The 46,853-nt window shown below is 59.8% G+C and carries 38 protein-coding genes and 4 tRNA genes; 30 read left to right on the top strand and 12 right to left on the bottom strand.

Features of this window, described 5'->3' with window-relative positions:
* Window positions 1–27: 27 nt before the first annotated feature.
* Complete coding sequence (gene pepN / locus ACNPM8_RS15585; RefSeq protein WP_105659201.1) at window positions 28–2,583, bottom strand: aminopeptidase N; 2,556 nt, start codon at window positions 2,581–2,583, stop codon at window positions 28–30.
* Window positions 2,584–2,872: 289 nt separating this feature from the next.
* Between pepN and ACNPM8_RS15590 the strand changes: the two genes are divergently transcribed.
* From ACNPM8_RS15590 to ACNPM8_RS15640, 11 genes are all read left to right on the top strand, one after another.
* Complete coding sequence (locus ACNPM8_RS15590; RefSeq protein WP_105659202.1) at window positions 2,873–3,346, top strand: ribose-5-phosphate isomerase; 474 nt, start codon at window positions 2,873–2,875, stop codon at window positions 3,344–3,346.
* Between the two features lie 2 nt (window positions 3,347–3,348).
* Window positions 3,349–4,317 (top strand): Fpg/Nei family DNA glycosylase, encoded by a 969-nt coding sequence (locus ACNPM8_RS15595; protein ID WP_105659203.1) that lies wholly within the window; start codon window positions 3,349–3,351, stop codon window positions 4,315–4,317.
* Between the two features lie 186 nt (window positions 4,318–4,503).
* Window positions 4,504–4,577: transfer RNA gene (locus ACNPM8_RS15600), tRNA-Gly, on the top strand.
* A gap of 812 nt (window positions 4,578–5,389) precedes the next feature.
* Window positions 5,390–5,464 (top strand) — tRNA-Pro (locus ACNPM8_RS15605).
* A gap of 142 nt (window positions 5,465–5,606) precedes the next feature.
* Window positions 5,607–5,681 (top strand) — tRNA-Pro (locus ACNPM8_RS15610).
* A 157-nt stretch (window positions 5,682–5,838) separates the two neighbouring features.
* Window positions 5,839–5,913 (top strand) — tRNA-Pro (locus tag ACNPM8_RS15615).
* A gap of 87 nt (window positions 5,914–6,000) precedes the next feature.
* Window positions 6,001–7,332 carry a trigger factor gene (tig, locus tag ACNPM8_RS15620; protein ID WP_105658461.1) on the top strand — a complete coding sequence of 444 codons (1,332 nt, stop codon included), beginning with the start codon at window positions 6,001–6,003 and terminating at the stop codon, window positions 7,330–7,332.
* Between the two features lie 223 nt (window positions 7,333–7,555).
* The gene (locus tag ACNPM8_RS15625) at window positions 7,556–8,179 is read left to right on the top strand and encodes an ATP-dependent Clp protease proteolytic subunit (RefSeq protein ID WP_286134321.1); all 624 of its coding nucleotides are present in this window, start codon (window positions 7,556–7,558) and stop codon (window positions 8,177–8,179) included.
* Between the two features lie 47 nt (window positions 8,180–8,226).
* Complete coding sequence (locus ACNPM8_RS15630) at window positions 8,227–8,886, top strand: ATP-dependent Clp protease proteolytic subunit (protein ID WP_105658463.1); 660 nt, start codon at window positions 8,227–8,229, stop codon at window positions 8,884–8,886.
* 167 nt (window positions 8,887–9,053) lie between these two features.
* A complete protein-coding gene (clpX, locus tag ACNPM8_RS15635) occupies window positions 9,054–10,346 on the top strand; it encodes an ATP-dependent Clp protease ATP-binding subunit ClpX (protein ID WP_105658464.1) in 1,293 nt (430 codons plus the stop codon).
* A 40-nt stretch (window positions 10,347–10,386) separates the two neighbouring features.
* A complete protein-coding gene (locus ACNPM8_RS15640; protein WP_448940161.1) occupies window positions 10,387–10,995 on the top strand; it encodes a mycothiol-dependent nitroreductase Rv2466c family protein in 609 nt (202 codons plus the stop codon).
* Window positions 10,996–11,100: 105 nt separating this feature from the next.
* On the opposite strand, the gene ACNPM8_RS15645 is transcribed toward ACNPM8_RS15640, so the two are convergent.
* On the bottom strand, window positions 11,101–12,300 hold the full coding sequence (locus ACNPM8_RS15645) for an IS1249 family transposase (protein ID WP_448940162.1): 1,200 nt from the start codon (window positions 12,298–12,300) through the stop codon (window positions 11,101–11,103).
* Window positions 12,301–12,396: 96 nt separating this feature from the next.
* On the opposite strand from ACNPM8_RS15645, the gene ACNPM8_RS15650 reads away from it, so the two are divergent.
* The 3 genes from ACNPM8_RS15650 (at window position 12,397) to ACNPM8_RS15660 (ending at window position 16,024) form a co-directional block, all read left to right on the top strand.
* Complete coding sequence (locus ACNPM8_RS15650; RefSeq protein WP_448940163.1) at window positions 12,397–13,824, top strand: IS3 family transposase; 1,428 nt, start codon at window positions 12,397–12,399, stop codon at window positions 13,822–13,824.
* A gap of 927 nt (window positions 13,825–14,751) precedes the next feature.
* On the top strand, window positions 14,752–15,759 hold the full coding sequence (locus ACNPM8_RS15655) for a trypsin-like serine peptidase (RefSeq protein WP_448940164.1): 1,008 nt from the start codon (window positions 14,752–14,754) through the stop codon (window positions 15,757–15,759).
* A gap of 70 nt (window positions 15,760–15,829) precedes the next feature.
* Window positions 15,830–16,024 (top strand): hypothetical protein, encoded by a 195-nt coding sequence (locus ACNPM8_RS15660; RefSeq protein ID WP_448940165.1) that lies wholly within the window; start codon window positions 15,830–15,832, stop codon window positions 16,022–16,024.
* A gap of 56 nt (window positions 16,025–16,080) precedes the next feature.
* On the opposite strand, the gene valS is transcribed toward ACNPM8_RS15660, so the two are convergent.
* Window positions 16,081–18,702, bottom strand: coding sequence for a valine--tRNA ligase (gene valS, locus ACNPM8_RS15665; protein WP_448940166.1), 2,622 nt, complete (start codon window positions 18,700–18,702; stop codon window positions 16,081–16,083).
* Window positions 18,703–19,161: 459 nt separating this feature from the next.
* Here valS and ACNPM8_RS15670 point away from each other — a divergent pair, with 459 nt between their 5' ends.
* The 11 genes from ACNPM8_RS15670 (at window position 19,162) to ACNPM8_RS15720 (ending at window position 30,315) form a co-directional block, all read left to right on the top strand.
* The gene (locus ACNPM8_RS15670) at window positions 19,162–19,926 is read left to right on the top strand and encodes an SDR family oxidoreductase (RefSeq protein ID WP_332486850.1); all 765 of its coding nucleotides are present in this window, start codon (window positions 19,162–19,164) and stop codon (window positions 19,924–19,926) included.
* Between the two features lie 30 nt (window positions 19,927–19,956).
* Window positions 19,957–20,697: a sirohydrochlorin chelatase gene (locus ACNPM8_RS15675; RefSeq protein WP_448940167.1), complete on the top strand. Its 741-nt coding sequence runs from the start codon at window positions 19,957–19,959 to the stop codon at window positions 20,695–20,697.
* A 67-nt stretch (window positions 20,698–20,764) separates the two neighbouring features.
* The gene (locus ACNPM8_RS15680) at window positions 20,765–22,465 is read left to right on the top strand and encodes a nitrite/sulfite reductase (RefSeq protein ID WP_402471192.1); all 1,701 of its coding nucleotides are present in this window, start codon (window positions 20,765–20,767) and stop codon (window positions 22,463–22,465) included.
* Window positions 22,462–23,184 carry a phosphoadenylyl-sulfate reductase gene (locus ACNPM8_RS15685; RefSeq protein ID WP_105658471.1) on the top strand — a complete coding sequence of 241 codons (723 nt, stop codon included), beginning with the start codon at window positions 22,462–22,464 and terminating at the stop codon, window positions 23,182–23,184. Before ACNPM8_RS15680 ends, ACNPM8_RS15685 begins: the two co-directional genes overlap by 4 nt.
* 10 nt (window positions 23,185–23,194) lie before the next feature.
* A complete protein-coding gene (cysD, locus tag ACNPM8_RS15690) occupies window positions 23,195–24,118 on the top strand; it encodes a sulfate adenylyltransferase subunit CysD (RefSeq protein WP_105658472.1) in 924 nt (307 codons plus the stop codon).
* Window position 24,119: 1 nt separating this feature from the next.
* Entirely contained in the window at window positions 24,120–25,415 is a 1,296-nt protein-coding gene (locus ACNPM8_RS15695) for a sulfate adenylyltransferase subunit 1 (protein ID WP_332727175.1), read from the top strand.
* Window positions 25,402–26,499, top strand: a complete 1,098-nt coding sequence (locus tag ACNPM8_RS15700; RefSeq protein ID WP_448940168.1) for an ABC transporter substrate-binding protein — start codon at window positions 25,402–25,404, stop codon at window positions 26,497–26,499. The genes ACNPM8_RS15695 and ACNPM8_RS15700 overlap by 14 nt, the downstream gene beginning before the upstream one ends.
* On the top strand, window positions 26,499–27,242 hold the full coding sequence (locus ACNPM8_RS15705; protein WP_105661437.1) for an ABC transporter ATP-binding protein: 744 nt from the start codon (window positions 26,499–26,501) through the stop codon (window positions 27,240–27,242). The genes ACNPM8_RS15700 and ACNPM8_RS15705 overlap by 1 nt, the downstream gene beginning before the upstream one ends.
* Window positions 27,214–28,071, top strand: a complete 858-nt coding sequence (locus ACNPM8_RS15710) for an ABC transporter permease (RefSeq protein ID WP_105658476.1) — start codon at window positions 27,214–27,216, stop codon at window positions 28,069–28,071. Before ACNPM8_RS15705 ends, ACNPM8_RS15710 begins: the two co-directional genes overlap by 29 nt.
* Window positions 28,064–28,843, top strand: coding sequence for a uroporphyrinogen-III C-methyltransferase (cobA, locus tag ACNPM8_RS15715; RefSeq protein WP_105661435.1), 780 nt, complete (start codon window positions 28,064–28,066; stop codon window positions 28,841–28,843). The genes ACNPM8_RS15710 and cobA overlap by 8 nt, the downstream gene beginning before the upstream one ends.
* A 17-nt stretch (window positions 28,844–28,860) precedes the next feature.
* Entirely contained in the window at window positions 28,861–30,315 is a 1,455-nt protein-coding gene (locus tag ACNPM8_RS15720; protein ID WP_105658478.1) for an FAD-dependent oxidoreductase, read from the top strand.
* A 90-nt stretch (window positions 30,316–30,405) separates the two neighbouring features.
* Here ACNPM8_RS15720 and ACNPM8_RS15725 read toward each other — a convergent pair whose 3' ends face one another.
* The 7 genes from ACNPM8_RS15725 to ACNPM8_RS15755 all read right to left on the bottom strand — a co-directional run bounded on the left by ACNPM8_RS15725 (window position 30,406) and on the right by ACNPM8_RS15755 (window position 38,522).
* Window positions 30,406–31,644 carry an exonuclease domain-containing protein gene (locus tag ACNPM8_RS15725; protein ID WP_402696093.1) on the bottom strand — a complete coding sequence of 413 codons (1,239 nt, stop codon included), beginning with the start codon at window positions 31,642–31,644 and terminating at the stop codon, window positions 30,406–30,408.
* A gap of 176 nt (window positions 31,645–31,820) precedes the next feature.
* Window positions 31,821–32,264 carry a DUF2871 domain-containing protein gene (locus tag ACNPM8_RS15730; RefSeq protein WP_448940169.1) on the bottom strand — a complete coding sequence of 148 codons (444 nt, stop codon included), beginning with the start codon at window positions 32,262–32,264 and terminating at the stop codon, window positions 31,821–31,823.
* Window positions 32,257–34,359 (bottom strand): MMPL family transporter, encoded by a 2,103-nt coding sequence (locus ACNPM8_RS15735; protein ID WP_448940170.1) that lies wholly within the window; start codon window positions 34,357–34,359, stop codon window positions 32,257–32,259. The genes ACNPM8_RS15730 and ACNPM8_RS15735 overlap by 8 nt, the downstream gene beginning before the upstream one ends.
* Before the next feature lie 112 nt (window positions 34,360–34,471).
* The gene (locus ACNPM8_RS15740; RefSeq protein ID WP_400288027.1) at window positions 34,472–35,089 is read right to left on the bottom strand and encodes a response regulator; all 618 of its coding nucleotides are present in this window, start codon (window positions 35,087–35,089) and stop codon (window positions 34,472–34,474) included.
* Window positions 35,086–36,333, bottom strand: a complete 1,248-nt coding sequence (locus ACNPM8_RS15745) for a sensor histidine kinase (RefSeq protein ID WP_448940171.1) — start codon at window positions 36,331–36,333, stop codon at window positions 35,086–35,088. The genes ACNPM8_RS15740 and ACNPM8_RS15745 overlap by 4 nt, the downstream gene beginning before the upstream one ends.
* A gap of 30 nt (window positions 36,334–36,363) precedes the next feature.
* On the bottom strand, window positions 36,364–37,338 hold the full coding sequence (locus ACNPM8_RS15750) for a UvrD-helicase domain-containing protein (RefSeq protein ID WP_448940172.1): 975 nt from the start codon (window positions 37,336–37,338) through the stop codon (window positions 36,364–36,366).
* A 5-nt stretch (window positions 37,339–37,343) separates the two neighbouring features.
* Window positions 37,344–38,522 (bottom strand): hypothetical protein, encoded by a 1,179-nt coding sequence (locus ACNPM8_RS15755; RefSeq protein ID WP_448940173.1) that lies wholly within the window; start codon window positions 38,520–38,522, stop codon window positions 37,344–37,346.
* 428 nt (window positions 38,523–38,950) lie between these two features.
* Here ACNPM8_RS15755 and ileS point away from each other — a divergent pair, with 428 nt between their 5' ends.
* From ileS to ndk, 4 genes are read left to right on the top strand one after another with little or no spacing between them, the layout of a single operon-like run.
* Window positions 38,951–42,211: an isoleucine--tRNA ligase gene (ileS, locus tag ACNPM8_RS15760; RefSeq protein WP_448940174.1), complete on the top strand. Its 3,261-nt coding sequence runs from the start codon at window positions 38,951–38,953 to the stop codon at window positions 42,209–42,211.
* A 56-nt stretch (window positions 42,212–42,267) separates the two neighbouring features.
* The gene (locus ACNPM8_RS15765; protein WP_388022955.1) at window positions 42,268–43,563 is read left to right on the top strand and encodes a bifunctional folylpolyglutamate synthase/dihydrofolate synthase; all 1,296 of its coding nucleotides are present in this window, start codon (window positions 42,268–42,270) and stop codon (window positions 43,561–43,563) included.
* Complete coding sequence (locus ACNPM8_RS15770) at window positions 43,563–43,997, top strand: DUF4233 domain-containing protein (RefSeq protein WP_105658487.1); 435 nt, start codon at window positions 43,563–43,565, stop codon at window positions 43,995–43,997. The genes ACNPM8_RS15765 and ACNPM8_RS15770 overlap by 1 nt, the downstream gene beginning before the upstream one ends.
* A gap of 40 nt (window positions 43,998–44,037) precedes the next feature.
* Window positions 44,038–44,454, top strand: coding sequence for a nucleoside-diphosphate kinase (gene ndk, locus ACNPM8_RS15775; protein ID WP_105658488.1), 417 nt, complete (start codon window positions 44,038–44,040; stop codon window positions 44,452–44,454).
* 63 nt (window positions 44,455–44,517) lie between these two features.
* Here ndk and ACNPM8_RS15780 read toward each other — a convergent pair whose 3' ends face one another.
* Together ACNPM8_RS15780 and ACNPM8_RS15785 are read right to left on the bottom strand one after the other, a co-directional pair.
* Entirely contained in the window at window positions 44,518–44,724 is a 207-nt protein-coding gene (locus ACNPM8_RS15780) for a hypothetical protein (protein ID WP_105661425.1), read from the bottom strand.
* A 352-nt stretch (window positions 44,725–45,076) separates the two neighbouring features.
* Window positions 45,077–46,366, bottom strand: coding sequence for an AI-2E family transporter (locus tag ACNPM8_RS15785; protein ID WP_434690687.1), 1,290 nt, complete (start codon window positions 46,364–46,366; stop codon window positions 45,077–45,079).
* A 243-nt stretch (window positions 46,367–46,609) separates the two neighbouring features.
* Between ACNPM8_RS15785 and ACNPM8_RS15790 the strand changes: the two genes are divergently transcribed.
* Window positions 46,610–46,828 carry a hypothetical protein gene (locus tag ACNPM8_RS15790; protein WP_448940175.1) on the top strand — a complete coding sequence of 73 codons (219 nt, stop codon included), beginning with the start codon at window positions 46,610–46,612 and terminating at the stop codon, window positions 46,826–46,828.
* Window positions 46,829–46,853 lie beyond the last annotated feature (25 nt).

The following is a 46,853-nucleotide window of genomic DNA, read 5'->3' on the forward strand; positions in this document are numbered from 1 at the left end:
GAAGCCGCCGCCACCATCCGAGCGACCCTAGATTTCTAGTGCCTCGGCGTCCGCCCGACGCGCAGCGAGAGCCCGGACCACGTCGGCACGCGATTCCACCAGCAGACGGCGCATCGCCGCGTGCTTGGATCCCAGGGATTCCAGGAATGCATCCGTCTGGTCCAAAGTTTCCTGCGAGACGTTGGAGCTGGGGTAGAAGCCGATCACAATCTGCTTGGCCATCTCATGCGAGTAGGATTCCCACGCGTTGACGAGCAGCCCGAAGTAGTCCTCGGCGTATCCGGAGATCAAGGCGTTCTGGTGCACGTTGTTGAAACCGGAAATGACGGCGCTTTGCTGATCGTTGGACAAGGTAGCAGCGGTTGCCGCCCCGAATGCCTCTGCCTTTGCTTCTGCAGTTGGGCGGGAAGCTCGCGCGGTGTACCACGACGCCTTGCCCTTGGCCGTGTCGTCGCTGGCCAGAACTGCGTCGAGATCAGCATCGCTCAGGTAGCCGCCGGCACTCAGCGCGATTGCGAAGGACCAGCGCAAATCGGTGTCAACGGCCAGGCCTGGCAAGCTTGCCGAGCCGTCGAACAAGTTCCTGACGCGATCCAACTGGGCGGCGGCGCGCGAGCGGTGCGCGAAGGCCTTGACGAACTGCAGCTGCGCGTCGGAGCCTGCTTCAGCATTGGAAGCCAGCTGCCACAGCTGGTCGGCAGCCTGCACCGAAAGTTCTTCGCTGCGTTCTGCAGCAACAAAAAGATCCAGCGAGGTGTTCAGCTGGCGCAACAGCACCATGATCACCGTGGAATCCACCTCGTGGCCAATATTGTTCAGCAGCAACTGGACGTAGGTGCTTGCAGGGGCTTCGGCATCACGTACAGAGTCCCACGCGGCTGACCAAACAAGAGTGCGCGGCAGCGACTCCTGGAAGTCCTTCAGATGCTCGGTGGCAGTCGCCAAGGAAACTTCATCCAGGCGGATCTTCGCGTAGGTCAGGTCATCGTCATTGAGCAGAACCAAATCCGGGCGCTTCATGCCGGCCAGCGCGGGAACGAAGGTGAGCTCGCCATCGATATCAAGTTCTTCGCGGTGCACGCGCTGCAGCGTTCCGGCCTCATCGAGCGAGTAGAAGCCAACAGCAAGTCGGTGCTGGCGCAAAGTCGGGAACTGGGCAACGGCGGACTGGCGAATGGCAAAGGACGTAATAGCACCGTCATTGCCGGTTTCAATTTCGGCTTTGAGGGTGTTCACACCAGCGGTTTCCAGCCAGGATGCGCCCCAGCCGCTGAGATCGCGGCCGCTGGCGGCTTCCAGTTCCTTGAGCAGGTCTGGCAGCTCGGTGTTCTTCCAGGCATGCTTGGCGAAGTACTCGCGTACGCCAGCCATGAATTCTTCCTGGCCTACGAAAGCTACCAGCTGGCGCAGAACGCTGGCCCCCTTGGCATAGGTGATTCCATCGAAGTTGACCTCTACGTCTTCAAGGTCATTGATCTCCGCGACAATGGGGTGGGTGGAAGGCAACTGGTCCTGGCGGTAGGCCCAGTTCTTCTCCAACGTATTGAAGGTGGTCCAAGCGCTGGTGAACTCGGTGTTCTGCGCGGCCGCCAGAGTGGACATGAATTCTGCGAAGGACTCATTGAGCCACAGATCGTTCCACCACTTCATGGTGACCAGGTCACCGAACCACATGTGTGCCAGCTCATGCAGGATGGTGATCGCGCGGCGCTCAATCATGGCACCGGTTGGACGGGAACGGAAGATGTATTCCTCGAGGAAGGTCACCGCTCCAGCGTTTTCCATGGCGCCTGCGTTGAATTCGGGAACGAACAACTGATCGTACTTCTCGAATGGGTATGGGGTGCCGAAGTTCTTCTCGTAGAATTCGAAACCCTGACGGGTCACGGTGACGATGTTCTCGACGTCCAGGTACTGCATCATGGATGCGCGGGCGAAGACACCCAGCTCGATGGTGCGGCCGCTGGAGGAAACCAGCGAATCGCGGGCGACCTGGTAGGGGCCTGCGATCAGGGCAGTGATGTAGCACGAGATCCGCTGGGTTGGGGCAAAGGCCCAAGTTGCTGAATTCCCGTTTTCCTCTGGCGCAGGAGTCGGGGCGTTGGAAACAACGTTCCAGTATTTTGGCGCGGTGACCGAGAACTGGAAGGTGGCCTTCAAATCAGGCTGCTCGAAGACGGCGAACATGCGCCGGCAGTCCGCGACCTCGAACTGGGTGTACAAGTAGACTTCCTGGTCCACTGGGTCTACGAATCGATGCAGGCCTTCGCCGGTGTTCATGTACAGCGCGTCCGCGTCGATCACGAGTAGGTTTTCTGCGGCGAGGTTCGGCAACTGGATACGGATGCCATCTGAATGCTGCGCTGGGTCCAGCTCGACGCCATTGAGATTGATGGAGCGTACCGAGTCGGTGACTGCATCAATGAATGTCGAAGCGCCGGCGGTGGCGGAGAACCGCACCGTAGTCTTGGAAGTGAAGACGCGCTCACCGCGAGTAAGATCCAGGCTTACCTCATAGCTGTCAACGTTGAGCAGATTTGCGCGTTCGCTGGCCTCGGCGCGAGTGAGGTTCATTCCTGGCATGGGTTCTCCAATTCTTGGCGATGGCTATCCACCGGTGGAAGTTGTGAAATGAATATTGAATATCTGTCTATTGTGTCACCTTTGACCGGGCATTGCGCAAGTCATCGGGCCGAACAATTTACTCAATTTTCCAATAGCGTCCCGAAATTGCACGCTTTGGGACGCCTCGGAGACTTATTCGGTTCATACTCCGTGATGCGCAGCTGAGAAGTAGCCGGAGCGCGTGCCGCGGTCGCTATCCTAGATAGGAAAGTAAAAGAACCCTCCCTAGTAAATGAGGCAATCGACTATGCGCGTGCATATCGCTACTGACCATGCAGGACTTGAGCTCAGCGACTACCTGGTAAAGCACCTGACCGCCAAGGGCTACGAAATGGTCAACCACGGCCCGAAGTCCTATGACCCGGAGGATGATTACCCGGCATTCTGCATCAACGCGGCACAAGCTGTTGTTGATGACCAGCGCGCGGGCGTGGACGCACTGGGTATCGTCTTGGGCGGCTCCGGCAACGGCGAACAAATTGCTGCCAACAAGGTCGAAGGGATTCGCGCCGCACTGGCGTGGAACATGGATACCGCGAAATTGGCCCGTGAGCACAACAACGCCAACGTCATAGCCGTTGGCGGGCGCCAGCACTCAGTAGAAGAAGCTGCGGAACTTATCGAGGCCTTCCTCGCTGAACCATTTAGCGAAGCGGAGCGCCACGTACGCCGCATCGGCAAGATCGCCACGTATGAAACGACCGGCGAGGTCATCGACTAGTCGTGCCTGAAGGTCATTCCCTTCACCGACTTGCCCGCCAGTTCGACGATGTCTTTGGCGGGCAAACGGTCCTGGTTACTTCTCCGCAGGGCCGTTTCAGCTCCGATGCCGCGCGCATCGACGGCCATCAGCTGGAACAGGCCTTTGCCAAGGGCAAGCAGCTCTTCTGCCGCTTTTCCAACGATCTCTATCTGCGAGTGCATCTGGGGCTCTATGGCGCGTTCAATTTCGGGGGAGACAGCTACTTTACGGGTGCTTCCTCGATTGGCGCCCCTCGGAAGATTGGTGAAATCGAAGCCAGTGCCAGTACGGATGCTGAGAAGTACACCGGCCCGCCCGCACCGGTAGGAGCAGTTAGAGCGCGGATCGTTTCCGAACACGGCTGGGCTGATTTGCGCGGGCCAACTGCATGCGAGGTTCTGGAATACGAACAGGTCCAGATTCATCTGGATAAGCTCGGCCCGGATCCATTGATTGGGTCCGCAGTGCGTTTCAGGGCAGCCAAAGGCCAGGCTGATTTAGCGGACGCAGATATTCGGCTTGAAGCGGGCTTCAAGGAATTCCGGGCGAACCTGATGAAGACCAAGACAGCCATTGGCATCGTGCTCATGAACCAGGCGCTCATTTCTGGTGTCGGCAATATCTACCGAGCGGAAGCCCTATTCCGGAATCGAATCGCTCCGGAATTGCCGGCGAATGAACTCAGTGCTCAAAAGGCCAAATCACTTTGGTGGGACATCGTATCGGTAATGGAAGACGGCGTTCGCGATGGCAAGATCATCACTACCTTGCCCGAAGACCGCGACCCACAGGGCGTGGTTTGGCCCGATAACGCGTACTACGTTTATCAGCGGCAGGGAATGGGGTGCCGGAAATGTTCGGCGCAGATTTCCCTGGCCGAAATCGCGGCTCGCAAGCTGTACTGGTGCCCTCGTTGCCAGAAGCTTCCGCGCAAACATGTGAAGGCATAAGCTGCAGATTCGTCGATGGGACGAGCGGAGTTCTTTTCGTTCAGGCTCGTCGGCGTGTTTTGCTAACCATCACCGTACGGCAGTGATAAGGGAGAGGTGCCAAGTGAGACATGGAATCCCCGATTTGCAAAGCAAGAGTTTTATGGTCTAGACTGAATCTTGTTCGAAGCGCAGAAGCTTCGAAATGGGGATGTAGCTTAGTGGTAAAGCCTTAGTCTTCCAAACTAATGATGCGGGTTCGATTCCCGTCATCCCCTCCAAATGAAAAGGTCTCGCCGTGCGGGGCCTTTTCGCGTATCTGGACGAAGGCCGCTCTTTTCCTGGCCTCCTCTGCGTAGTGCAGCCATTTCGGGTCACTGCAGAAATGAGGCTCCGATAATGTTTGCGGCTTCCATTTTTTTCTGCTCCTGGACGTCAAATCGCATTCTTATGCATCGGCGGGGAGCGTTTTTCCCAGGCCCCTTCACTTCGTCAGCGGCGGAGAAGAGTCGTCGCCGAACGTCGCTAATTGATTCGATGAGCCTCGCGTTCCGGGGTGCAGCTTCGGGAATTGGCGATTTCCCGCTTTCAAATATGCCAAACTCGCACCCTCCTCACGCCTGCCTGGGAGCTGTTGGCATGGCGTCAGGTTTGCAAGCGTGACGCTTGGTTTCGACCGGGGTTTAGTCCAGCAGCCACGGATTATGTGCCGGGTCGCCGAGCAAAGCAACAGTCGCTGCTTGAACACCTGGAAAAAATAATCGGCCGCATCTGGGTCCCAGTCAATGCTTCAAAGGAGAATGGGTGGTTCTTGTCTTCCAGTCGGCCGGCGGCACTGGTGTTGCGGTCGTTCGAAAATCCACCTGTAATTCAACTCACGAAAAAGCGAGTTTTGGCTAAATTCTGGCTTGTGAAACGAGGAAAACCGCTAAATCATGCGGATGTCTTTCTGCAACATGCAAAATCCTCGATTTTGCTTTTGGTCCGAACCCGTGTAACTTAGTTTCTTGTGATCAGCACGGGAAACAAAACATTCCCGGACCGATTGCAAAACGGTTAGTCCAGATGAAACAAGCTTTCTTCTGAACTTTACCGGGGTGTAGCTCAGCTTGGCTAGAGCGCGCGCTTTGGGAGCGTGAGGTCGCAGGTTCGAATCCTGTCACCCCGACTTTATGGCTGAAGCAATTCAGCCGTAGAATTGAGAACTGAGAGATCAGTCCTCGTGAGTGGCGGAAATTGAAAAATTCTCGGTATTCAAGCAAAACGGTTAGTTGGAGCAAAGCATCGCTTGATGCGGCTTCCTGGCTAATCGGGGTGTAGCTCAGCTTGGCTAGAGCGCGCGCTTTGGGAGCGTGAGGTCGCAGGTTCGAATCCTGTCACCCCGACTTTACGAGTGAAAAATCTTCGGATTCAGCTCGTGAAATTTGAGAGCTAAATATAATTTAGATCTTGTGATCACTAAGAACCGTAAAAAGTAACTAGTAAGCATCACAAACGATTAGTGGATACAGGATAACTCGGGTTAGACTGTTCACTGCTAATCGGGGTGTAGCTCAGCTTGGCTAGAGCGCGCGCTTTGGGAGCGTGAGGTCGCAGGTTCGAATCCTGTCACCCCGACTCTGTCGAACAACCCCGCAACGCCACCATGTTGCGGGGTTTTTTGCAGATTAGACCTAATATTAGACAACTCAGGAGTACAACGCTGTGAAGAGCGCCGTCGAAAACGTCAACCCGACCCGGGTTAAGCTGACCGTTGAAGTTCCTTACGAGGAACTGAAGCCCCGCGTCGATGAGGCGTACAAGACCATCGCTCAGCAGATTCAGATCCCAGGCTTCCGCAAGGGCAAAGTTCCTGCAAAGATGATCGACCAGCGCGTCGGTCGCGGCCATGTCATCGAGACTGCCGTCAACGAAGGTCTGAACGAGTACTACCAGAAGGCAATGGTTGAGAACGAACTCACCCCGCTGTCCCGCCCAGAGGTAGACATCACCGAATTGCCATCCCTCGAAAAGGAAGGCGAAGGCCAGCTGGTCTTCACCCTCGAGGTAGACGTACGTCCGAAGGTTGAACTTCCGGACTACAAGGGCATCGAAGTTTCTGTTGAGGCCAAGGAAGTTGCTGACGAGGACATCGAGAAGGCTCTCGACGATCTGCGCGGCCGCTTCGGCACCCTGAAGGAAGTTGAAGCTCCAGCAGCTGCAGACTCCTTCGTGACCATCGACCTGACCGCTGCTGTAGAAGGCGAAGAAGTCGACTCCGCACAGGGCCTGTCCTACCAGATCGGTTCCGGCAACATGCTTGAGGGCATGGACGAGGCTGTTACCGGCCTGTCTGCCGGCGAAGACGCAACCTTCGAGACCACCCTGGCTGGCGGCGAGCACGCCGGCAAGACCGCAACCGTCAAGGTTGTCGTCAACGCTGTGAAGCAGCGCGAACTGCCAGAAGCTAACGATGACTTCGCTCAGCTGGCTTCGGAATTCGACACCATCGCCGAGCTGCGCGAGAACCTGTCGAAGGACGCTGCAGAGGGCAAGGTTGTCGAGCAGGGCGTAGAGGCTCGCGAGCTGGTTCTGGACAAGCTGGTTGAACTGGTTGAGGTTCCTGTTCCTGCATCGGTTATCGATGAGCAGATCGAGCAGCACTTCAACGCACCAGACGCTGAAGCAGACCACGACACCGAAGAGCACCGCGCAGAGGTTCGCGAGAACACCGAGCGTGCTTTCAAGAACGAGATCATCCTCGACGCTGTTGCAGATGCTGAAGAAGTTGGCGTCGAGCAGTCCGAGCTGATCGACTACATCGTTCAGACCGCAGGCCAGTACGGCATGGAGCCAAACCAGTTTGCACAGATGCTGGACGGCGCAGGCCAGGTTCCAATGCTCATGGGCGAAGTTCGCCGCCGCAAGGCACTTGCAAAGGTTCTCGAGTTCGCTAAGGTTACCGATTCCAACGGTGCCGCAGTTGACCTGACCTCCTTCGTCAAGCCAGCCGGTGAAGAAGAAGCTGCTGAGGTTGAGGCCGAAGAGGCCAAGTAGTCTTCACTAAACTCTGATGGCCATCGGCCGCTTGTTCAAAACAAGCCGCCGATGGCCATTTTTGTTCGCTGCGGGCGTGCATCATGCGCCGTGAGCGAAACAGGGGCATGAAACGGCCCAAGAATGGCTTGAAGTAAGTAATCTCAAAGTAACCAGTTGTAGCTATGGGATTAGAAACAGAGATTCCAGAAACTGATCTACACGTTTGGAAGAGGTAGAGAACATGTCAAATGATTCGCGCACTCCCACTATGGCAGCCGCAGAGCCGGCCGGCCGTGATGACTACATCTACAACCGCCTGCTCAAGGAGCGCATCATCTGGCTGGGCTCCGACGTCCGCGACGACAATGCGAATGCCATTTGCTCGCAGTTGCTGCTGCTCTCGGCAGAGGATCCTGAGAAGGACATCTACCTGTACATCAACTCGCCAGGTGGATCGATCACCGCTGGCATGGCCATTTACGACACCATGAACTTCATCCCGAATGACGTCGTGACCGTAGCAACCGGTCTGGCCGCATCGATGGGCCAGTTCCTGCTGTCCTCGGGCACCCCGGGCAAGCGTTTCGCTACGCCGAACGCCCGCATCCTGATGCACCAGCCATCGGGCGGCATCGGCGGTACCGCCTCTGATATCAAGATCCAGGCTGAACTGATCATGCACATGAAGAAGGTCATGAGCGAGTTGACTGCAGAACAGACCGGTCAGACCGTGGAGCAGATCCTCATCGACAACCAGCGTGATAAGTGGTTCACCGCAGAAGATGGCTTGAAGTACGGCTTCTTCGATCAGATCGCAACCCACGCAGGCTCGGTCAACGGTTTCGTAGGCGACGACAACAAATAGTCGCACCGCATCGCTTGATACCCAAAGATTTGTCCTAGGAGAAAACCATGAACTTCAATCCGGAAGCCGTTAGCGGTCAGATGCCGTCGGCCCGCTACATCCTGCCACAGTTCGAAGAGCGCACCCCATACGGCTTCAAGCGCCAGGACCCATACGCAAAGCTATTCGAAGATCGCATCATCTTCCTCGGCGCCCAGGTTGATGACGCATCGGCCGATGACGTGATGGCCCAGCTGCTGGTCCTGGAATCCATGGACCCTGAGCGCGACGTTACCCTGTACATCAATTCGCCAGGTGGTTCCTTCACCGCGATGACTGCAATCTACGACACGATTCAGTTCATCCGCCCAGAGGTCCAGACCGTGTGCCTTGGCCAGGCGGCGTCCGCAGCAGCAGTACTGCTCGCAGCTGGTACCCCGGGCAAGCGTTTGGCCCTGCCTAACGCGCGCGTATTGATCCACCAGCCAGCAATGGGTGGCGGGGAACGCGGCACCGCGACTGACCTGCAGATCCAGGCCGAGGAAGTTATGCGCATGCGCAGCTGGCTGGAAGAGACCATTGCCTCCCACTCCGGCCAGGACGTTGAGAAGGTGCGCGGCGACGTGGAGCGTGACTTGTTCATGACTGCTAGCGAAGCCAAGGTGTACGGCATCGTAGACGAGGTATTGACTCCTCGTAAGCTGAACCGTGCTCAGCTGGGAAGCTAGCGCATACTTGGAATAATCCATGATGAATGGCGGTTTACCTAGTTGTTGGTCTGTCCAAAGGCAGACGGCACAACACAGGTAAACCGCCATATTCATCTAATTTGGGGGACTACTAGCCTAGAATTGAGTAAGTCCACAGCTACTCAAGTAAACGGGAGAATGGTGCGATGGGACGCATGGGTGAAGGCTCGGATCTGTTGAAATGCTCTTTCTGCGGGAAGAGCCAGAAGCAGGTTAAGAAGCTAATTGCAGGCCATGGTGTCTACATTTGTACTGAATGCATCGAACTCTGCAACGAAATCATCGCTGAAGAGTTCGCCGAAGAGCAGGTGCACGAAGAGTTCTCCTTGGCTAAGCCACGCGAGATCTTCAACTCGCTGCAGGAATACGTCATCGGCCAGGAGAACGCCAAGCGTGCTCTCTCGGTCGCTGTCTATAACCACTACAAGCGTATCCACGGCAACCAGGACCACGGTCCTGTTGCGGCGCTGACTAACGATGACCCGCTGGATGATGTGGAAGTCTCGAAGTCCAACATCATGCTTATTGGTCCTACCGGATGCGGTAAGACGTACCTGGCGCAGTCGCTGGCGAAGAAGCTGAATGTTCCTTTCGCTGTCGCCGACGCTACAAGCCTGACTGAAGCAGGCTACGTGGGTGAAGATGTGGAAAATATTCTCCTCAAGCTGCTTCAGGCTGCCGACTATGACGTCAAGAAGGCCGAGACCGGCATCATCTATATCGACGAGATCGACAAGATTTCCCGCAAGAGCGAGAACCCTTCGATCACCCGGGACGTTTCCGGTGAAGGCGTCCAGCAGGCGCTTCTGAAGATCCTTGAAGGCACTGTCGCTGCGGTGCCGCCCCAGGGTGGCCGCAAGCACCCTCATCAGGATTTCATTCAGCTCGACACCACCAATATCCTGTTCATCGTTGCTGGCGCCTTTGCCGGACTGGAAGAAATTATTTCTTCACGGGCAGGGCAGAAGGGCATCGGTTTTGGTGCTCCGCTGAAAGCGCTGAAGTCGGAGACCGCTTCCTACTCGGATGTTCGGCCGGAAGACTTGCTCAAGTTCGGCCTGATTCCAGAATTCATTGGTCGCCTGCCGGTGATCACCACGGTGGAGCATCTGGATAAGGACGCGCTAGTGCGCGTACTGACCGAACCAAAGAACGCACTTCTCAAGCAGTACCAGAAGATGTTCCAGATGGATGGCGTGGCTTTGAGCTTCGACCAGTCGGCACTGGAAGCAATCGCAGAACAGGCTATTGCGCGTGAGACCGGCGCGCGTGGTTTGCGGTCGATTCTTGAGGAAACCCTTGGCGGCGTAATGTTCGACCTTCCAAGCCGCGACGATGTTGCCGAGGTGGTCATTACTCGGGCAACCGTCATTGACCGTGAAGATCCCACGTTGCTCTCTCACGCGATGGTGGCCAAGCGCGATATGAAGTCCGCCTAGCCGTATTCAAAAATTCTCTTCGGAAGAAAGTTGGTAGTTCATGGCTGAACGTCAGCAAGTTGATTTTTGGTTCGATCCTATCTGCCCGTTCGCTTGGGCGACGAGCCGCTGGATCAAGGAAGTGGAGAAGGTCCGCGACATCGACGTGAACTGGAACGTCATGAGCCTCTCGATGCTTAACGAAGGCCGCGACCTTCCAGCTGACTACCGCGCCAAGATGGACATCTCATGGGGGCCGGTGCGGGTGGTCACGCGTGCTGCCCAGGAACACGGCGAGGGAGTCAAGGACAGCTTGTACACCGCCATGGGTGAACTGTTCCATTACGAGAAGATCGAAGATCGTGATGAAGTCATCGCCAAGGCGCTGCAGAAGGCGGGATTGGCAGCGGAACTCGCTGAAGCTGCGCATACCGATGCCAACGATGACGTACTGCGCACGAGCCACGAGGCAGGCATCAACTTGGTGGGGCAGGATGTAGGCACGCCAATCGTCGCCGTTGATGGCGTTGCTTTCTTCGGTCCGGTCATTACCCGTATTCCGACTGGGGAAGATGCAGGAAAGATGTTTGACGCTGCGGCGCAGCTCGCATCCTTCCCGTACTTCTTCGAAATGAAGCGCACTCGTACCGAAAGCCCGGTTTTTGACTAAGCGGGAATTTTCTGTTCCAAGGACGTTGTCTCATTGCGGGCTATAGGCAATAAAGTGTGTCTGACCCGGGCGTGTTCCCGGGCCAGACAACCTTAAAACCCTGCTCTAGTAGATATTCCTCATCCACCCACTGCGAATGAATTGCCCATCCTCAGTGCTGGCGCCAGTGCCATAAAGCTCCGGGCCGATTGGTGCTTCATCAACCATGTGCTGCGCCTTCTTCTTCGCTTCGGGAGTGTAATGCTCCGGGCGCAACAGTGTCCGCAAGGCCGGGCGGTTCCCGTCATCCGCATGCGTCCAGCAGAACCACTCGCACGCCCGCCGGCGATGCTCAATGGGCATCCCTCGGTGATAGAAAATCATGCCCCGGATGCCGGAGTTCACCGCACCTTCAATCATGTTCGTCGTCGCGTTGATCCCCAAGCCGTTCAGATCTGTATCCAGGTAGGTGAACAGGTGCCCGCGTCGCAGGGCGTTATTCATCGACTCATAGGCGCTGCGTAGCCGATCGTGGGTGTACCACCACTTGCGGTTGCGTCGCAGGCCCCGCGGCCAGGCACCGGACCAGTCAGCAGCGTAGGTGCGTTCATTGATCAGCTCGTGGTTTTCGGCATGCCACGCAGCGAAGGCGGCAATCCATTCTGCTGCGGCTTCCTGCGTCCGGATTTTCGTGAGTTTCAGGCTCAATCGACGTAACGACTTCCCTGCAGGCAAACGCGGATTCAGGGTCAGGTAGGTGCGCACGTTGCGCTGGATATGCACCAAGCAGCGTTGAATTTTCACGTTCGGCCAGAACTCTTTGAGCGCTTTCATCAGGCCTGATCCGCCGTCGGTCACCACGACTTTCGGTTCGGGGAAATGCTGCAGCAACACGGTCCAGGCCTCGGCTTTTTCGCGGTCGCACCACTGCCATCCGATGACACGTCCGTGAGCGATGGCGATCAGCAGGCACCAGCCGTGGCGCAGATAGATGCCGTCGACTTGGATCTCGTCGAAGACTTCGCCGGTGTGATGCACGTAGGGGTGCACGTTCCAGCACCAAGCGGTCTGATGCCGGAAGGTGCGGCCGGTTCCGCCGCCGAATTCGGCTTGGGAATGTTTGCTCATCAGCCAGGTGACGAAGCCGGTGAGTTGGTTGCGGGCGGTGGTGTCTTCGCGTTTGAAAACGGTGCTGGCATTGCAGGTGATGCAGCGCCAGCGCTGGGTTCCTTTCGAGGTGGTTCCGTTTTTCTTCAGTCGGGAATGACAGATAATACAAGTATGGGATTGTCCAGTAAGCTTCACACTTATGGATTCAATACCCATGTGAACCTTGATCCTGCCCCGACTTTCCGGGGCAGGATCAGGTTTTCAGTGGACTGACCCCTAAAAGTTGGACACTTCAAAAGGAAGTGGAAAACTATGGGAACATCGCCCAGCAGACGCCTCGTCGACAAAGACAAGCAACGAAGAAAGCTCCTTGGGAAAGTTCAACGCGGCTCATCGATTTCTGACGCAGCTCGTCTGACAGGATGCGGCTACGAAACGGCCAGACGTTGGGTCCGAGACGCAGAACGACTCGGCTTTGACGAAGCGATGAAGCCGCGGACCAGTCCGAAAAAATGGTCCCAGAACCTCAAACGCGAAGTCGCCGCCGCATTCATGAACGGCACTCCCGCCGCAGACCTAGTCAAGACCTACCGCCTGCCGTACGGTAACTACCCAGAGATGTGGGCCAAAAGCTTGGGGCTGGAGGACGGGATGGAAGCGGAAGACCTTGCCTTGCGAGCTGCGAATAAAGCACTTGCGGCGTGGGAGCACGGAGACCAGTTCTGGCGAGAATGGATCACGAGAATGCGCAAGTATTTCGACCAGGCCCAGACCGTAGCAGCCAACGATGCCGAGCGAGTGCGCCTGCTGCAAATGCAGGCAGACATTCTAGAAAAATGTTTCGCCTTGAGGTCCTTGGAGAACGACCCGACAAGGGTTTTGGACACAATCGTGACTGACCTCAAGGCGACCTACTCCATTAAGTCCCTAGTCACCGCGGTCGGGATTCCACGGGCCTCATACTACTGGCGATCGCAGCATAGCGCCGAACAACAGACGCGGGATCAAGAGATCTGCGCACGGATCCAGGACGCCTACGAGGAAAGCTACCACGCGTACGGCTACCGGCGGATGACGCTCTGCCTGAGTCAAGGACTTGACCAGAAACCACCGATACTGGTGAATCACAAGAAAATAGCACGCTTGATGAACCTGTTGAATCTGCGCGGGGCGACACCGACGAAGCGCCGATACAATTCGTTTGCCGGCCCTGACCCGGACAGTGTCAATCGTTTGGACCGTAAATTCCACACCGACGAACCTGGTGAGGTTCTGGTGACCGACATCAGCATGTTCAGCGTCGGCGCACATCGTGTCTTCCTGTCTCCACTACTGGATCTGTTCAACAACGAAGTGATTGCCTGGAGAATCGAGACCATGGCCAATGGAGAGATGGCCAATGGGATGCTGCGTGAGGGTTTGGAAAAGCTGCCGAAAGGGGCCGCCCCCTTGGTGCATACAGATCAGGGACGGCAGTACACTTCCCGGGGTTGGAAAGACATTTTGACGGCGTATGACGCCGTGCAGTCCATGAGCCGAGTTGGGAATTGCCATGACAATGCGCCAGCTGAGTCATTTTTCGGCCGAGTGAAAACTGAATTCGGTCGAGGTGAAAACTACTCAAGCGTGCACTCATTCGTGAACGCACTTGATCGCTACATACGTTGGTGGAACAACAGCAGAATTGTTCAGCGGCTGGGCACTAGTCCGGTGCGTTACGCTGAACTCAAGGCAGCATAAACGATGTCTAACTTTTAGGGTTCAGTCCACAGACACACTTTATTGCCTATAGCCCCTCATTGCGAGGCAGCGTCCTTGGTTTTTAATCAGCGAAGGCGCTTGGCATGGAGGGCCGTGTGTTCGCCCTCCGATGCCACTAATCCACGGGACGATTGGCTATCCGCCGACGGAGGAAGTCGCGCTATCAAGGTGCCGATCCGCATGGGCCGGGCCAGTATTCTGTGCATCCGCCATTCGTTGCATCGGTGCTTCACCTTCTCGTCGGATCGCGGAGCACGCGGTTCATATTGGCCGGGGACGGTTCCACAGTCCAATTGGTGCGTCGTTCGAACCTCCGTTTCTTAGGCTCGGATGATGACTCATGAGTCCAGGGCAACAGCGCGCGGTGGGCGGACAGTACATGCTGCCTTCGCAGAGTGCGCAGGAGCGTCAGCGGATCGCAAGGCAAGTCGTGGAGGTAGGCCATCGACGTCGGCAACCGGCAATATCGGGTGTCGAATAAGTCCAGTTTTAAAGCCTAATTAATGCATATTTTTTCGTACAGGGCAGACATCGCGAAGCCGGGAAAAGTATCTGTTACCGAAGCTTCTATTTCATATATTCAGACACGCTGCTCTGGTCTCGCGCGGCAAGGCCGGACTCTGGGCGTGTGATTCGGCTCACTGGTATTTAGGGGCTGGTTTGAAATCACCAGAAATGCACGGGCTCATTCGAAGGGGAGTCGTGGCGCCGGGGAATCGATTGAAAGTATCTGTTTCAAAACTATTTCGCTTCACAACTTGGTGGCCGTTGCAGGTCGGTGACGCGGCGGGCGGAGGAAAATATTCCTGTAGAAAATGCTTGAAGTGTGTGTTTGACTGTTTCCCACGAGTGCAACAGCACCCCCATCGATAGTGGCAAAGAAGCCACTGGACAAGGAGTTAAATCGTGCAGATTCGTTCTCTAATTACGGATTCATCCAAGGGCAAGGGGCGCCGCAAGCTGGCAAGCGCCGCGGTTCTTGCAGGCGCGCTGATGCTCGGCGGGGCACCGATGGCCTCGGCAGCGCCGACGACCACTGGTGGCGACGTAGAGTCAATCACGATCTCGGAACAGAAGGCTGACGCAGCGGTATCCTACTGGACCGCGGATCGGATGAAAGCCGCAAAGAACGCAGATTCACTCGTAGCTGGCAAGTCGGGTTCGGCTGCCAAGGTTGAATCCGGCAAGCCGGCCAAGGTCGCCGGTCATGGCGCGCAGGCGGCAGCCGGAAAGCAGGCCCAAACGAAGGGTGGCAAGACTCGCGCTACCCAGGAAACACCGGTTTCGCACATCGGCAAGGTGTTCTTCACTCTCGGCGGATCAGACTACGTGTGCTCTGGCAACGCTGTCGTCTCCGCCAACGAGTCGACGGTCTCCACCGCTGGCCACTGCCTGAATGAAGGACCCGGTTCATTCGCAACCCGTTGGGTCTTCGTTCCAGCCTATGAAAACGGCAAAGCACCCTACGGTTCCTTCGCAGCGACCGAGCTGGTGGCACCGACTGAATGGTCAAATGGCGGGGATATCACCTATGACACAGGCTTCGCCGTGGTCAGCTCCAGCGGTGGTGCGTCCTTGACTGATGCCGTTGGCGCTTCGGGGGTCGCCTTCAACCAGGCGCGCGGAGAGTACTACACTGCTTACGGCTACCCAGCTGCTTCGCCATTCAACGGCGAGACCTTGCAATCGTGCAGCGGATACTCCAGCGACGATCCGTTTGGCCAGTCCCAGTCCCAGGGCATTCCATGCAACATGACCGGCGGCTCGTCCGGTGGCCCATGGTTCCTGGGGAGCGGATCGAACGGCTACCAGAACTCTGTGAACAGCTTCGGCTACAGCTCGGTGCGCAACACCATGTTCGGACCGTACTGGGGCTCGGTGATCCAGCAGGCATACCAGAGCGCGCAGAACTAAGCACTAATAACCCAGCAGCTGGACATCGATGGGGATCCAGCTGCTGGCTGCAAGTAGATGGGAAGAGAAGATGACCGACGGAAATTCGCCAGCTGCCGGGTCAGAAGGCCCGGTCCAGAAGCATCGTCTTGAGTCCAGCGCGGAAGACCAACTGGAACACTTCACCGGCGAACGTCGACGCGCGGCTCGGCCCATGGAGAAAACCGTCCAGTCTCCACCCGAGACGGATGACCCTGATGCGGGGGAGGAGCAAGGGCAGAAATAGCAAAACCGGTTGCCATCCCGATGACGGGATGGCAACCGGTTTTTCTGGTTCAACTGCTATTCGGTTTCTTCAGCCGGAGCCAATTCAACGTTGGTGACAGTCATTTCACCGTCGGCTTCAACCAGGGTCAGCTCACGGGCGTTCGCCGCGGACTTCAAGTCCTCGAATCCTGCCTTGAGCTGCGCAACCTGAGACGCTGGAGCGTGGATCTCGCCCGAGAGCACTTCGGTACGCTGCTTGACCTTCGCATCGGACTTGGCCTTGCGGATGCCCGAGAGAGCGACGCCAACCAGTGGCAGTACCGCCGGGTCGGAGCCCTCCACTGCAGCGGACAAGTGCCCGGTGCTTGGCCACTGGGTCAGGTGCACCGACCCGGTGCGCCACCAACCCCAAACCTCTTCGGTAGCGAATGGCAGGAATGGCGCGAAGAGCCGCAGCACGGAATCAAGGGTGGTGGCCAGGGTAGCCAGAACCGACGCCTGCTCGGCTTCGCCGTGGCCGCCGTAGGCGCGGTCCTTGACCAATTCGACGTAGTCGTCGGTGAACGACCAGAAGAACGACTCGGTGATATCCAGCGCGCGAGCATAGTCGTAGTTGTCGAAAGCGCGCTGGGCGTCTTCGATAACGGTCGACAGGCGAGCGAGCAGCGAACGATCCAGCCCGTTGGTGACTACCGAAGCGTCATCGGTCAAGACGTTGGCGTCGGTCGCGCCCAAGTTCAGCACGAACTTCGAGGCGTTGAGGATCTTGATGGCCAGGCGGCGACCGATCTTCATCTGGTTGATTTCATACGCGGTATCGGCACCCAGCTTGGCACTGGCCGCCCAGTAGCGTACGGCGTCCGCGCCGAACTTATCCAGGACTTCGTTAGGTACAACCACGTTGCCCTTGGACTTGGACATCTTCTTGCGGTCCGGATCCAGGATCCAGCCCGAAATCGCAGCGTGCTTCCACGGAGCGTTGCCGTGCAGGGAATCTGCGCGAACCGCGGTGGAGAACAGCCAAGTACGGATGATGTCGTGGCCCTGCGGGCGCAGGTCGAAGGGGTAGACCTTCGAGAAGAACTCGTCGTCACGGCCCCAACGGCCAGCGATTTGCGGGGTCAGCGAGCTGGTTGCCCAGGTGTCCAGGACATCGGCATCGCCAATGAAGCCGTTAGCGGAGCCGCGCTGGTCCTCGGTGTAGCCGGTCGGCGCGTCTGCTGCCGGGTCAACCGGAAGCTGGTCGATGGTCGGCAACAGCGGCGCATCGTAGTTCGGTTCGCCGTGCTCGTTGACCTGGTACCACACTGGCACTGGTACGCCGAAGAAGCGCTGGCGGGAAACGAGCCAGTCGCCGTTCAGGCCCGAAACCCAGTTTTCGTAGCGCGAGCGCATGAACGACGGGTGGAAATCAATTTCCTGGCCGCGTGCGATCATCTGGTTGCGGCGTTCTTCATCACGGCCGCCGTTGCGGATGTACCACTGGCGCGAGGTTACGATTTCCAGCGGCTTGTCGCCCTTTTCGAAGAAGTTCACCGGACGGGAAATCTTCTTCGGCTCGCCATCAAGCAGGCCCGCGTCGGAAAGCATCTCGACGACGGTTTCCTTGGCGGAGAACACGGTCTTTGCCGAAATCTGGGCGTACGCTTCCTTGCCGGCCTCGGTGGCGATCCACTCGGGGGTGTCTGCAAGGATGCGGCCGTCGCGTCCAATGATCGGACGGGTTGGCAGCTGCAGTTCGCGCCACCAGGTCACGTCGGTCAAGTCGCCAAACGTGCACACCATGGCAATGCCAGAACCCTTGTCGGCCTGGGCCAATGGGTGCGGGTGGACGGTGACGGGAACTCCGAAGATCGGCGAGGTCACGGTCTTGCCGAACAAGTGCTGGTAGCGCTCGTCATCCGGGTGGGCCACTAGCGCGGCGCAAGCAGCGAGCAGTTCCGGGCGGGTGGTCTCGATGAAGACCTGCTCGCCGTTTTCAGCGTCGAATGCATAACGGTAGTAGGCGCCGGGCATTTCCCGGTCTTCGAGTTCGGCCTGGGCCACTGCGGTACGGAAGGTCACGTCCCACAGGGTTGGAGCTTCAGCCATGTAGGCGTCGCCCTTTGCCAGGTTGTCCAGGAAGGCGCGCTGCGAAGTTGCACGCGAATTGTCGTCGATCGTGCGGTAGGTCATGCGCCAGTCCACCGAAAGGCCCAGGGTGGTGAACAGCTGCTCGAAGACCTTTTCGTCTTCGACCGCCAGCTCTTCACAGATCTCGATGAAGTTCTTGCGGCTGATGACATCCCAGTCGCGCTGGTTCTTCGCAGGCTTTTCCGGTGGACGGTAGCCCTCGATGTAAGGCTTGGTCGGGTCGCAACGGACGCCGAAGTAGTTCTGCACGCGGCGCTCGGTAGGCAAGCCGTTGTCATCCCAACCAAGTGGGTAGAACACGTTCTTGCCGATCATGCGCTGGTAGCGAGCCAACACGTCGGTCTGCGTGTACGAGAACATGTGTCCTACGTGCAGCGAACCCGAAGCGGTTGGCGGGGGAGTGTCGATGGAGTACACGGCTTCGCGAGTCGTGTCCTCATTGAAGTGATAGGTGCCCTCGGTGCGCCACCGGGACGAAAGACGTTCTTCCAAGCCTTCCAAAGCGGGCTTGTCAGGAACGGAAACCGTTGCGGGCGTGTCTGTGCCCAAGTTTTCTTCTGCCATACGTCTATTCTTCCATGTTTTGCCCGGCGCACAGTCATTGTTGCCCATGGCTTGCACCACGCCGCTGTCCAGCCGGGACCAGCTGGATCAAAAGCCTGTGCCGGACCGGCGGCCCTTGGCTCAGCCGTCCTGCCGCGAACGCCGAATCGCCTTGTCGCCCGCACCAGCGGCACGGTGCACCCGGGCATAGCAGCGCCGTCTGGCGTTGGCGCATTCCTGCATGGCTCCGCTTACGCAAGATATTCCCTCCGATTGCATTCCTCCGGCAGCCGCGCCAGCTGCACGTTGCCGCCGCGCAGTAGGCGCAGGCGGGACAGCATCGGCCATGGCCCTGGCGGCACCGCCGACGCGCGCCGCCCTGGATTCCAGGCCCTGGCCCGGAAGAAAATCTTGCCGCATGAAATGTAAGAGAAATTCATGCCTTACCAACTGGTAATGATCTGGTTCTACAGTTGACGTATGACAATTACAGATAAGACTTCTTCCCGTTCGGCCGTTGTTACCGGAGCTTCCAGCGGAATCGGCCAGGCAACAGTCCGTGCGTTGCGCGCACAAGGATGGACCGTCTTCGCAGTAGCCCGCCGGGCCGACCGCTTGGAAAAGCTCGCCGCTGAATGCGGTGCGATCGCGGTGCCAGCAGATGTCAGCGTGCAGGCAGATGTCGACGCACTGGTAGAAACGGTCACCGCGCAAGGCGGCGCAGATACGCTGGTCAATTGCGCCGGCGGTGCGCGTGGAACCGAAACCTGGGCCGACGCGGTCGATGAAAACTGGGACTTCATGTGGCAAGCCAATGTCATGGGAACCATGCGCTTGACCCGTGCACTGCTGCCCCAGCTTCGCGAGGCGCGAGGCACCGTCTTGAACGTTACCTCCACCGCCGCACTGGCCAGCTACGAAGGCGGCAGCGGCTACAACGCGGCAAAGGCCGCTGAACGTGCCATGACCCAGGCGCTTCGTCTTGAAGAAGTCGAGAACGGGCTGCGGGTAATCGAGATCCTGCCCGGCCTGGTGCAGACAGAAGAGTTCGCGCTCCGTCGTCTGGGAAGCCAGAGCGCCGCCGACAACGTCTACGCCGGTGTGGAGAATCCCTTGACCGGTGAAGACGTTGCCGAAGTCATCCGCTATGCGGTCAGCGCCCCGGCCCACGTGAATCTGGATGAAATTGTCATCCGCCCGCAGGCGCAGGCCGCCAACCACAAGCTAGTGCGCAGCGCCAAATAGGCGCCCAACAACATCGGTGAGGATCAATTCATGAGTCAAGCGACCCAGCAGAAGATACATGTTGTCGCAACATCCCACGGCACGGACAACGCCAACGGGCAGCAACTAATCCATGATCTGCGTGCCGACCTGGAACGGCGGAGCGAAGAGCGATTCCCGGTGCAGCTTGTCTGGCACGAAGCCTATGTGGATGTCCAAGAGCCCCGGCTTGAAACGGTTATCGCCGGTTTGCCTGAAGGCGAGCCGGCAGTGGTCTTGCCCCTGCTGGTCTCCGACGGCGTTCATACGACGCACGACATTGCGCAGGCGGTCGCCTCGCGCGCGGGAACCTCCGCCGCCCTGCCATTGGGTCCGCTGCCGGAGCTGGCCCAAGTCCTGGCGCAACGCGCCGCAGGGCACCTGGCCAACGACCCGCTCGTTGTCTTGGCGACGGCGGGCACGAGATTGGAAGTCGGCCAAAACCAGGTCAAGAATCTCGCCGAGCAGCTCGCTGTCCTATTGGAGCGCGAAGTGCAGGTGGGCTACTGCGCAGGGGCCCAGCCGCGGATCGCTGACGTCGTGGGAAATGCTGCCGCGCGTCCAGTGCTCGTGCTCAGCTCGCTGCTCGCCGACGGATTCTTCCAGCAGAAGCTGGCTAGCACGGGGGCAGGCGTGGTGACAAGCCCCCTGCTTCCTGACGTAATGATTGCTCAATGTTTCCTTGTGCGACTGCAAAAGGCGCTCGAAGAGGAGCTTTTCATGTCTCCAGATGACGAAGTCCTAACTCGTTAGGCAACGCGTAGCCATGTGACACCGGCAGGTTGCCGACCCCCTGGGGGCAGTTCCTACGCTGGTGGACATGACGCAGACAACCACACCAGTTCGCTCCACAAGAGCGGCAAAACCCAACGGCCAATGGAAAATCGACGGCCCTGCCCCGTTGAATGCCAACGAAGAGATGAAGGCCGCCGACAACGGCCTGAACGTGCGCCAGCGCATCGAGGAAATCTACTCGAAGCAGGGCTTCGATTCCATTGAACCCGAGGATCTGCACGGCCGCTTCCGCTGGTGGGGCCTCTACACCCAGCGTGCCCAGGGGATCCCCGGCGGCAAGACGGCGACGCTGAGCCCAGAAGAACTTGAAGACCGCTACTTCATGCTGCGCGTGCGCATCGACGGCGGCGCCCTGACCACCGAGCAACTGCGCGTCATCGGCCAGATCTCCACCGACTTCGCCCGCGACACCGCCGACCTGACAGATCGCCAGAACGTCCAGCTGCACTGGATCGACGTCGTCGATGTCCCGGAGATCTGGCAGCGGCTGGAAGCCGTCGGCCTGCACACCACCGAGGCCTGCGGCGACGTGCCCCGTGTCATCCTCGGCTCTCCGGTGGCAGGCATCAGCAAGGACGAGATCATCGATCCCAGCCCGGTGATCGCCGAAATTTCCCGCCGCTACATCGGCAAGCCGGAATTCGCGAACCTCCCGCGCAAGTTCAAGACCGCCATCACCGGCCACCCAAGCCAGGATGTCGTCCACGAAATCAACGACATCGCCTTGATCGGCACCGTCCACCCGCAGCTCGGCCCCGGATACGACCTTTGGGTCGGCGGCGGGCTGTCGGCAAACCCCCGCCTTGGCGAACGCCTCGGCGCTTTCGTGACCGAAGAGCAGGCCCCGGATGTCTGGGAGGGCGTAGTTTCCATCTTCCGGGACTACGGATACCGCCGCTTGCGCAACCGCGCACGCCTGAAGTTCCTGCTGGCCGAATGGGGCACGGAAAAAATGCGCCAGGTGCTGCAAGATGAGTACCTGGGCTATGAGCTGCCCGACGGCCCGTTGCCGGAGCAGCCCACCGAAGCAGGAGACCACAGCGGAGTCAACGAGCAGAAGGACGGCAAGTTCTACATCGGGTTGACCGCTCCGGCTGGCCGCGTATCCGGTACCGCGCTGACCGGCCTTGCCGATTTGGCCGAAGCCCATGGATCCACCCGGCTGCGCACCACCCCGCACCAGAAGATCATCGCCCTGGACATCGCCGAAGAGCAGGTGCAGGATTTCGTCGCTTCGGCCCGGGTCCTGGGCCTGGAGGCATTCCCCAGCTTGTTCAAGCGTTCGGCCATTGCCTGCACCGGTATCGAATTCTGCAAGCTGGCCATTGTGGACACCAAAGACACCATGATTGACGCGGTAGCAAAAATCGAGGATCGCCTGGCCGACCACGAGGGCAAGCTGCCTCGCCAGCTGTCCCTGCACGTCAACGGCTGCCCGAACTCCTGCGCCCGCATCCAAACCGCGGACCTCGGATTCAAGGGCCAGCTGATTACCAACGACCAGGGAGAACAGGTCTCCGGATTCCAGGTTCACCTCGGTGGCACCCTGGCCGGTTTCGAAAATGGCGAAGCCGCCCTGGGGCGCACGGTGCGCGGGCTCAAGGTCGCGGCTGATGAATTGCCCGAATACGTGGAGCGGGTAGTGAAGAACTACTCGGCCTCGGCTGCCGAAGGGGAATCCTTCGCTGCCTGGGCCCACCGAGCTGAAGAGGATGAGCTGAAATGAGCAAGCCGACCCCAGTACGTACCCGCAGCGAGGCTGAACTGCGGCGCATCGCCAAGCTGGGCGCCGCCGAGCTGGGCTGGGATGCCACAGCGGACCAGGTCGTCGCTTTCGCAGCTGAGCACCTCGACGCCGACGAGGTAGCGGTGGCCTGCTCGATGGCCGATGCCGTGCTGCCGCACCTGGTCTGCGCGCAGCTGCCCAAGGTCGATGTGCTGTTCCTGGAAACCGGATACCACTTCGCCGAAACCCACGGAACCCGCGACGAAGTGGCTCGCACGCTGGACGTGAACATCGTCGACGTGCTGCCTGCCTTGACCGTGGCCGAACAGGATGCGAAGTTCGGCAAGGACCTGTTCTCCCGGGATCCGGCCGCCTGCTGCCAGCTGCGCAAGATGGACCCGCTGGCCAGATCCCTGTCCGGATACAGCGCGTGGTTCACCGGGGTACGCCGTGACGAAGCTGAGACCCGCATCAACACGCCCCTGGTCGCTTTCGACGAGAAGCACGGACTGGTCAAATTCAATCCCGTGGCCCCCTGGAGCTTCGATCAGCTGATCGACTACGCCACCGGGCACCAAGTACCCGTCAACCTGCTGCTGTCCAACGGCTACCCGTCCATCGGATGCCAGCCTTGCACCCGGCCGGTAGCCGAGGGCGAGGACCCGCGGGCTGGCCGCTGGGCCGGGCTGAATAAAACCGAATGCGGAATCCACGTCTAAGGAGCGAATCATGACCATCACCGCTAACGCGCCTGCAGGCACCCAGCGCAGCGTCCTGGACGCCCTGGAAGCCGAATCAATCCACATCATCCGTGAAGTGCTCGCCGAATTCGACAAGCCCGGACTGCTGTTCTCCGGCGGCAAGGACTCCGTAGTCGTCCTGCACCTGCTGGCCAAGGCCGTCTCCCCGGGCCGCGTCCCCATCCCCGTCGTGCACATCGATACCGGCCACAACTTCGCCGAGGTGCTCAACTTCCGCGACGCGGTCGTGGAAAAGTACGGGCTGAACCTCGTCGTCGGCTCCGTGCAGGAGTACATCGACCGCGGAGAGCTGGCCGAGCTGCCCGACGGCACCCGCAACCGCCTGCAGACCCGGGTCCTGCTGGACACCATCGAATCCAACGGCTTCGACGTGGTCTTCGGCGGGGCGCGCCGCGATGAGGACAAGGCCCGCGCCAAGGAGCGCATCCTGTCCCTGCGCGACGAGTTCGGCGTCTGGGATCCGCGCAACCAGCGCCCGGAAATCTGGAGCCTGTACAACGGGCGGCACGAGCCGGATTGGCATGTGCGCGCCTTCCCGATCTCCAACTGGACCGAACGCGATATCTGGGCCTACATCCAGCGCGAGAACATCGAGCTGCCGCCGATCTACTTCGCGCACTGCCGCCAGGTCTTCGAACGCGACGGCATGTGGCGGGCACTGACCAGCGTCAGCCAGCCCAACGCCGATGAGCCGGTCGTCGTCAAGCAGGTGCGCTACCGCACCGTGGGCGACGCCAGCTGCACCGGTGCGGTGCTCTCCGCCGCCGACACCGTGGCGAAGGTGCTCGATGAATTGGCCGTCGCCACCATCACCGAACGCGGAGCCACCCGCGCCGACGACCGTATTTCCGCCGCGGGAATGGAAGACCGCAAGACCGAAGGGTACTTCTAAGATGACCACCACACTATTGCGCATCGCTACCGCCGGTTCGGTCGACGACGGCAAGTCCACTCTCGTGGGCCGCCTGCTCCATGACGCCAAGGCCATCCTCGCCGACTCGCTCGATGACCTGGCCCGTACCAGCGCCGAACGCGGCTTCGGCGGCAGCGCCGGAACCCTGGACCTCGCGCTGGTCACCGACGGGCTGCGCGCCGAACGCGAGCAGGGCATCACCATCGACGTGGCCTACCGCTACTTCTCCACCGACAAGCGGTCCTTCATCTTGGCCGATTGCCCCGGACACGTGCAGTACACCCGCAACACCGTCACCGGCGCGTCGACCGCAGACGCGGCGATCGTGCTGGTTGACGCGAGGCACGGCGTGCTGGAGCAGACCCGGCGCCACCTTGGCGTGCTCGCCTTGCTGCGGGTTCCGCAACTGGTCATCGCCGTGAACAAGATGGACCTGATCGACTGGGACGAAGCGGCCTTCAGCCAGATCGAGGCCGAAGTACTCGCGCTCGCCGGAGAACTCGGCCTGAAGTCAACCACCGTCATCCCGGTCTCCGCGCTTCAGGGAGATAACATAGTCGATCCTTCGGCTTCCGCGCACTGGTATGCCGGCCCGACTTTGCTGGGGCTGCTCGAGGACATCGAGCCGCGGCTCGGCGGGGGCACTGCCCGTCTGGATGTCCAGTACGTGATCCGCCCGCAGGGCGCCTTGGCTCCAGGCCTGGACCCGGACGCGTACCGCGACTACCGCGGATATGCCGGAACTCTGGTTGACGGCAGCTTGGCCGTGGGGGAGTCCGTGCAGGTGCTCTCCAACGGCCAGCCGGTGAGCAGCCGGATCAAGGCCATCAGCACCCCTGCTGGTACCGCGCACCGCGCCCAGGCCGGCGACGCCATCGTTGTCGAGCTGGAGACCGACTTGGATATTGCCCGCGGCGACACCATCGTCGCCGGCGAACTGCCAACCGCGCACCGGGAGTTCCAGGCGAACATCTGCGTATTGGATCCAGTGAAGCTCACTAGCGGCCAACGGCTGTTGATCAAGCACGGTACCAAGGTCGCCGCAGCCAAGCTGTCAACCATCGACTACGTCATCAACGTGGCCGACTATTCGCAGCAGCCCGCCCACTCCTTGGAGCTCAACGACCTGGGCCGGATCACCTTGCGCAGCCAGGCAGCGTTGGCCATCGAGCAGTACGCCACCTCGCGCACTGGCGGAAGCTTCCTGCTGATCGATCCAGCTACGGGGCGCACCCTTGCGGCGGGGATCATCGAGGAAAATAATGAAGCAGCCTGATGTTGGCCAGCCAACAGGAAACCAAGGGCGGGTCCGGCTGACGGCTCATGGGCAGAAGACCGGCTTCCGAGGACGCTTCCTCGGGCTGGCGGCGGTCGGAGCATTGAGCGCAGTTGCTGTGGCGACGACGTTTCTTCCGGGACCAAATGAAGTACCAGCGCAGGCGGCACATCACGGACCGGCAGATGAGCTGAAGATTGGCTATTTCGCCAACCTCACCCATGCTCCAGCCATGATCGCCCAGTCCGAAGGTCTTCTCCAAGATCACCTTGAAGAAGACGGTACCAGTGTCCAAAGCCAGATATTCAACGCGGGACCGGCAGCCGTAGAAGCCTTGAACTCGGGGGCCATCGACGCCGCATATCTGGGGCCAAACCCGGCGTTGAACAGCTACCTGTCCAGCGATGGCGAGTCGTTGAACGTGGTGTCCGGCGTCGCCTACGGCGGAGCCAGCCTGGTTGTCGACAAGAAGATCACTAAGCCCGAGGAACTGGCCGGCAGCAATCTGGCCAGCCCGCAATTCGGCGGAACCCAGGATGTTGCCTTGCGCAGCTACCTGAAGGGCCTGGGCTTGAAACAGGACGCCACGGTGACCCCGAGCTCCAATGGAACCGTCGCACAGCTTTTCGGCCGCGGTGAAATTGACGGTGCTTGGCTTCCGGAGCCCTACGCTTCATTGCTAGTCGAGAAGAACGGGGGACACCGCTTGGTGAATGAAGCCGAGCTCTGGCCCGACGGCAAGTTCCCGACAACGGTTCTGGTGGTCTCCAAGGAATTCATGGCTAGCCATCCGCAAACCGTGCAGAAGCTGGTCGATGCAAATACCCAAGCCATCGATTGGCTCAATCATGCGGACGAAAAACAGAAGTTGGCGGCTGTGCAGAAAGCTTTGGTCGAAGCCAACGGAAGTTCCTTTGACGAATCAGTGATCGCTGAAGCCTTGAAGCAGGTGCACTTCAGCGAGGACCCCCTGCCTGAAACCTACCAGTCACTCGTGGACCACGCATTAGCCGTAGGAGTGGGGTCTGGCGGTAACGCAGACGGACTCGTGGATACGCGTTTTCTTGAACAGCAGGAGAAGTAATGGGAGTACGGCTGAATGAAGTTTCCCTGAGCTATCCAGGCACTGGCTTGGTCATAGATCGCCTCAGTGCAGAAATTGAAGACGGAGAGTTTATCGCTGTCTTGGGGGCCTCAGGCTGCGGCAAGTCGTCCTTGCTCAACATGATTGCTGGGTTACTGCCGCCCAGCTCCGGCTGGCTTGAAGTACCTGAAGACGGCGCGGCATTCATGTTCCAGGATGCCAACCTCCTGCCGTGGCTGACAGCCAGCGAGAACGTTGACCTGGCGCTCAAGCTCGCGGGGAAGCCAGCTCCGGAACGCCAGCAACGCGTCGAGGAACTGCTCAACCTCGTTCAGCTGGGGCATGCAAGCGGCAAGAAGCCGCATGAACTTTCTGGCGGCATGCGCCAACGCGTAGCTTTGGCTAGGGCTTTGGCTCAGGACCGCCAGGTTCTGTTGATGGATGAGCCATTTGCCGCCCTGGACGCCATCACGCGTGACATGCTCCATGAGCAGTTGCGGGCCTTGTGGAGGCAAACGGGCAAGACCATCATCTTCGTCACCCACAATGTGCGTGAGGCGATTCGCCTCTCCGGCCGCATTCTGGTGCTTTCTTCGCACCCCGGGCGCATCCTGGAGACTCGCCGGATCACCGGCGAACTCCGCAATAACCCGGCCGAGGCCGCCGCATTGGCCGATGAACTAACCACGATTCTCAGAAAGGAGCAGCGGAAACATGAGCTCACTGACAGAATCTCGAACTAGGTTCAAACCCGTGCGCGTTATCAAGCTACGCCCGAACAACCAGCTCGATTCATGGGTTGCCCCCTTGCTCACTGTGGTTGTGCTTCTGAGCCTGTGGCAAATTATTTCCTGGGCAAGCCCACTGCGCGAAGACCTTTTCCCCGGTCCACTGGCTGTCGCGGCTAAGCTTCCGCAACTGCTGGCAGACGGATCATTGGTTGCGGCCGTGGGCAATTCGTTGTTCCGCGCCGTGAGCGGATTTGCGATTGCCGTGATTATTTCCACCCCGCTGGCGTTGCTGCTGGCGCATCAGCCGCTGTTGCGCAAGGGGGTGGGGCCACTGGTATCGGCCATGCAGGTATTGCCCTCTATTGCGTGGGTTCCCGCAGCCATCATTCTTTTTGGCCTGAGCGATGCGACCATCTACACGGTTCTGCTGCTCGGCGCGATTCCATCCATCATCAATGGCCTGCTCGCCGGGATCGACATGATTCCAGCGCAGTACAAGTCCTTGTCCAAGGTGCTCGGTGCCTCCAAATGGGAGCATGTGCTGCACATTGAGCTGCCAGCTGCCATGCCAGGGTATGTAGCCGGACTGCGTCAGGGCTGGGCTTTCGCTTGGCGTTCGTTGATGGCTGCCGAATTGATTGCCGTGGGCGGTTCGCTGGCCCTAGGCGTCGGTTCACTGCTGCAACGGGGCCGCGATCTGGCAGACCTGCCATTGGTCATGCTGGTGATCTTGACCATCCTGCTGGTGGGTGTGCTGATCGAATTGGTATTTTTCGCTCCGATTGAACGCAAGCTGTTGCGCGATCGAGGAATGACCCGAACGGGAGAAAACAATGGCTAAAGGGCATATCACCCTGATTGGCGGTGGACCGGGGGATCCCGAGCTGATTACCATCGCCGGCTATAAGGCCCTGCTTGCCGCGGAAGTGGTTTTGGCCGACAAGCTGGGACCTACCGCGTTGCTGGCAGAACTTTCCGATGATGTGGTTGTCATCGATGTGGGCAAGTCACCAGGCTGCCACGTCAAAACCCAGGATGAAACCAATGAATTACTGGTCAAGTACGCTTTAGAAGGTAAGCGGGTAGTTCGCCTCAAAGGTGGCGACCCGTTTGTACTTGGACGCGGCGGCGAGGAACTGCTCCACGCCGCGAAATACGGGATCCCTACGCGTGTGATTCCGGGCATTACCAGTGCAGTCTCCGTGCCAATGGCCGCTGGCATTCCCGTCACGCACCGGGGAATTGCGGCCGGTTTTACCGTAGTCAGTGGCCACAGCGAACTCGCGGACGTGCCGATCCGCTCCGATCACACCCTTGCGGTGCTGATGGGAGTATCGAATTTGCCACAAATTGTTGAGACATTGCTTACCCGTGGTTTACCGTCAAGTACACCGATTGCGATAGTTGAGCGAGGTTACTCACAGACGCAGCGCACAACTATCGGTACGCTAGAAGGGATAGTAAAGCGCGCCCGCAAGGCCGCAGTGGCGAATCCGGCCGTTATCGTTATTGGTGACGTCGTTCGGCTAGCCCCGGAAGCCTCCGACCAACTGGTAGACCTCCTGCCGCTAGAGAATGCCGATGCCACCGCGCCGGCCTCATTCGTTGACTAAGAAAGAGAAGTTGTTTGATGAGTGAAATTATCGTCCCTGAGCACCTCCATTCCCGGGCGCTGCGTGTTGCCATCGTTGGTGCCGGTCCGGCCGGCATCTACGCCGCTGACCTGCTCAACAAGAGCCAGCCGGTCGCATCGGGAGAACTGAAGCTGCACGTTGATCTCTTTGACGAGCTTCCTACGCCATTCGGTCTGATCCGTTACGGAGTTTCCCCGGATCACCCGCGTATCAAGGGCATCATCAACGCCCTGCACAAGGTGCTGGACAACGACTGGATCGACTTCTACGGCAACGTCGGCTTGGGCCGCGACATCTCGCTGGAAGACCTGCATACCCGTTACGACGCAGTGATCATCTCCACCGGCGCCCAGAAGGACGCTGACCTGAACATCCCAGGTGTCGATCTTGAAGGGTCCTTCGGCGGCGCCGACTTCGTGTCCTGGTATGACGCACACCCAGATGTTGACAAGAATTGGGACCTGTCCGCCAAGGAAGTTGCTGTCATCGGCAACGGCAACGTTGCCCTGGACGTGGCCCGCATCCTTTCCAAGCATGCTGACCAGCTGCTGGAAACCGAAATCCCTGAGCACATCTACGAGCAGCTGAATGACTCGGCCGTCACCGACGTGCATGTCTTCGGCCGCCGTGGCCCGGCCCAGGTGAAGTTCACCCCGCTGGAACTGCGCGAACTCTCGCACTCCAAGGACGTTGACATCGTCCTGTATCCAGAGGACTTCGAGTTCGACAAGGCTTCGGATGAAGCCATGAAGACCAATAACCAGACCAAGACCATGGTCTCCACCCTGACCAACTGGCTGATCGAGCAGGAAGAGCGTGAAGAAGCTCCAAGCGCCTCGCGCCGCCTGCACCTGCACTTCCTGCAGTCGCCAGTCGAGGTATTGGGCGAAGATGGCAAGGTCACCGGCTTGAAGGTGGAGCGCAACGAGCTCGACGGAAATGGCGGCGCACGCGGCACCGGCGAATTCGTCGAGTACCCGCTGCAGGCCATCTACCGTGCCGTCGGCTACTTCGGTTCGGCAGTCGACGACATTGAATACGACGGGGCCAAGGGCGTTTTGCCCAACGTGGAAGGCCGCGTGCTGAACGCGTCCGGCGCTCACGTTCCCGGCCTGTATGCCACTGGCTGGATCAAGCGTGGCCCGATTGGGCTGATTGGCCACACCAAGGGCGACGCCCTGGAGACCATTACCCACTTGCTTGAAGACCTCACTAAGCTGGCGCAGCCGGATTCTTCCCAGAAGATCTCGGAACTGCTCGAAAGCCGCGGCGTGAACTTCTCCAACTGGGATGGCTGGAAGAACTTGGACGCGCACGAGAAGGAACTGGGCGCCACAGCCGGCACCGTTTCGACTCGCTTCGGCGAGATCACTCGCGACCGCGTCAAGGTCGTAGAGCGCGAAGCGATGATGGAATTCTCTTCGGCAAAAAAATTGGTTGAGAGCCTGTAAGTTTCACCCCGGGCTCTAGCAACTATGGGCGATGTCCCTCGGCAAATCATTGCTGGGGGACATCGCCCATTGCTGTACCTGGCGCGGGTGTCAGCGGAGTAGGGTGTTCCAGAGATAATCTTCGCCGACAACAGGGATGCAGTAGTCGCGTGCTTTCTTGGCTTTGCCGGAGAGCGAGTCAGGATCCGCGGCCACCAGCAAGGCTACTTTCTTGGTGATCGCGCGATGAGGGGTGAACCCTGCGGACGCAAGCTGAGCTTCAATCTCCGAACGCGGACGAGTCATATCGCCGGTGAGCACCACCATGGCGCCGAGATCGATCTGATGATTGCCCTGAGGCTCGCGGATGGGTTCGTGATCTTCGGAAGCCACCGGCGCCACCTTGGCTACCTCGATTAGCTGCGGCGGAAGTCCTAGCAATCCGATGACTTTCGCCAGATCGGCTATTTCGTCTTCGGTCAGTACGCCATCGGACCAAGCCGTTGCGACAAGCTGTTGGAAGTACAGTTCGTGCAATCTCAGCGCTTGGTGCTTATCCAAACCAATTTCAGTGGCGGCCTGGAGCAGCTGGGCTTCTTCATGGGCTGATACGTAGCGGTCCATCAAAGCTAAATCCAGTACGGCCAAGTAGTTCTCCTCCGTAGCCGTGCCCGAAAATTCCGGCAACCGGGTCGCAAGCTTTTCCAGAAAATGCCCGGCAGATTCAGCTCTGTACTGGGACCGCTTAACTGGAACGACGCGCGAGCGCGGCGTTGAATCAAACCACCGCCCTGTCGAGGCTAAACGCAGTCGTCCGTCCCATTCTGGTTCATCGGGATCCAGTTCCATGTAGCGCGAAAGCAATGTCGCTGTGGCCGTCGCATCTCCCACTGCGCTGTGAGCCTGTTGCAACTCGATGCCAAAGGAATCGCAGCAGTCTTGAAGCGAGCGGCCTGCGCCTTGCAGGTAGCGGTGGGACATTCGCATGGTGCACATTCCTTGCGCCAGGAAGGTCTCGGGCACCGGCAGGCCGCACTTGCGGAATTCAGCCTCAAGGAATCTGGAATCGAAGGAAAGATTGTGTGCCACGAGCACTGTGCCCGATAGCCTCCAATGCAGTTCTTCTGCCAGATCCTTGAAGCTGGGTGCATCGAGCACGTCGCGGCTCTGGATGCCATGGATTGATTGCTTGCCAAGATCGCGTTGCGGGTTGATCAGTGTTTCCCACGAGTCGACAATCGTGCCCTGCCGATTCATGGTGACTATCGCAATTTCGGCGATGCGGTCGTTCCCTCCGGGGAACAGGCCGGTGGTTTCGGTATCCACGATGGAAAAGAATTCGTCGCTCATGACCGCTCCTGGGAGAAAGATTGTTAGTTCAATCTATAGCAGCAGCGGATCATTTTATCCTTAGCCAAGTGGCCAATCTTGGGGTCCTGGCGGTGGGTGCCAGAAGCGCGAGCGAACTCGGCCCAGACGATCTTCGTCTGGACCGAGTGTCAGTTCCGCTGTGGTACTTGGCTGGGCTAGCCGGCCATCTCGACCTTTTGGGTTGGCTTCGGGGTGCCGACACTGCGGCGCAGCATGATGAACAGCAAGATCATGCCTGCGGTGATCGACATGTGGCCAAGACCCGCGATGCCCGAGATCATCTTGGACGACTCAACGCCTAGTACGGTCATGATGCCGTGGGTGAGCTGCATGCCCGCGGTTAGGATCACGCCCGCGTTGTAGGTGCCCATGAACCACGCGAAGAGCTTGCGGTGCTGGCTCAGGCCGAAGGCCTTTTCCAGAAGGAGCACCAGCAGCAAGATGATGAAGCCCAGCACCAGCAGGTGGGTGTGGACTACGGAGAGCTGGGTCCACTGGCCTTCAGGGAAGCCGTTCATCTTGGTGAATTCACGGTAGAAAAGACCGGAAGCTACACCGAGGACCATGTAGGCGAAGGAGAAATTCACGAGCTTACGCATTGATTTTGTTTTCTTTCTGAACGGTTGGTTCTGCAGTTGCTTCTGCAGCGGAGGAAGTTGTGCCGAAGAGTGGATGCTTGCCTGAGCCCAGGACTGCGAACAGCGCCGGGAGCAGCAGGGTGCGAACGACGAAGGTGTCCAGCAGGACGCCGAGTCCTACGATCAGGCCGAGCTGGCCTAATACCGTGAGCGGCAGTGTTGCCAGTGCCGCGAAGACACCTGCTAGCACGAGCCCGGCACTGGTGATCACCGAACCGGTGCGGCTTGCGGCCAGTACCACTGCGTCGCCCAGCGCCAGCACCTGCGAGTCTTGGCGGACTCGCTGGGTCAAGAAGATGGTGTAATCCACGCCCAAGGCGACCAAGAAGACGAAGGCCAGCAGCGGCACCTGGACATCCAGAGCGTTGGCCTCGAAGACCACCGAGGAAACAAGGGAACCCAAGCCGACGGCGGCGCCCGCGCTGAGCAAATTCACCAGACCCAAGGCAAGTGCGGTTCGCCAGGAACGGGTCAGCCAGCCGAGCATCACGAAGCAGATGACCATGATCAGCGGGGCAATCACGAACAGGTCGCGCAGGTGCATCTGGTGCGAATCAAGCTGTTCGGCGCTCTGCCCGCCAATGAGCACCTGCCCGGTACTGCCGGTTGCCGCAGCACCGCGCAGGTCCGCTACCAGGTCCTGTGCCATGGCCGAGCTGGAATCGACAGCCGAGATGACAGAGAACTGCTGCCATGGCGTGGTGCCGAGCTGGGAGGATTCGCCAACACGCTTGACGTTTTCGACTCCGGAGAATTCATCTCGCAGGACCTGGACATCGGTTCCCTGCGCCAACACGGTGATCGGCTGGGTTTCACCTGCGGGGAAGTGCTCAGCCAGGGTCTGCATGGTACTGGAAGACTCGGTGGCGGTACGGAACTGCTGGGTCTGGTCCAGGCCGATACGGGTGCCAGTCAACGCTCCAGCCAGCACCATGAGCAAGACCGCCAATGCTGCCAGGTTCAGACCCGGACGGGTCATCACAGCACGAGCAGCACGTCCGAAGAAGTTTTCCTTCTTGCTTTCCTGTCCCGGACGGGGGACCAGCAGCCAGAATGCCTTGCGCCCGGCGAAGGCCAGGATCGGTGGCAGCGCAAAGAGCACGAAGAACGCAGCGATCAGCAAGCCAGCGGCGCAGACGATGCCCAGCCCGCGGGTATCTTCCATGACGGCCAGTCCCAAGGTCAGCAGGGCCAGCACTACGGTGAGGTTGGAGGTCAGAATCGCTTCGAAGCTGGCCGCCCACGCCTTGGACAGCGCCTGGCGGTGGTCAGTATTCTTCTGCAGTTCATCGCGGTAACGGGAGATCAGCAGCAAGGCGTAGTTGGTGCCGGCGCCGAAGACCAGCACGCTGAGCACGCCGGAGTCGAAGTGCAGATTGAAGGCGTTGCCCAGCAGGTTCGCCACCAGGGAGGCGCTGCGATCGGCTATGGCAACAACGACCAGCGGGATCAGCCAGAGTACCGGCGAACGGTAGGTGAGGATCAGCAAGACTGCCACGATGCCCACCGTGACGGCCAGCAGGGTGAAGTCCGCCCCGGCGAAGGCATTGGTGATATCTACTGCGAAGGCGGTAGAACCAGTGACCTGCACGGCCAGCCCCTGAATGGGATGGGCCTGGATCCAGTTGCGGACCTCATCCAGCTTCTGGCGGTCGGCCATATCGGAGACCGTATCCCAGGTGAGCGGAACCATGGCTGCCTGCTGGTCTTCGCTGGCCATGGTGCGGCCGGCGGACACCTCCGCGTCGTGGGCTAGCGCCGCGGTCTGCTCATCAAGGGCAGCGGTGTCGGCATTGCTCAACGCATGGCCATCGGCGCGGTTGGCCACCAGCAAAGCCGAGCTCTGGGAATCGCTGGTGTTGGCATCCAGGATTTCGGCGACCTGTGCCGATTCGGAGCCTTCGACCAGGGAGCTGGCCGCACGCGTTGGGGCTTGGATGCTGCTCAGCGCACCAAAAAGAACGAGAACTATTGCAAAGATGCCAGCGGCCCAAATGCGGGCTCCGCGGCGGCTGGTCAGCGAATCGCCGATCCGGGGGATAACTGGAACTTTCATAGTTCCAGTTAACGAGATTTCGCAGGTCAGGCCATCGTGGAAAGGGGTGAATAAAACTTCAACCGAAAGGTTGAGATGCACCCCGCCGTGTCACCGGGATTCTGTTGATCAGCTACAGCAGTCCGTGGTCTTTGGCCTTGTTGATCGCGTCGGTACGCGTGGTTGCTTGGAGCTTGTCGAAAATGTGGACCAGGTGGGTTTTGACCGTCGCCTCCGAGACGAACAGGGCCTTGGCGATCTGCTTGTTGCCGGCACCGGTAGACAGTTGGGCCAATACGTCCTTTTCGCGCTTGGTGAGCTCGATTTTGGGACGGCGCATGCCCTCGACAACGCGCTGGGTCATCTCCGGGGCCAGGACCATGTGCCCGGCGGAGGCTTGGCGGATGGACTCGACGATGGTCTGGGCACTGACATCCTTGAGCAGGTAGCCGGCAGCTCCAGCTTCGATGCAAGCGAGCAGCTCTGAGTCCTTGTCGAAGGTGGTCAGGATCAGCACATAAGGCGGTTTGGCCAGTTGGCGGATCGCCGCGGTGGTTTGTGCACCGTTCATCCCGGCACCCAAGCGCAAGTCGCAGAGCACCACATCGACGGTGTTGGCCTTGACGAATTCCACCGCTTCCTCGCCGCTGGATGCTTCGCCAATGACAACGATGTCGTCGTAGTTCTCGAACAGCGCGCGCAGGCCGGTCCGCACGATGGGGTGGTCGTCGACCAGCAGGATCCGGATCATGAGTTGTCCTTTGCTAAGCGAAGCGGAAGGTGGGCGCACAGGGCGGTGCCTTCACCGGGTGAGCTCTCGACATCCAAACCGCCGCCGAGTTCGCGCAGGCGCTGGTTCATTGCGGTCAGGCCGAAGCCTCCGGTGTGCGTACTGGTTTGCACGCGACCAGTTTTGGGAACGAAGCCGATGCCGTCATCGACAATATCCAAACGTACCTCGTCGCCGCTGGACCCCAGGCTGAGCGCCACCGTGGAGGCCTGGGCATGGCGCAGCACGTTGGACAGGGCGGATTGGGTGGTGCGCAGCAGCGCGATCTGCACATTCGGATCCAAAGTGGGCAGCCCCGGTTCGATATCCAATCGGGTCTCCAACTTCGAATCGGCCTTGAAATTCTCCAAGACGCGGCCCAAGGCTCCGGCGAGCGCCTGGGAATCGAGTTCTGCCGGAGCCAGGGCGGCGATGATGCGACGCAAATCGGTCAGCGCTTGCCCGGAAAGCTCATCGATGCGGCTCAGGGCCGCCGAGGCAGACTCTGGGTCTTTGGAGGCTTCTGCCGCCTTGGCATGCAATCCGATGGAGGAGAGCTGCTGGGCCACGGTGTCGTGGATTTCGCGGGCCAAGCGGGTGCGTTCGGTGGCGATGCCAGCCTCATGTTGGGAGCGGGCCAATTCTCCTTGCAGGTCTGCCATTTCCTGCTGGGCTCGCACCAGGGAATTCACCAAGGATGTGCGCACTTCGGCATCGCGTTCCATCTGCAGGTATCCGCGGGAGATGCCCCAGGCGAATAGCCCGCCAACCAAGGGGCCGGCAATGGCGGCAATGCTGAGCTCGGCATTGTGCAGGTAGGGAGCGAGCAAAGTAAAGGCGTAGACGACCACTGACCACAATATTGAGGGAAGAAATGGCAGCTGGTGGCCCAGAAGAAGCCAAAGGCTGAAGGCCAACCACATGAATTCAGCGGAAACGAAGAGGTTTGCAATCCAGATCCCTAGCAGCAGCGCCAACCACCACGCGGGCTTGGCGAAGACTCCTTTCTTGGCACGGGAAACGAAGCCGAGGCTGTACCAAGTGGCGAAGAGTACCGAGACGAGGATCGCGGGCAGGACATTTCCTTGCGCTGAAATCTGTCGCAGCAACGCGATGGCAAGCAGGATTGCCGTCACCAGGTGCTGCCCCCAGCGCAGCACCACTGGCGAGGCCAACGAGTGCTGCTGATTCTGGGTGTCCAACCACTGCGGCTCGGAAGTACTCATGAATGCCAGCCTACTAAAGGCTGCTGCCGGTTATTGATCGGCAAGTATTACCAGTTGAGCTGTCGCTCTGGTCATGGCCACGTATCTGCGCACGGCTCCGCTTAATCCGGTGCCGAAGGAGCGTGGCTGGCAGACGAGCACCAGATCGAATTCCAGGCCCTTGGCGTTCTCTGGCGAAAGAAAGCGGACCCTGCCAGAGTCGTGGAAGCCAGAGGCCCCGATAACTGCCGCCGTGCCCTCGGCATTTTCGCCTAGCCAATCATCGAGTATTAATTCCAGTTCGGTCAGGCGGGCATAACGCACCGGTGCACCATCCGTGCGCAATGATCGCGGCACGTTCGCCTCGGGCATCTGTGCCTGGATCTGTTCTGCGGCTGCTTCCATGATCTGTGCCGTGCTGCGGTAGTTGACCCGCAAGCGGGATACGGAGATGCCGCGAATGCCAATCCTGGCCAAACGCTGTTCCCATGTCGTGTTGAAGCCGTGAACGGCCTGGGCCCTATCGCCCACAATCGTCAGGCTCCCTGATGGGCAACGGCGTTGGATCATTGCCCATTGCGCATCGGTCAGGTCCTGGGCTTCATCGATGATGACATGCGAAAAGGGTCCGTCGTAATTGAGCGAGGCCAAATTGTTCTCCGGAGCTCCGGCGAGAAGCTGCTCCTGGAGATCGTGGTGGATGAGCTGGGATGCCAGATCCTCGCTGTCGTCAACCGAGTCCATCAGATCATCAACGACGTTTTTCCATCGAGTACGCTCGGCGTGCACTCTGAACTGTTCATCACGACGTTTCGCTTCGCTGTGCGGGTCGCCAATGAGAAAGCGCGCAAGGTCAATCAGCGGAATATCCGACGTGGTCCATCGGCCAGAAGCCGAACTTGCCAGTAGCTTTTCGATCTCTTCGTTGCCAAGGTCTCTGCCGCTGTAGCGGAGCAGTTCCGGGGTTGAATAGAGCGCCCGCAGCAGCTTGCATGGATCCAGGACAGGCCAGTGCTCATCTAGCAACCCATTCAGTGCTGGATTTCTCTCCCACTCCGAGCGCGGCAGTGGCTTCGTGTCTTCGCCTCTGAGGGCTTGGGGAGCAATTGATCAATGAGGGCATCACGCAATTCGATGCGTGCTTCATTGTGCGGCGTTGCTTCGCCAATCATGGTGATCGCAGTGCGCCACAGCTGCGTTGTCAGAGTGGCTTGAGCTTCCCCAATGTCGATTTGAACGTCAACGGAGGGAGGCTCTTCAAAGACCTGCACGGCCCTCTTGACTGCATCCAGCATTGCCAGACTGGATTTAATGCGGTGGACTCCGTGATCCGGTTCCGAGGGCAAATCATCGCCAATCGAAACTATGTTCGAAAGCGTTGAAATGAGCACCTCGTCCTCGCCGGGATTCGGAAGAATGTCAGCGACATAGGAGCTATAGGCCTCGTGCGGGCTTACCACCAAAACCTTGCCGCCCTGGCGTTGAAGCCGTGGGTCCGCATGCAGCAAATAGGCGGCTCGATGCAGGGCGACCACCGTCTTGCCGGTACCCGGCCCGCCATCAACCACCAGCGCGCCTTGCGAGCTTCTCCGGATGATCGCGTCCTGGTCCGACTGGATGGTTGCGAGCACGTCGTGCATTTTTGGTGAACGCTTGCTGCCAAGGGAAGCGAGAAATGAAGAGTGGTCATCCAGGCGGGCGTGGGAAGCCAGCTGGGAGGAATCAAACACTTCATCCCAATAGTCACAGATGCGTTGCCGGCGCCAACGGTAGCGGCGTCTCATGGCCAACCCATGGTCCTTCTCATGGGTGGCGGCGAAGAATGGTTCTGCTGCCGGGGCTCGCCAATCAAGCAGCAGCTGCTTGCCCTGGTCGTCGCTCAAGCCACTGCGGCCAATGTATAGGCGCTCGCCGGTCCCGGCTATTTCCATGAAGCCTAAGCAGGCGTAGGGACCCATGCGGTCCAGCTGGCGCAGCCGCTGTGCTAATTCGCTGAGTACAACATCGCGTTCAAGGGATTGCTGCAGCACGCCGGCCTGGTCTTGTCCTCGTCGGGCAATGCGCTCCATGATTTCGGATCGAAGCTGCCCAACCCGTTTGGCAATTTCGCAGAGCCGTTGCTGGTCCTCGGCAGTCTCGGCCGAGTTCTCCGGTGCTGGACTGTGCTCGATGGCATCGAAATAGTTGGTGTTTGCGATTTTGGTAAGCACGCGGGCTCCCTGGTCTGGCTAGTTCTCGTGGGGAAGATATTGATTATGGACCCTATGCGGGGCCTTGCGGCAAGGCCCCCTGGGCGCGCTATCCTGAAAATGCAGGGAATGGCGTTTTCGGTTTTCCAGCTGCGTACTGTGAGCCTGCGCTCACTTGCATTTCGAAGGCTGCTGGGAATTTTCAGCTGGGGCATCACGCGGTAGGATATAAGGACTGCGACTTTGATCCGGCTATCACCGGTGAGTCTTCGGAAGAACCGCGAGCATCATGAACGCCAAGTAGAACCGAACGGGACCAGCCCGTCACAGCTGAAGATAAGCGATTCCCCATCATTGCGGCGGGGGATAAGCGGGGTGGTACCGCGGCATTCGTGCCGTCCTCGTAGGCAAGGATTTATCGACCCTACGCTTGAAGGACGGCCCATTCGATGAGCTTCTACCCGAAGGTCACTACAGACCCAACCGGTTCGACCCCGGCTTCACCGCGATTCCCAGATCTTGAGAAGCGCGTCCTCGAATACTGGAAGAACGACGACACTTTCCAGGCCTCCATTGACCAGCGCGAGGGCGAAGAATTCGTCTTCTACGATGGCCCTCCCTTCGCCAACGGCCTGCCGCACTACGGCCACCTGCTCACCGGCTACGTCAAGGACCTGGTAGCGCGCTACCAGACCCAGCGCGGCAAGCGCGTGGAGCGCCGCTTCGGCTGGGACACCCACGGCCTGCCAGCCGAGCTGGAAGCCATGAAGCAGCTGGGCATGACCGACAAGAAGCAGATCGAAGCCATGGGCATCGACAAGTTCAACGACGCCTGCCGCACCTCGGTGATGAAGTATGCCGATGAGTGGAAGCAGTACGTGAACCGCCAGGCTCGCTGGGTCGACTTCGAAAACGACTACAAGACCCTGAACGTCGAGTTCATGGAATCGGTCATCTGGGCTTTCAAGCAGCTTTCGGACAAGGATCTGACCTACAAGGGCTTCCGCGTGCTTCCATACTGCTGGAAGGACGAGACCCCGCTGTCCAACCACGAGCTGCGCATGGACGACGACGTCTACAAGAACCGCCAGGACCAGACCGTCACCGTGGGCTTCACCATCCTTGCCGGTGAAACCGAAGCCTCCAAGGCACTTGCCGGCGTGCAGGCCCTGGCGTGGACCACCACCCCGTGGACCCTGCCAACCAACGCCGCACTGGCCGTGCACCCGGCGATCGACTACGTCGTGGTTCCTGCAGGCGAGGCCGGCGTGAAGGCTTCGGCCGCCGCCGGGCCCTTCCTGCTGGCCCGCGACCTGCTCGGCTCCTACGCCAAGGACCTGGGCTACAAGGATGCCAAGGAAGCCGCTGCGGCCATCACCGCCAGCTACACCGGTGAGCAGCTTGCCGGCGTGCGCTACCAGCCGCTGTGGGACACCTACACCGACACCGAGAAGTACGGCACCGAAAACGCCTGGCAGATTCTCACCGCCGACTACGTCACCGTGGCCGACGGCACCGGCATCGTGCACCAGGCTCCGGCCTACGGCGAGGATGACCAGAAGGTCTGCGAAGAGCACGGCATCCCGGTGATCCTCTCGGTAGACGAGGGCGCCAAGTTCCTTCCTGTCTTCGGCAACGGCCCGCTGGCCGAGATCGCCGGTGTGCAGGTCTTCGACGCCAACAAGACCATCACCAATGTGCTCAAGGACGAGGCCAAGCTGGTCAAGCAGGCCTCCTACGAGCACTCCTACCCGCATTGCTGGCGCTGCCGCACCCCGCTGATCTACCGCGCGATCTCCTCGTGGTACGTCGAGGTCTCCAAGTTCAAGGACCGCATGGTCGAGCTGAACGAGCAGATCAACTGGATCCCGGGCAATGTCAAGCACGGCCAGTTCGGCAAGTGGCTGGAAAACGCCCGCGACTGGTCCATCTCGCGCAACCGCTACTGGGGTTCGCCGATCCCGGTGTGGGAATGCACCGGTGCCGAATGCGAGCACCGCGAAGTCTTCGGCTCGCTGCAGGAAATGCAGGACTTCTTCGGCCGCATGCCGGTCAACCACGAAGGCCAGCCTGACCTGCACCGCCCATTCATCGACGAGCTGACCAAGGCCCATGAGGGCTGCGCCGAATCCGGCACCCTCAAGCGCGTGGAAGACGTGCTCGATGTCTGGTTCGACTCCGGCTCGATGCCGTACGCCCAGGTGCACTACCCGTTCAACAACCAGGAATGGTTCGATTCCGGCCACCACCCGGCGGACTTCATCGTGGAGTACATCGGACAGACCCGCGGCTGGTTCTACACCATGCACGTGCTCTCCACCGCGCTCTTCGACCGCCCGGCCTACACCAACGTGATCTCCCACGGCATCGTGCTGGGCTCGGACGGGCAGAAGATGTCCAAGTCCCTGCGTAACTACCCGGATGTCACCGAGGTCCTGGACCGCGACGGCTCCGATGCCATGCGCTGGTTCCTGATGGCCTCGCCGATCCTGCGCGGCGGCAACCTGGTCGTGACCGAACAGGGCATCCGCGATGGCGTGCGCCAGGTGCTGCTGCCGCTGTGGAACGTCTGGCACTTCTTCAACCTCTACACCAACTCCGCCAACAACGGGGCCGGCTACGAGGCCAAGCGCTCGATGGACTCCACCGACCCGCTGGACCAGTACATGCTGGCCGCCACGGGCCAGCTGGTGCGCGAAGTCACCGAGGCACTGGATTCCTACGAGGTCTCCGATGCTACCGAGGCCGTGCGCCAGTACATGGACACCCTGACCAACTGGTACGTGCGCCGTAGCCGCCAGCGTTTCTTCGATGAAGACACCCAGGCCTTCGACACCCTGTACACCGCGCTGGAAACCCTGGTGAAGGTCACTGCTTCGCTGCTGCCGCTGGCCAGCGAAGAGATCTTCCGCGGGCTGACCGGCGAACGTTCGGTGCACCTGGAGGACTGGCCAGAAGTCAGCGAATTCCCAACCGACGCCGCGTTGCTGGAAACCATGGAAACCACCCGCAAGATCTGCTCCGTGGGCTCCTCGCTGCGCAAGGCCAAGAACCTGCGCGTGCGCCTGCCGCTGGCCGAGCTGAAGGTTGTGCTCACCGGCGCTGCCCGCCTGGAAGGCACCTACGCGTCGATCATCAAGGACGAGCTGAACCTGAAGGCCGTCACCTTGATCGATGCCGAAGGCGTCGACGCCGCCAGCTACGGCATCAGCCAGCAGCTGGTAGTGAACGCCCGTGCGGCCGGTCCGCGCCTGGGCAAGAACGTGCAGCAGGCGATCAAGGGCGCCAAGTCCGGGGACTGGTCGGTCACCGACGGGGTGGTCACCGCGGGAGGACTGGAACTGGCCGAGGGCGAGTACACCCTGGACACCGTGGTGGATGCAGCAGGCGAAATTGCCGCGGCAGTCATCGACGGCGGCTTCCTGGTGCTGGATACCGAGGTCACCGAGGCACTGGCTGCCGAAGGCACCGCACGCGACATGATCCGCTCCATCCAGTCCGCCCGCAAGGACGCGGACCTGCAGGTATCGGATCGCATCCACACCGTGGTCACCGCCAACACGGCCGCCATCGCGGCACTGGAAGCGAACCGCGAGCTGGTGGCAGGTGAAACCCTGACCGCGCAGCTGGAGCTTGTCGCCGATGATTCGGTAGATGGCGAGCAGGTCACCGTGGCCAAGCTGGATTCTGGAAAAGTCGAGGCCAACTAGTGAGTGAATTGGACCGCGTCTACGCGCAACTGCTCTCCCGTGCGCCGGAAAACAAGATGGAACCGCGCATGGATCCGATGTTCCGCGCGATGGAGATCCTCGGCGAGCCGAACAAGGCTTGCCCGGTCATCCACATCACCGGCACCAACGGCAAGACCTCGACCGCACGCATGATCGAGTCGCTCTTGATGGCGCACGACTTGCGCACCGGCCGCTACTCCTCGCCGCACCTGATCTCGGTCACCGAGCGCATCGCCATTGACGGTGCCCCGGTAGACGACGGGACCTTCGTGCGCGTGTGGGATGAAATCAGCCCGTTCCTTCAGATCGTGGACACCGAGCTCGTCGAGCGCGGCGAAAACAAGCTGACCTACTTCGAAGCTGTCACCATCCTGGCCTTCGCGGTTTTCGCCGAGGTTCCGGTGGATGTCGTGGTGCTCGAAGTCGGCCTGGGCGGCATCACCGACGCCACCAACGTGGCAGATGCCGACGTTTCGGTGATCACCCCGATCTCCTTGGACCACACCGATCTGCTGGGGGATACCCCGGGCGAGATTGCCGAAGAAAAGGTCGGCATCCTCAAGCCCGGCGGCTACCTGGTCTCTTCGGTGCAACCGGTGGATGCCGCCGACGTGCTGCTGGCTCGCGCCCGCGAGCTTGAGGTGCCGGCAGCTTTCGACAGCCTGGACTTCAAGCTCCTGGAACGCCAGCATGGCGTGGGTGGGCAGCTGCTGTCCATCCAGGGCCAAGCGGCGCGCTACGACGAGATCTTCCTGCCATTGTTCGGTGCCCACCAGGCGCAGAACGCCACCGTGGCCTTGGCTGCGGTGGAGGCCTTCCTGGGCGGCGGCCAGCGCGAGCTGAATGCCGATCTGGTCCGCGACGGCTTCGCGGCCGCCACCAGCCCGGGCCGCCTGGAACTGGTCCGCGCGGCACCGAGCATCCTGGTGGATGCCGGCCACAACCCGGATGGCATACGCGTCACCGCAGAGGCGATCAAGGAATCCTTCGGCTTCACCCGCCTGGTGCTGATGGTTGGCATCTTGCAGGAGAAGGACGCCGAAGCAATGCTTTACACCATGCGCGAGCAGTACGGTGACATGGTTGAGGACATTTGCATCACCCAGTCGTCCTCGCCGCGGGCCATCCCGGCCGGCGAACTGTCCACCATGGCGATCGACGCTGGCTGGCCGGAAGAGGACATCCACGTCACCGAGGACCTGGAAGATGCCATCGAATGGTCGGTGGGCCGCGCCGAGGCAGGCAACGACTTGTCCGGCGGCGTGCTGGTGACCGGTTCGATTACACTGGTGGGCGAGATTTCACTGTTGCTCAAGGGAGGCGAATCCTGATGGCTAAACTCACCCGTGCCCAGCGCGAGTGGCGTCCTGGGATGAAGAAGAAGCAGCGCTCCACGAAAATGATGTTCGCATCAACAGTGCTGGTCTGCGAGGCGCTGCTGGCGGTGTTCGTCACCCTCGCGGCCTTCGGGCTCAAGCGTGGCGGAGAACCGGTGGTCGTGCTCAGCCTCGGCGCTGCCGTGGCGCTGCTGTGCATCTTCAACTGCGCCCTGCTGGGCAAGAAGATCGGCTACATCATCGGCTGGATCCTGCAGGTAGTGTTCTTCCTGTGCGGCTTCATCCTGCCGGACATGTTCTACCTCGCAGCGGCCTTCGCCCTGTGCTGGTGGTATGCGCTGAACAAGGGCGGCGAAATCGACGCAGTGAACAAGCGCCGCGCCGCCGCCCAAGAAGCCTGGGAAAAAGCGAACCCCGAGCAAGCCTGAGAACCTAAGAAGTACATCAACGATACGAAGAGGTAGTCACATGACTGAACGTACCCTGATCCTGGTCAAGCCAGATGGCGTCAAGCGCGGTCTGACCGGACAGATCCTTGGCCGCATTGAAGCCAAGGGCTACACCATTGCCAAGCTGCAGCAGCTGGAAGCTACTCGCGAGCTGCTCGCCGAGCACTATGCAGAGCACGAAGGCAAGCCATTCTACGAGCCGCTGGTTGAGTTCATGCTCTCCGGTCCGGTGGTGGCGATCGTGGCTGAAGGCCAGGGCGTTATCCCCGGCTTCCGTTCGCTGGCTGGCACCACCGACCCGACCACCGCGGCTCCAGGCACCATCCGTGGCGACTTCGGCCGCGACTGGGGCCTGAAGGTCCAGCAGAACCTGGTCCACGGTTCGGACTCCGTCGAGTCCGCCGAGCGCGAGATCGGCATCTGGTTCGGCAAGTAGATCGAAACGCGAAAATCCCGGCAGTTGGAAACTGCCGGGATTTTTCATGCCTGGAAGCGGGTCCTAGAACCAGTCATCCAAACTGTCCTGGGCGAGCATAGCTCCTTGCGGGCTAGCTGCCTGCTGCACCGAACTTCCGAGCGCCTGTGCGGTCGAGTCCAGCGGCAGCTGCTCTGCAGCGCCGATCCTGACCACCTGGTGGTGGTCGGTGATAGGGCCGACTATGTGCGAAAGATACTTATCTGCTCCGTCATTGCTGAATTCCAGCACGTGGATACCTCCCAGTCTTCAGTGCGCGTTAGCACATTGATTGCGGGCGAAGCGTGGCGCGGGTTTTCCCTGTTGGGGAAAACGAAGACATGCAGCAAAACTTCTCAAGGCGATTGCGCATCCCGCGTCGCTCCACTTCCATCACTTCAGTCACATTAAACACACAAACCACATCCACGGCAACGCGGGATCGGGTCCACCGGTCTTGTCCCCAGCGCGAAAACCCCGGGAAGCCGGGGCTGGATGAGGGCATGAACTCTTTGAGAATTAATTGGAAATAATTCGATCAAGAGCATTTAAGTGGCAAAAGGAAGGGCGCCCCTGACGTGCAGGAGCGCCCCAGCCGCAACAGCTACTCGGAATCCTTGAGGGATTCCTGGTGCTGTTCCTTCGCTTCGAGTTTGTCGAAAGCCGCTTGCTCTTCGCTGATCTCGACTTCAGACTTGATGTCCTCGCTGGCTTCAGCCACCGCATCGGATTTGTCGCGCCCGGTCCATACCTTGATCACCGCCCATGAAGCGGCCACCAGTGGCACCGCCAGGACGGCGCCAACGATGCCTGCCAGGACGGTGCCTGCGGTCAGTGCCATCAGCACGACCAGTGCATGCAGGCTCAGGGCGTTGGCCATGACGACCGGCTGCAGGAAGTTGCCCTCCAGCTGGTTCACCAGGATCACCGCAGCCAGCACGATCAGCGCCACCACAGGTCCGTTGGTAACCAATGCAATCAGCGTGGCCAAGATGCCGGCAACGGTCGCACCTACCATCGGCACGAAGGAGCCGAGGAAGACGATGACGCCTAGCGGGATGGCCAGTGGAACCTGCACGATCAGCAGCGTCGCGGTGATGCCCAAAGCATCCACTGCGGCCACGGTGGCAGTACCGCGGATGTAGCCGCCGAAGGTGCGCAGCGCGCGGTCGCCGGAAAGAATCCACTTGTTGCGGTAGTGGCGTGGAGTCCATGACACGGCAAAGGCCCAGATCTTGTCGCCGTCCTTCAGGAAGAAGAACAGGATTACCAGCAACAGGACCAAGCCGGTCACGAAGCTGCCTGCTGCGCTCAGCGTGTTCAAAGCGCCGGTGCCGAACTGGGAACTGGTCAAGAAGCCGGTTACCGTTTCGACAACATTATCGATCTGGCTCTGGTCGACGCTGAAAGGCATCGTGCCGATGAAGCCCTGAACCATGTCATTGAGCTGGTTGAAGCCCTCAACAGCTTGGTCAACGAGCTTTGGCCATTCCTTGATGACCGAGAAGACCAGGCCGGTGCCAATGCCTCCGAGGACCAATAGGGATCCGAGGAAAACGATCCATGCTGCCAGCATCGGGGAAACAAACTTGCGCAGCTTGACCACCAGGGGCCACAACGCACAGGAAATGATGACGGCCAGCAACGTCGGGATCACGATCATGGTCAAGCGGAGCATGCCGATGATGAGGAATGTTGCCAGCGCGCCAACTACCAGCAGCTGGGCGCTTCGAATGCCTAGGCGTCCTAGCAAATCGGTCCACAGGCTGGTGACCGTGAAATCTGGTTTGGCGTCCTTGGCCGGAACACGGTGGTGCTCGGCGGGTGTCGGCTTGTCGTCCTGAGGTTGCTTTTTCAACAACGCGGCGGGCCTGACCTTACGGAAAAAAGCCATAGTCGCTCCTTGTAGCTGGTTCTGATAGCTCTAACAATAGGCTAACGACTTGACAAGGTCCCAAGGCAACACCGAAATGCTGATTTTTTGGCGTTCACACTGGCCACTAACCCGTTTTCGTGCCCGAATGCATCGATTCGTGCACCCACGGGCTGATTTCCCCGGCATTCCTGCGGCGTCGTCTCTGCAATGATGCTGGGCTTGAACTAGCGGGGGATCAATGCCGACGGGCATCGAAACCCGGTGGTCTTCTTTGAAACCAGTGGAAATAGCAGTGACGGAAGCCTCGGGCAGAAGTCCCGCGGCAAGTTGATTCGCCAAAATGTTCTTGTGCTCAAGGAATTGCTGCTCGGAATGGCATCGGGCGAAGTCCAACAAGAAGATCCAGAACGCTGGGAGGAAATCCCTCACCAGCCGGTGACGGGCTATCAGACCGATTATGCGGGTCTGGTCCAGAAGTGAACTGACGCAGCAGAGCTGGGGGGGG

This window comes from Glutamicibacter sp. AGC46, from assembly GCF_053543715.1.

What these genes read in the sequence shown, in the direction of transcription:
- ACNPM8_RS15630 (WP_105658463.1), top strand. Translation starts at nt 8,227, where the DNA reads ATGAACTTCAATCCGGAAGCCGTTAGCGGTCAGATGCCGTCGGCCCGC.
- ACNPM8_RS15740 (WP_400288027.1), bottom strand. Translation starts at nt 35,089, where the DNA reads ATGATCCGGATCCTGCTGGTCGACGACCACCCCATCGTGCGGACCGGC.
- ACNPM8_RS15685 (WP_105658471.1), top strand. Translation starts at nt 22,462, where the DNA reads ATGAGCAAGCCGACCCCAGTACGTACCCGCAGCGAGGCTGAACTGCGG.
- ACNPM8_RS15710 (WP_105658476.1), top strand. Translation starts at nt 27,214, where the DNA reads ATGAGCTCACTGACAGAATCTCGAACTAGGTTCAAACCCGTGCGCGTT.
- ndk (WP_105658488.1), top strand. Translation starts at nt 44,038, where the DNA reads ATGACTGAACGTACCCTGATCCTGGTCAAGCCAGATGGCGTCAAGCGC.
- cobA (WP_105661435.1), top strand. Translation starts at nt 28,064, where the DNA reads ATGGCTAAAGGGCATATCACCCTGATTGGCGGTGGACCGGGGGATCCC.
- ACNPM8_RS15590 (WP_105659202.1), top strand. Translation starts at nt 2,873, where the DNA reads ATGCGCGTGCATATCGCTACTGACCATGCAGGACTTGAGCTCAGCGAC.
- pepN (WP_105659201.1), bottom strand. Translation starts at nt 2,583, where the DNA reads ATGCCAGGAATGAACCTCACTCGCGCCGAGGCCAGCGAACGCGCAAAT.
- cysD (WP_105658472.1), top strand. Translation starts at nt 23,195, where the DNA reads ATGACCATCACCGCTAACGCGCCTGCAGGCACCCAGCGCAGCGTCCTG.
- ileS (WP_448940174.1), top strand. Translation starts at nt 38,951, where the DNA reads ATGAGCTTCTACCCGAAGGTCACTACAGACCCAACCGGTTCGACCCCG.
- ACNPM8_RS15725 (WP_402696093.1), bottom strand. Translation starts at nt 31,644, where the DNA reads ATGAGCGACGAATTCTTTTCCATCGTGGATACCGAAACCACCGGCCTG.
- ACNPM8_RS15730 (WP_448940169.1), bottom strand. Translation starts at nt 32,264, where the DNA reads ATGCGTAAGCTCGTGAATTTCTCCTTCGCCTACATGGTCCTCGGTGTA.
- ACNPM8_RS15765 (WP_388022955.1), top strand. Translation starts at nt 42,268, where the DNA reads ATGGAACCGCGCATGGATCCGATGTTCCGCGCGATGGAGATCCTCGGC.
- ACNPM8_RS15650 (WP_448940163.1), top strand. Translation starts at nt 12,397, where the DNA reads ATGGGAACATCGCCCAGCAGACGCCTCGTCGACAAAGACAAGCAACGA.
- ACNPM8_RS15680 (WP_402471192.1), top strand. Translation starts at nt 20,765, where the DNA reads ATGACGCAGACAACCACACCAGTTCGCTCCACAAGAGCGGCAAAACCC.
- ACNPM8_RS15670 (WP_332486850.1), top strand. Translation starts at nt 19,162, where the DNA reads ATGACAATTACAGATAAGACTTCTTCCCGTTCGGCCGTTGTTACCGGA.
- ACNPM8_RS15695 (WP_332727175.1), top strand. Translation starts at nt 24,120, where the DNA reads ATGACCACCACACTATTGCGCATCGCTACCGCCGGTTCGGTCGACGAC.
- valS (WP_448940166.1), bottom strand. Translation starts at nt 18,702, where the DNA reads ATGGCAGAAGAAAACTTGGGCACAGACACGCCCGCAACGGTTTCCGTT.
- ACNPM8_RS15625 (WP_286134321.1), top strand. Translation starts at nt 7,556, where the DNA reads ATGTCAAATGATTCGCGCACTCCCACTATGGCAGCCGCAGAGCCGGCC.
- ACNPM8_RS15660 (WP_448940165.1), top strand. Translation starts at nt 15,830, where the DNA reads ATGACCGACGGAAATTCGCCAGCTGCCGGGTCAGAAGGCCCGGTCCAG.
- ACNPM8_RS15675 (WP_448940167.1), top strand. Translation starts at nt 19,957, where the DNA reads ATGAGTCAAGCGACCCAGCAGAAGATACATGTTGTCGCAACATCCCAC.
- ACNPM8_RS15700 (WP_448940168.1), top strand. Translation starts at nt 25,402, where the DNA reads ATGAAGCAGCCTGATGTTGGCCAGCCAACAGGAAACCAAGGGCGGGTC.
- ACNPM8_RS15640 (WP_448940161.1), top strand. Translation starts at nt 10,387, where the DNA reads ATGGCTGAACGTCAGCAAGTTGATTTTTGGTTCGATCCTATCTGCCCG.
- ACNPM8_RS15745 (WP_448940171.1), bottom strand. Translation starts at nt 36,333, where the DNA reads ATGAGTACTTCCGAGCCGCAGTGGTTGGACACCCAGAATCAGCAGCAC.
- ACNPM8_RS15705 (WP_105661437.1), top strand. Translation starts at nt 26,499, where the DNA reads ATGGGAGTACGGCTGAATGAAGTTTCCCTGAGCTATCCAGGCACTGGC.
- clpX (WP_105658464.1), top strand. Translation starts at nt 9,054, where the DNA reads ATGGGACGCATGGGTGAAGGCTCGGATCTGTTGAAATGCTCTTTCTGC.
- ACNPM8_RS15785 (WP_434690687.1), bottom strand. Translation starts at nt 46,366, where the DNA reads ATGGCTTTTTTCCGTAAGGTCAGGCCCGCCGCGTTGTTGAAAAAGCAA.
- ACNPM8_RS15645 (WP_448940162.1), bottom strand. Translation starts at nt 12,300, where the DNA reads ATGGGTATTGAATCCATAAGTGTGAAGCTTACTGGACAATCCCATACT.
- ACNPM8_RS15770 (WP_105658487.1), top strand. Translation starts at nt 43,563, where the DNA reads ATGGCTAAACTCACCCGTGCCCAGCGCGAGTGGCGTCCTGGGATGAAG.
- ACNPM8_RS15720 (WP_105658478.1), top strand. Translation starts at nt 28,861, where the DNA reads ATGAGTGAAATTATCGTCCCTGAGCACCTCCATTCCCGGGCGCTGCGT.
- ACNPM8_RS15735 (WP_448940170.1), bottom strand. Translation starts at nt 34,359, where the DNA reads ATGAAAGTTCCAGTTATCCCCCGGATCGGCGATTCGCTGACCAGCCGC.